Origin of the sequence: Dietzia psychralcaliphila (assembly GCF_003096095.1) — a bacterium.
GTDB classification, from domain to species: Bacteria; Actinomycetota; Actinomycetes; order Mycobacteriales; family Mycobacteriaceae; genus Dietzia; species Dietzia psychralcaliphila.
In genome coordinates, this window is the sequence record NZ_CP015453.1 from 1,320,124 (window position 1) to 1,376,259 (window position 56,136).

General features: G+C 70.4%; 50 protein-coding genes, 4 tRNA genes, 1 other RNA gene and 1 pseudogene (2 of these 56 cut by a window edge). 31 read left to right on the top strand and 25 right to left on the bottom strand.

Annotated elements, in window-relative coordinates; all coding sequences use genetic code 11:
• Nucleotides 1-120, bottom strand: partial view of a TPM domain-containing protein gene (locus A6048_RS18770; RefSeq protein WP_107748220.1) — the beginning only. It extends 1,941 nt beyond the left edge of the window; only the first 120 of its 2,061 coding nucleotides appear in the window; it begins with the start codon at nt 118-120; its stop codon lies off the left edge, out of view.
• 68 nt (nt 121-188) lie between these two features.
• Here A6048_RS18770 and dnaG point away from each other — a divergent pair, with 68 nt between their 5' ends.
• From dnaG to A6048_RS05955, 3 genes are all read left to right on the top strand, one after another.
• On the top strand, nt 189-2,192 hold the full coding sequence (dnaG, locus tag A6048_RS05945) for a DNA primase (RefSeq protein WP_107748221.1): 2,004 nt from the start codon (nt 189-191) through the stop codon (nt 2,190-2,192).
• A gap of 163 nt (nt 2,193-2,355) precedes the next feature.
• Nucleotides 2,356-3,420 (top strand): Ig-like domain-containing protein, encoded by a 1,065-nt coding sequence (locus tag A6048_RS05950; RefSeq protein ID WP_107748222.1) that lies wholly within the window; start codon nt 2,356-2,358, stop codon nt 3,418-3,420.
• 100 nt (nt 3,421-3,520) lie between these two features.
• A tRNA-Asn gene (locus A6048_RS05955) sits at nt 3,521-3,593 on the top strand.
• A 51-nt stretch (nt 3,594-3,644) separates the two neighbouring features.
• On the opposite strand, the gene A6048_RS05960 is transcribed toward A6048_RS05955, so the two are convergent.
• Nucleotides 3,645-4,067: a nuclear transport factor 2 family protein gene (locus A6048_RS05960; RefSeq protein ID WP_107748223.1), complete on the bottom strand. Its 423-nt coding sequence runs from the start codon at nt 4,065-4,067 to the stop codon at nt 3,645-3,647.
• Between the two features lie 58 nt (nt 4,068-4,125).
• Here A6048_RS05960 and A6048_RS05965 point away from each other — a divergent pair, with 58 nt between their 5' ends.
• The 3 genes from A6048_RS05965 to A6048_RS05975 all read left to right on the top strand — a co-directional run bounded on the left by A6048_RS05965 (nt 4,126) and on the right by A6048_RS05975 (nt 6,659).
• Entirely contained in the window at nt 4,126-5,511 is a 1,386-nt protein-coding gene (locus tag A6048_RS05965; RefSeq protein ID WP_107748224.1) for a carboxylesterase/lipase family protein, read from the top strand.
• A gap of 54 nt (nt 5,512-5,565) precedes the next feature.
• Nucleotides 5,566-5,639: transfer RNA gene (locus A6048_RS05970), tRNA-Ile, on the top strand.
• A gap of 87 nt (nt 5,640-5,726) precedes the next feature.
• Entirely contained in the window at nt 5,727-6,659 is a 933-nt protein-coding gene (locus A6048_RS05975) for an EamA family transporter (RefSeq protein WP_107748225.1), read from the top strand.
• Nucleotides 6,660-6,710: 51 nt separating this feature from the next.
• Here the strand turns inward: A6048_RS05975 and A6048_RS05980 are convergent, their stop codons facing one another.
• On the bottom strand, nt 6,711-7,835 hold the full coding sequence (locus A6048_RS05980) for an alpha/beta hydrolase (protein WP_107748226.1): 1,125 nt from the start codon (nt 7,833-7,835) through the stop codon (nt 6,711-6,713).
• A 59-nt stretch (nt 7,836-7,894) separates the two neighbouring features.
• Here A6048_RS05980 and A6048_RS05985 point away from each other — a divergent pair, with 59 nt between their 5' ends.
• The 4 genes from A6048_RS05985 to A6048_RS06000 all read left to right on the top strand — a co-directional run bounded on the left by A6048_RS05985 (nt 7,895) and on the right by A6048_RS06000 (nt 12,121).
• Nucleotides 7,895-8,857 (top strand): ABC transporter ATP-binding protein, encoded by a 963-nt coding sequence (locus tag A6048_RS05985; RefSeq protein ID WP_107748227.1) that lies wholly within the window; start codon nt 7,895-7,897, stop codon nt 8,855-8,857.
• Nucleotides 8,854-10,434 (top strand): ABC transporter permease, encoded by a 1,581-nt coding sequence (locus tag A6048_RS05990; RefSeq protein ID WP_107748228.1) that lies wholly within the window; start codon nt 8,854-8,856, stop codon nt 10,432-10,434. The genes A6048_RS05985 and A6048_RS05990 overlap by 4 nt, the downstream gene beginning before the upstream one ends.
• Before the next feature lie 97 nt (nt 10,435-10,531).
• Nucleotides 10,532-11,407 carry a serine hydrolase domain-containing protein gene (locus tag A6048_RS05995; protein ID WP_107748229.1) on the top strand — a complete coding sequence of 292 codons (876 nt, stop codon included), beginning with the start codon at nt 10,532-10,534 and terminating at the stop codon, nt 11,405-11,407.
• Nucleotides 11,408-11,611: 204 nt separating this feature from the next.
• Nucleotides 11,612-12,121, top strand: coding sequence for a DUF3145 domain-containing protein (locus tag A6048_RS06000; protein ID WP_107748230.1), 510 nt, complete (start codon nt 11,612-11,614; stop codon nt 12,119-12,121).
• Nucleotides 12,122-12,208: 87 nt separating this feature from the next.
• Here the strand turns inward: A6048_RS06000 and A6048_RS06005 are convergent, their stop codons facing one another.
• The 6 genes from A6048_RS06005 to A6048_RS18215 all read right to left on the bottom strand — a co-directional run bounded on the left by A6048_RS06005 (nt 12,209) and on the right by A6048_RS18215 (nt 19,563).
• A complete protein-coding gene (locus A6048_RS06005; protein WP_107748231.1) occupies nt 12,209-13,645 on the bottom strand; it encodes an acyl-CoA carboxylase subunit beta in 1,437 nt (478 codons plus the stop codon).
• Nucleotides 13,646-13,903: 258 nt separating this feature from the next.
• A complete protein-coding gene (locus tag A6048_RS06010) occupies nt 13,904-14,155 on the bottom strand; it encodes an acyl carrier protein (RefSeq protein ID WP_107748232.1) in 252 nt (83 codons plus the stop codon).
• 104 nt (nt 14,156-14,259) lie between these two features.
• Nucleotides 14,260-15,186 (bottom strand): ACP S-malonyltransferase, encoded by a 927-nt coding sequence (locus A6048_RS06015; protein WP_107748233.1) that lies wholly within the window; start codon nt 15,184-15,186, stop codon nt 14,260-14,262.
• 155 nt (nt 15,187-15,341) lie between these two features.
• Nucleotides 15,342-16,601, bottom strand: a complete 1,260-nt coding sequence (locus tag A6048_RS06020; protein WP_107748234.1) for a PucR family transcriptional regulator — start codon at nt 16,599-16,601, stop codon at nt 15,342-15,344.
• Nucleotides 16,598-19,393, bottom strand: coding sequence for a pyruvate dehydrogenase (acetyl-transferring), homodimeric type (gene aceE, locus A6048_RS06025; protein ID WP_107748235.1), 2,796 nt, complete (start codon nt 19,391-19,393; stop codon nt 16,598-16,600). Before aceE ends, A6048_RS06020 begins: the two co-directional genes overlap by 4 nt.
• An 11-nt stretch (nt 19,394-19,404) precedes the next feature.
• Nucleotides 19,405-19,563, bottom strand: coding sequence for a hypothetical protein (locus tag A6048_RS18215; RefSeq protein WP_159110303.1), 159 nt, complete (start codon nt 19,561-19,563; stop codon nt 19,405-19,407).
• Nucleotides 19,564-19,703: 140 nt separating this feature from the next.
• On the opposite strand from A6048_RS18215, the gene A6048_RS06030 reads away from it, so the two are divergent.
• Nucleotides 19,704-20,138 (top strand): DUF3052 domain-containing protein, encoded by a 435-nt coding sequence (locus A6048_RS06030; protein WP_107748236.1) that lies wholly within the window; start codon nt 19,704-19,706, stop codon nt 20,136-20,138.
• A gap of 97 nt (nt 20,139-20,235) precedes the next feature.
• Nucleotides 20,236-20,311: transfer RNA gene (locus A6048_RS06035), tRNA-Val, on the top strand.
• Between the two features lie 59 nt (nt 20,312-20,370).
• Here the strand turns inward: A6048_RS06035 and A6048_RS06040 are convergent.
• Nucleotides 20,371-21,540 carry an RCC1 domain-containing protein gene (locus A6048_RS06040; protein ID WP_107748237.1) on the bottom strand — a complete coding sequence of 390 codons (1,170 nt, stop codon included), beginning with the start codon at nt 21,538-21,540 and terminating at the stop codon, nt 20,371-20,373.
• A 169-nt stretch (nt 21,541-21,709) separates the two neighbouring features.
• Here A6048_RS06040 and A6048_RS06045 point away from each other — a divergent pair.
• Both A6048_RS06045 and A6048_RS06050 read left to right on the top strand, forming a co-directional pair.
• Nucleotides 21,710-21,782, top strand: a tRNA-Val gene (locus A6048_RS06045).
• 3 nt (nt 21,783-21,785) lie between these two features.
• Nucleotides 21,786-22,823, top strand: a complete 1,038-nt coding sequence (locus A6048_RS06050) for a cobalamin biosynthesis protein (protein ID WP_107748238.1) — start codon at nt 21,786-21,788, stop codon at nt 22,821-22,823.
• Here the strand turns inward: A6048_RS06050 and A6048_RS06055 are convergent.
• The 3 genes from A6048_RS06055 to A6048_RS06065 are packed head-to-tail and all read right to left on the bottom strand — an operon-like array spanning nt 22,793 to nt 24,885.
• Nucleotides 22,793-23,719, bottom strand: coding sequence for an SURF1 family cytochrome oxidase biogenesis protein (locus tag A6048_RS06055; protein WP_107748239.1), 927 nt, complete (start codon nt 23,717-23,719; stop codon nt 22,793-22,795). The two genes, A6048_RS06050 and A6048_RS06055, sit on opposite strands and share 31 nt — an antisense overlap.
• A gap of 31 nt (nt 23,720-23,750) precedes the next feature.
• Complete coding sequence (locus tag A6048_RS06060; RefSeq protein ID WP_107748240.1) at nt 23,751-24,227, bottom strand: low molecular weight protein-tyrosine-phosphatase; 477 nt, start codon at nt 24,225-24,227, stop codon at nt 23,751-23,753.
• Nucleotides 24,217-24,885 carry an HAD hydrolase-like protein gene (locus tag A6048_RS06065; protein ID WP_107748241.1) on the bottom strand — a complete coding sequence of 223 codons (669 nt, stop codon included), beginning with the start codon at nt 24,883-24,885 and terminating at the stop codon, nt 24,217-24,219. Before A6048_RS06065 ends, A6048_RS06060 begins: the two co-directional genes overlap by 11 nt.
• A 95-nt stretch (nt 24,886-24,980) precedes the next feature.
• Here A6048_RS06065 and cobC point away from each other — a divergent pair, with 95 nt between their 5' ends.
• From cobC to A6048_RS18220, 6 genes and pseudogenes are all read left to right on the top strand, one after another.
• The gene (cobC, locus tag A6048_RS06070; protein ID WP_107748242.1) at nt 24,981-26,093 is read left to right on the top strand and encodes an Rv2231c family histidinol phosphate aminotransferase CobC; all 1,113 of its coding nucleotides are present in this window, start codon (nt 24,981-24,983) and stop codon (nt 26,091-26,093) included.
• Nucleotides 26,090-27,247: a Nif3-like dinuclear metal center hexameric protein gene (locus A6048_RS06075; protein WP_107748243.1), complete on the top strand. Its 1,158-nt coding sequence runs from the start codon at nt 26,090-26,092 to the stop codon at nt 27,245-27,247. The genes cobC and A6048_RS06075 overlap by 4 nt, the downstream gene beginning before the upstream one ends.
• 11 nt (nt 27,248-27,258) lie before the next feature.
• Nucleotides 27,259-27,990: a zinc ribbon domain-containing protein gene (locus A6048_RS06080; RefSeq protein ID WP_107748244.1), complete on the top strand. Its 732-nt coding sequence runs from the start codon at nt 27,259-27,261 to the stop codon at nt 27,988-27,990.
• 8 nt (nt 27,991-27,998) lie between these two features.
• A pseudogene (locus A6048_RS06085) lies at nt 27,999-28,634 on the top strand (histidine phosphatase family protein); the annotation flags it as partial.
• A gap of 14 nt (nt 28,635-28,648) precedes the next feature.
• An RNA gene (gene rnpB / locus A6048_RS06090) (RNase P RNA component class A) lies at nt 28,649-29,078 on the top strand.
• A gap of 154 nt (nt 29,079-29,232) precedes the next feature.
• On the top strand, nt 29,233-29,406 hold the full coding sequence (locus tag A6048_RS18220; RefSeq protein WP_146166364.1) for an SPOR domain-containing protein: 174 nt from the start codon (nt 29,233-29,235) through the stop codon (nt 29,404-29,406).
• A 67-nt stretch (nt 29,407-29,473) separates the two neighbouring features.
• Here A6048_RS18220 and A6048_RS06095 read toward each other — a convergent pair whose 3' ends face one another.
• Nucleotides 29,474-31,138 (bottom strand): CYTH and CHAD domain-containing protein, encoded by a 1,665-nt coding sequence (locus A6048_RS06095; RefSeq protein WP_107748246.1) that lies wholly within the window; start codon nt 31,136-31,138, stop codon nt 29,474-29,476.
• Nucleotides 31,139-31,265: 127 nt separating this feature from the next.
• Between A6048_RS06095 and A6048_RS06100 the strand changes: the two genes are divergently transcribed.
• Together A6048_RS06100 and A6048_RS06105 are read left to right on the top strand one after the other, a co-directional pair.
• Entirely contained in the window at nt 31,266-32,774 is a 1,509-nt protein-coding gene (locus A6048_RS06100; RefSeq protein WP_107748247.1) for a flavin-containing monooxygenase, read from the top strand.
• Nucleotides 32,775-32,839: 65 nt separating this feature from the next.
• The gene (locus A6048_RS06105) at nt 32,840-33,658 is read left to right on the top strand and encodes an SDR family NAD(P)-dependent oxidoreductase (RefSeq protein WP_162845719.1); all 819 of its coding nucleotides are present in this window, start codon (nt 32,840-32,842) and stop codon (nt 33,656-33,658) included.
• A gap of 101 nt (nt 33,659-33,759) precedes the next feature.
• Here A6048_RS06105 and pip read toward each other — a convergent pair whose 3' ends face one another.
• Both pip and panB read right to left on the bottom strand, forming a co-directional pair.
• Nucleotides 33,760-34,755, bottom strand: a complete 996-nt coding sequence (pip, locus tag A6048_RS06110; protein ID WP_107748248.1) for a prolyl aminopeptidase — start codon at nt 34,753-34,755, stop codon at nt 33,760-33,762.
• Between the two features lie 17 nt (nt 34,756-34,772).
• Nucleotides 34,773-35,636 carry a 3-methyl-2-oxobutanoate hydroxymethyltransferase gene (gene panB, locus A6048_RS06115; protein WP_107748249.1) on the bottom strand — a complete coding sequence of 288 codons (864 nt, stop codon included), beginning with the start codon at nt 35,634-35,636 and terminating at the stop codon, nt 34,773-34,775.
• 270 nt (nt 35,637-35,906) lie between these two features.
• Here panB and glnA (A6048_RS06120) point away from each other — a divergent pair, with 270 nt between their 5' ends.
• From glnA (A6048_RS06120) to A6048_RS06140, 5 genes are all read left to right on the top strand, one after another.
• Nucleotides 35,907-37,247, top strand: coding sequence for a type I glutamate--ammonia ligase (gene glnA / locus A6048_RS06120; protein ID WP_107748250.1), 1,341 nt, complete (start codon nt 35,907-35,909; stop codon nt 37,245-37,247).
• Nucleotides 37,248-37,266: 19 nt separating this feature from the next.
• Nucleotides 37,267-40,344 carry a bifunctional [glutamine synthetase] adenylyltransferase/[glutamine synthetase]-adenylyl-L-tyrosine phosphorylase gene (locus tag A6048_RS06125; protein WP_107748251.1) on the top strand — a complete coding sequence of 1,026 codons (3,078 nt, stop codon included), beginning with the start codon at nt 37,267-37,269 and terminating at the stop codon, nt 40,342-40,344.
• 69 nt (nt 40,345-40,413) lie between these two features.
• Nucleotides 40,414-40,773 (top strand): hypothetical protein, encoded by a 360-nt coding sequence (locus A6048_RS06130; RefSeq protein WP_235027689.1) that lies wholly within the window; start codon nt 40,414-40,416, stop codon nt 40,771-40,773.
• On the top strand, nt 40,770-41,732 hold the full coding sequence (locus tag A6048_RS06135) for an endonuclease/exonuclease/phosphatase family protein (protein WP_235027688.1): 963 nt from the start codon (nt 40,770-40,772) through the stop codon (nt 41,730-41,732). The genes A6048_RS06130 and A6048_RS06135 overlap by 4 nt, the downstream gene beginning before the upstream one ends.
• Nucleotides 41,733-41,747: 15 nt before the next feature.
• Nucleotides 41,748-42,290 (top strand): DUF732 domain-containing protein, encoded by a 543-nt coding sequence (locus A6048_RS06140; protein ID WP_235027687.1) that lies wholly within the window; start codon nt 41,748-41,750, stop codon nt 42,288-42,290.
• 10 nt (nt 42,291-42,300) lie between these two features.
• On the opposite strand, the gene A6048_RS06145 is transcribed toward A6048_RS06140, so the two are convergent.
• The 3 genes from A6048_RS06145 to glnA (A6048_RS06155) all read right to left on the bottom strand — a co-directional run bounded on the left by A6048_RS06145 (nt 42,301) and on the right by glnA (A6048_RS06155) (nt 45,115).
• Nucleotides 42,301-43,110, bottom strand: a complete 810-nt coding sequence (locus A6048_RS06145) for a DUF1206 domain-containing protein (RefSeq protein ID WP_107748253.1) — start codon at nt 43,108-43,110, stop codon at nt 42,301-42,303.
• Between the two features lie 45 nt (nt 43,111-43,155).
• Nucleotides 43,156-43,566, bottom strand: coding sequence for a hypothetical protein (locus A6048_RS06150; RefSeq protein WP_107748450.1), 411 nt, complete (start codon nt 43,564-43,566; stop codon nt 43,156-43,158).
• Nucleotides 43,567-43,678: 112 nt separating this feature from the next.
• Nucleotides 43,679-45,115 (bottom strand): type I glutamate--ammonia ligase, encoded by a 1,437-nt coding sequence (gene glnA / locus A6048_RS06155; RefSeq protein ID WP_107748254.1) that lies wholly within the window; start codon nt 45,113-45,115, stop codon nt 43,679-43,681.
• Between the two features lie 241 nt (nt 45,116-45,356).
• Here glnA (A6048_RS06155) and A6048_RS06160 point away from each other — a divergent pair, with 241 nt between their 5' ends.
• Entirely contained in the window at nt 45,357-45,845 is a 489-nt protein-coding gene (locus A6048_RS06160; RefSeq protein ID WP_107748255.1) for an RDD family protein, read from the top strand.
• 59 nt (nt 45,846-45,904) lie between these two features.
• Here A6048_RS06160 and A6048_RS06165 read toward each other — a convergent pair whose 3' ends face one another.
• The 4 genes from A6048_RS06165 to sucB all read right to left on the bottom strand — a co-directional run bounded on the left by A6048_RS06165 (nt 45,905) and on the right by sucB (nt 50,895).
• The gene (locus A6048_RS06165; RefSeq protein ID WP_107748256.1) at nt 45,905-46,660 is read right to left on the bottom strand and encodes a DUF4191 domain-containing protein; all 756 of its coding nucleotides are present in this window, start codon (nt 46,658-46,660) and stop codon (nt 45,905-45,907) included.
• Nucleotides 46,661-46,761: 101 nt separating this feature from the next.
• Entirely contained in the window at nt 46,762-47,772 is a 1,011-nt protein-coding gene (gene lipA, locus A6048_RS06170) for a lipoyl synthase (protein ID WP_107748257.1), read from the bottom strand.
• Between the two features lie 21 nt (nt 47,773-47,793).
• Nucleotides 47,794-48,471: a lipoyl(octanoyl) transferase LipB gene (gene lipB / locus A6048_RS06175; RefSeq protein WP_107748451.1), complete on the bottom strand. Its 678-nt coding sequence runs from the start codon at nt 48,469-48,471 to the stop codon at nt 47,794-47,796.
• A gap of 84 nt (nt 48,472-48,555) precedes the next feature.
• Nucleotides 48,556-50,895 (bottom strand): 2-oxoglutarate dehydrogenase, E2 component, dihydrolipoamide succinyltransferase, encoded by a 2,340-nt coding sequence (sucB, locus tag A6048_RS06180; RefSeq protein ID WP_107748258.1) that lies wholly within the window; start codon nt 50,893-50,895, stop codon nt 48,556-48,558.
• A gap of 312 nt (nt 50,896-51,207) precedes the next feature.
• Here sucB and A6048_RS06185 point away from each other — a divergent pair, with 312 nt between their 5' ends.
• Nucleotides 51,208-51,573: an oxidoreductase gene (locus A6048_RS06185; RefSeq protein ID WP_107748259.1), complete on the top strand. Its 366-nt coding sequence runs from the start codon at nt 51,208-51,210 to the stop codon at nt 51,571-51,573.
• A 15-nt stretch (nt 51,574-51,588) separates the two neighbouring features.
• On the opposite strand, the gene A6048_RS06190 is transcribed toward A6048_RS06185, so the two are convergent.
• A complete protein-coding gene (locus A6048_RS06190; RefSeq protein ID WP_107748260.1) occupies nt 51,589-53,115 on the bottom strand; it encodes a leucyl aminopeptidase in 1,527 nt (508 codons plus the stop codon).
• A gap of 142 nt (nt 53,116-53,257) precedes the next feature.
• On the opposite strand from A6048_RS06190, the gene gcvT reads away from it, so the two are divergent.
• Nucleotides 53,258-54,370, top strand: a complete 1,113-nt coding sequence (gene gcvT / locus A6048_RS06195; RefSeq protein WP_107748261.1) for a glycine cleavage system aminomethyltransferase GcvT — start codon at nt 53,258-53,260, stop codon at nt 54,368-54,370.
• A gap of 29 nt (nt 54,371-54,399) precedes the next feature.
• Nucleotides 54,400-55,491 (top strand): branched-chain amino acid aminotransferase, encoded by a 1,092-nt coding sequence (locus A6048_RS06200; RefSeq protein WP_107748262.1) that lies wholly within the window; start codon nt 54,400-54,402, stop codon nt 55,489-55,491.
• Between the two features lie 156 nt (nt 55,492-55,647).
• Here A6048_RS06200 and A6048_RS06205 read toward each other — a convergent pair whose 3' ends face one another.
• Nucleotides 55,648-56,136 carry the 3' portion of an adenosylcobinamide-GDP ribazoletransferase gene (locus tag A6048_RS06205; RefSeq protein WP_235027625.1) on the bottom strand. 267 nt of this gene lie beyond the right edge of the window, so only the last 489 of its 756 coding nucleotides appear in the window; its start codon lies off the right edge, out of view — the gene reads right to left on this strand; its stop codon occupies nt 55,648-55,650.

Genomic DNA, 56,136 nt, shown 5'->3' on the forward strand with positions numbered 1-56,136 from the left:
CGCGGACGGGGTGGCCCACCCGGCGACGCTGACGAGGAATGCGAGCAGGAGGGCGACGGCCGCAGCCGTGCCGGACCGTGCACGCCGGGTGACGTCGGGGCGGTGTGGGACTGCGATCATGCGGTCAGCGTATCGGCTGGCCACAGGGGGCACGCCGGTCTGGCGCGCGGACGGTTACTCTGGGCTGCATGGCAGGGCGGATTCCGGAGCAGGACATCGCCGCGATCCGCGAACGCACCCGTATCGAGGAGATCGTCGGCGAGTACGTCGCGCTCAAACCAGGCGGTGCGGACTCGATGAAGGGGCTGTCCCCGTTCAAGGACGAGAAGACGCCGTCGTTCCACGTGCGACCCCAGCACGGCTACTTCCACTGCTTCTCCACGGGCGAGGGTGGCGACGTCTTCGCCTTCCTCATGAAGATGGAGCACATCAGCTTCGTCGAGGCGGTGGAGCAGCTCGCGGACAGGATCGGGTACCGCATCTCCTACGAGGGCGGCGGGCAGGTGATCCAACGCGATCGGGGCACCCGCTCGAGGCTGGTCCAGGCCAACGCCGCCGCCCAGAAGTTCTACGCCGAGCGCCTCCACCAGGACGCGGAGGCCGAGATCGCGCGGGCGTTCCTGACCGACCGCGGCTTTGATCTCTCCCACGCCGAGCGCTTCGGGTGCGGATACGCGCCCACGGGCTGGGACACGATGAGCAAGCACCTCATGCGGCAGGGTTTCGAGCCCACGGAGTTGGAGTCGGCGGGGCTGTCCAAGACCAGCTCGCGGGGGACGTTGATCGACCGCTTCCACCGTCGACTGCTGTGGCCCATCCGCAACCTCGCCGGTGAGGTGATCGGCTTCGGCGCGCGCAAGCTCTTCGAGGACGACACCCTGGGCAAGTACATGAACACGCCGGAGACGATGCTCTACAAGAAGTCCCAGGTGCTGTTCGGTCTGGACCTGGCCAAGCGGGACGTCGCCTCTCAGCGCCGAGCGGTGGTGGTCGAGGGCTATACGGACGTCATGGCCATGCACGCCGCGGGCGTGACCACCGCCGTGGCTGCGTGTGGCACCGCGTTCGGCGAGGACCACCTGTCCACGCTCCGGCGGCTGATGTTGGACGACAACTACTTCCGCGGCGAGATCATCTACACCTTCGACGGCGACGACGCGGGCAAGAAGGCCGCGCTCCGGGCGTTCTCCGGGGACCAGCAGTTCTCCGGCCGCACCTTCGTCGCGGTGGCCCCCGCCGGACTGGACCCCTGCGACATCCGGCAGACCAAGGGTGACGCGGCAGTCCGTGACCTGATCTCCGCCCGGGTCCCGATGTTCGAGTTCGCCATCCGGTCCATGCTCGAGGAGTACGACCTCGACCACGCGGAGGGCCGGGTCGAGGCGCTGCGCCAGACCGTGCCGGTGGTGGCGGACATCCGTGACTCGGCTCTCCGGGACGAGTACGCCCGCCAGTTGGCCGGCTGGGTGGGGTGGGACGATCCCGCGACGGTGCTCCGCCGCGTCCGGGAGGAGGCCCGTAAGCGGGGGCGCGCCCGGTCGGCGGGTCCCGGCCCCCGCGGTCGCGGCCCGGGTGGACCCGGGGGAGGACCCCGCCCCCAGTGGGACCGTGCCGAGCGTGGCCCGAGGAGGAACGACGACGAGGCGGACGACCGCGGCGGGCACCAGGTCCCCGCTGTGCCGACCGGGCTCCCGCTTCCCTCGGCCGCCGACCCGGCGCTCTGGCCGCAGCGCGAGGCCCTCAAGGCCGCTCTCCAGTACCCGGGCCTGGCGGGTCCGCTCTTCGACTCGCTCCCGGGTGAGTGCTACACCCATCCCGCCTACGCCCGGATCGCTGATGCGCTGTCCGCGGCCGGGGGGTGCGCCTCCGGCAAGAGTGGCGCGAACTGGGTGTCCGAGGTGTCCACGGGTCTCGAGGACGACGGGTTGCAGCGGCTGGTGGGTCTCATGGCGGTCGAGACCCTCCGGGTGGCCGAGGACGCGCTGCCCCGCTACGTCTCCGGTGTGCTCGCCCGGCTGCAGGAGGTGTGGGTGTCCGGCCAGATCGCCGACCTCAAGTCCAAGGTGCAACGGATGAGTCCGGCGGCGGACCCGGAGGGGTACTCGGCACTGTTCGGTGACCTCGTGGCGCTGGAGGAATACCGGCGCGGTTTGCTCGAGCAGGCCGTGGGCGCCACACCCGACATCGCCTGACCCAGAGAGAATTCGGGCAAAACACAATCCGGGTGGCCCACCGCCCCGGAGCCCTCATAGTTGAGAAAAGTAAAAATGTGCTGATATTGTCGTTCGCAGCCCGCCGCTGATCGGTTGTCCGATTCCGGCCGCGCGGGAGTCACACGACCCCAGAGAGTTCGCAATGAGCACAACGTCACGTCGATTCACTCTTCCCGCCGCGATCGCGGCCTTCGGCATCTGCCTCGGAGTGCCCCCGGCGGCGTCCGCGGAGGGCTGGGACCAGGGCCCGGTGCGGTTCAGCGCATCCGGGGATGACCAGTGCCGGGTCCACTTCACGATCATCAACGAGACGAACGGGTACTACGTCGTCGACTTCGCGGTGGACGGGGAGGATCCGGCGTCGCTGGCGGGCGTGCCAGGTGTGTGGAGCCTCACCGGTGTGCCCGTCAGGGCCAGGTTCTCCCTCGACAGCGTGGCGTACGACATCACGCGGGTCGTCGGGCGGCAGGGGGTGCAGAACTCGGCTCCCAGCTCCCCGGTCTTCGCCCCGGGAACTGCCCCCTACGTCACCGACCGGGACCCGATCACCACCACCAGAACGGTGAGTCTTCTGGACCAGCCACGTCTGCCCAACCGGGCGTCCGACACGCACACCGTCTCTTACCAGGTGGTCGTCGGTCCCCAGTCCGCGGACAAGGGGTTCGATTCCGCCACGGGTCGGTTCGCGTTGCTCGAGACCGAGGTGTCCGGGTGCCAGACCGAGACGATCTCGACGCTCGCCACGCCGCCGACTGCGGTCACGGGAACGCCCGTCGATCTCACCGTGCAGGTCGAACCCGCAGCGGCCGCCGGAACGGTCCAGTTCTCCGCTGACGGAGAAATCATCGGGGCCCCGGTCAACGTCATCGACGGGAGTGCCACGCTGCCGTATACCTTCTCCGAGGCCGGCGACCTCGTCATCACCGCAGCGTTCACTCCGGCCACCGTCGTGGACGACTCCTCGGACACCCCGTACGCATCGTCGACGGCCGGTCCGAAGACGATCGCCGTCCGGGATGAGGAACCGGGCACCGGATCACTCAGCCAGGGTTCGCTCGGCGTCCTGTGTGGAGGGGACGCGGCCGGTTCCCTCGGCACAGGTTCCCTCGGTGCAGCGTCCCTCGGTACAGGGTCCCTCAGCTCCACGGGATCGGCCTCCACCGGTTCTCCCGGATCGATCTGCGGAGCTCCAGGGTCTGCAAGCTAGCCCTCGGGTAGGGCTCTGACCTGCCGATTTGGTCCGGCGGCTGCCGTCGCACTAAGGTGAGTTCTCGGTGTCCGACGTGCTCGTCGGTTGCCGACGGCAATCCCCCATAGCTCAATTGGCAGAGCATTCGACTGTTAATCGAAGGGTTTCTGGTTCGAGTCCAGATGGGGGAGCAGAACCACCAGGCCAGAGGAGCAATCCTCTGGCCTGGTCTGCATTTGGCGTCAGCCGGGTTGGAGTGTCCGGAAGTCGCCGCGGTCGAAGGTGATGTGGAACCTCCTTGAGGCGATCCGCCAGCCCTCCGCCGTCCGGGACCACAGGTCCGAGTACTCACCGAAGCACTCGTAGGTCAGCCCGGACTGGTCTCCGGCCCCGAGGTGAAGCACCCGCGCGTACGTCAGACTCCGCGCCCGGTCCTCGTTTCCGTCGAGCGCCAGCTGCACCCGGTGGTTTCCCAACAGGTGCTGGGACGGACCGCAGCCACCGAGGTGCTGCCGGACAATCGCGACGATCGCCTCCCGACCGGAGGCCCCGTACCCGGTCGCGGACTCGGTGAACAGCGCGCCGAGCCCGTCCCAGTCTCGCGTGTCCAGTGCCGTGGCCACGTCGGCCAGGCGTTCGAGGATCTGATCCCTGTCACTCGTCATCCTCTCTTGGTAGCAGGGATCGCCGGGAGATCTCAGCTGTCGTCGCTAATCTGGCCGCATGACTCGCCCCGAGGTCGCCCTGTCCACCGGCCGCGTCCGCGGAACCGACCTGGGTGACGTCGTCCGCTTCTACGGGATCCCCTACGCCGAGGACCCGGTCGATGACCTGCGCTTCGCCGCTCCGGTTCGCCGGGAGCCGTGGCAGGGGGTCCGTGACGCGACGCGGCCCGCCGCCACGGCCCAGCGACTGCGATTCGACCCGGACCCGGCGATCCCGGAGCCGATCGTCGCGGGAGGAGACATCCTGCACGTGGACGTGTGGGCGCCGGCGGAGGGTGGCGAGCACCCGGTGATGGTGTGGATCCACGGGGGCGGGTGGGAATCGGGGTCGTCGCATCAACCGTGGTTCGACGGTTCGACCTTCGCCCGCCGGGGGATCGTCGTGGTCTCGGTGGGCTACCGCCTCGGGGTCGAGGGCTTCACCCCGTTCCCCGACGCCCCGGACAATCGTGGACTGCTGGACTGGATCGCGGCGCTCGAGTGGGTCCGGGACGAGATCGCCGTGTTCGGCGGGGACCCCGGCCGGGTGACGGTCGCCGGGCAGTCGGCCGGCGGGGGAGCGGTGCTGTGTCTGCTGGGCTCGCCCCCGGCGGCCGGGCTGTTCCACGGAGCGATCGCCGCGTCTCCTGCGGTGCTGCGTGCCCCGGCGACCCATCCGCCCAAGGGCGTGACGGCCGAGGGGTTGGCGGCCGGGGGGCGCGGCGCGGTCGATGAGTTCCATCGGCGCCTCCGTCGCGAGAATCAGTTCACGCTTCCGTTCCGGCCGGTGGTCGGTGGCGAGACCGTCCCGATCCCTCCCCTGGAGGCGGTCGCCGGTGGTCCAGGTACGGGCGTACCGCTGCTCATCGGCTCCACCGCGACGGAGTTCGAGGCCGTCTCGGACAAGCTCCCGGGCCCGGCGCTGGTGCCGGGGGCCGCGTTCATGGCGTTGTCCCAGCAACTCCCCAGGCAGGGGCTCAGGGCGCTGGCCCGGCAGTCGAACGGACGGTCGCTCCGCCGGAGCGTGGGCGCGGTGATCGACGCGGCCGCGATCCACTCCACGGTGGCCCGGGCCGCCGAGACGAGAGTGGCCGCCGGAGACCCGACGTGGGTGTACGACTTCTGCTGGACCGGAGGAAACGGGCCCCGGCACTGCGCCGACCTGCCCTTCTTCTGGTCGGTTCCGGACGGGGAGAACGTGGAGCGCTATCTCGGAGCCCCGGCGCCGACCGACCTGGTCGAGGCGATGCACGGCTCATGGGTCGACTTCGTCACCATCGGCGACCCGGGTCATCCCGCCTACGAGTCGCCTGATCGGCTGGTGATGGCGTGGGACGACCCGCCGGCGCAGGTCGCCGACGGACTCTCGGCGGTGCGTGCGGTCTGGTGGCCGGAGGTCCGCTGAGCGGTCTTGCTACGATTGCGCCGCGCGTGCCGGTGACGTTCCCGGCGCGTGCGGGGGGCTATAGCTCAGTTGGTTAGAGCCGCGGACTCATAATCCGCTGGTCGCGGGTTCGAGCCCCGCTGGCCCCACCGGGAGAGCCGCCCGTTCCCTGGTCGGACGCCGAGACCAGGTGGGCCCAGCCCCGCAGCGCGCCGGGGGACTATAGGTTTCTTCCCATGGACCGGACGGGGGCCCTGGGGGATACGGCGCGCGGGGTCGGCGCCGTTGTCGTGGCGTCCGGCCTGTTCGGCGGGATCTTCTACCTCTCCGGAGTAATCGACGCCTCGGCTGAGGTGGTCTTCGGGTGGCGGATCGTCGTGACCTTCGCTTGCTACAGCCTCGTGATGCTCATCCCCTCGGGCCGTGTGATGGTGCGTGACTCCTGGGCGACCCTCACACGAGAGTGGTGGTCTCCGCTCGTGTTCGGCCTGCTGTGCGTACTGGTCGGGATGCAGCTCTGGCTGTTCTCCTGGGCCCCGCTTCACGGTCACGCTCTGGATGCCTCGCTCGGTTTCCTGCTCCTACCTCTGGCCCTGGTGATCGGCAGCCGGGCCGTTCTCAAGTCGGAGGTGTCGACCTGGCAGTGGATGGCGGTGGGAATCGCGGCCGCAGCCGTCGCCGTCAATATCGGGGTGTCCCCGAGCTTGTCCTGGGTGACGTTCGTGATCTGCACGGGGTACCCGATCTACTTCGTCGTGCGCCGCCGAGTCGGCATGGACAAACCGATGGCGTTCGGGTTCGAGGTCGCCGCGCTCACCCCCCTCGGCGTGTGGTTGATCGTGTCGGGTGGTCAGCATCCGTCGTCTGTCGCCGGAAGGCTCGCGCTCGTCTCGGTCGGCGTCGCCGGCGCGGCGGCCATGGCGGCGTATCTGGCGGCGTCGCAGTTGCTCACGCTTCCCCTGTTCGGCCTACTCGGATACCTCGAGCCGGTGCTCCTGGTCGCTGTGGCGTTCGCGCTCGGAGAGACTGTCCGGGGGATCGACACCCTCACATTCGGGCTGCTCGGCCTCGCCCTGACCCTGCTCGCGGCCGAAGGCTACCGAGCGGCGCGACGAGATCGACGATCCGGGGCGGCACCGCGACCGGGGTCTCGGCGCGCCACCCACTGAGGCGGAGTCGCCGCGACGCAGTCCCCGGGCACGGTGCCTCTCGACGGTGGGTCAGTACGCCAACCCCATCCGTAGCGCGCCCACGGCCTCCGACAGCGCGGCGCGGGCGAGCGGGGTGGCACCGACGGCGTTGACGAACGGGTGGACCATCGTGGAATGCCGCCGGAGCGAGACCTTGACCCCGGCGTCGGCCAACTTCCGCGCGTACGCCTCGCCCTCGTCGCGCAGCGGGTCGAACCCGCCGGTGGCGACGTGCGCCGGGGGCAGGCCAGAGAAGTCCTCGGCCAGCAGCGGGGAGGCGCGCGGGTCGAGACGGTCGGCGTCGGAGCGCAGGTAGGTGTTCTCGTAGAAGTCCATGTTCTTGCCGGTGAGGAAGAATCCCTCGCCGAACAACTCGAACGAGCGGGTCCGAGCCGACATGTTGGTGGCGGGGACGAAGAGCAGTTGGAAGTCGGGGGTCTTCTCTCCCGCGTCCCGGGTCTGCTGACACACGACCGCCGCCAGGTTCCCGCCCGCGCTGTCCCCGCCCACCGCGATCCGCGTCGGGTCCACCCCGAGCGACTCGGCGTTGTCCCGCACGTACCGGAACGAGGCCAGGGCGTCCTCGGCCGCCGTGGGGAAGAGGAACTCGGGGGCCAGCCGGTAGTCCACGCTGAGGACCTTGAGGCCGCCCATCCTGGCGATGTAGCGGCAGGTCGCATCGTGGGAGTCGATGCTCCCGAGCACCCACCCGCCACCGTGGAAGAAGACGAGCATCGGCAGCGGCTCGTCGCCGTGGACGGGGGAGTACAGGCGGGCGGGAAGGTCGGCGCGGGCGGTCTCGGCACCGGTGCGATCGTCGTCGGTGTCATCGCTACCGGCGAGCGGGAGGACCAGGTCCTTGACGACGGCGAGCTCGATCCGGTTGCCCGAGACGGTGTACGCGGACCGCTCCACGGTCTGGCGTGCCTGTTCGAGCGGTATGTCCTCGTACTCGCCTTCCGACAGCAGGGACATCACCCGGACCCCCGCCTGGAAGTGCGGGTCCAGCACCTGGCCGTCGATCCGCCGGGGGGCGCCGCCGGCGAGCTGGATCAGCGGGCCGGGCAGAGAGCCCGAGGCGGTCATCGCCGCCTTGGTGAGGCGGTCCTTGATCGAGGGGCGAAAAGTCCTGTGTCCGGACATCGGTGAGCGCATTGCCACATTGTGCCGAGGATGGGGAGGATGATCGGGGGGAATCGACGAAGGGACTGGTCATGCGTTCAGATTCGGACCTGGTGGTACGCGTCGAGGGCCTGGTCAAGACATTCGGCGCCACCCGCGCCCTCGACGGCCTGGACCTGGACGTCCGACGCGGCGAGGTGCACGGCTTCCTGGGCCCCAACGGCTCGGGCAAGTCCACCACCATCAGGATCCTGCTGGGTCTGATGCGGTCCGATTCGGGACGGGTGACCCTGTTCGGGCGCGACCCGTGGCGGGACGCTGTCGAGCTGCACGCCAGGTTGGCGTACGTACCGGGGGAGGTGACGCTGTGGCCGCGTCTGACCGGGGGACAGTGCATCGACATCCTGGGGCGCGCACTGGGCGGACTCGACCCGGCACGCCGTGACGAGCTGATCGACCGCTTCCGCCTGGACCCCACCAAACGCACCCGGGACTACTCCAAGGGAAACCGGCAGAAGGTCTCGCTCGTCGCGGCCCTGGCGTCCGGCGCCGAACTGCTCGTGCTGGACGAGCCCACCTCAGGGTTGGATCCGCTCATGGAGCTGGTGTTCCAGGAGAGCGTGCGGGAGGCCGTCGACGGTGGTTCCACCGTGCTGCTCTCCAGCCACATCATGGGTGAGGTCGAGGCGCTGGCCGATCGGGTGAGCATCATCCGCGACGGCCGCACGATCAGCTCGGGCACCCTGGGCGACCTGCGCCGCCACACCACCACCGAGGTCCACGCCGTCACCGACACCGATCCGAGTGCCCTGGAGTCGATCGTCGGGGTAGACGGTCTGCGGATGGAGCGCTCCGGTGACGGGCGGTTCGACGTCCGCTGCCACGTGCCCGCCGAGCGGCTCGCCGAGGTGACGGGGATCCTGCACGCGGCCGGGGTACACACCCTCACCGCCACCCCGCCGAGTCTGGACGACCTCTTCCTCACCGCCTACTCGGGCGCGGGGGCCGCGGAGGGGCCTGGAGAGTCGGGCACGACATCCGGCGGGTCACGGTGAACTCCGCCTTCGCCGGCACCGGCCTGTTGGTCCGGATCGCCCTGCGCACGGGGTGGCGGTCCGCCGCCGCGTGGGTACTCGGCCTGGTCTCGCTGTATCTGCTCACCGGGGTCTCGATCGCGGCGCTGTACGACACCCCGGAGAAGCTGGCCACCTACTCCGCGTCCCTCGGCGAGGCCATGGTGATGCTCAACGGCCGCGTGGCCGGGCTCGACACCCTGGGCGGGGTCATGATGAACGAGTACGCGTTCATCGCCTCGTTCGCGATCCCGGTCATGGCGATCGCCCTGACCGCCCGGTCCACCCGCCGGGAGGAGGAGACCGGCAGGACGGAACTCCTGTTGTCCGCCCGGACAGGTCGGCTCGCCCCGGTCACGGCAGCCCTCGTCGTCGTCGGCGGCGTCTTCCTGCTCCTCGGCGCCGGAATCTGGGCGTCGACCCTCGCCATCCCGGTCGATCGCACCGGGGCGGCGTTCTACGCGGCCTCGATCGTCGCCACGGGGTGGGTGTACGCCGCGGCCACGGCGGTGCTCGCACAGGTGGTGGCCCACAACCGCACCGTGTGGGCGGCCGGAATGACCCTGGCCGGACTCACGCTCGTCCTGCGGGGGATCGGCGACACCAACGAGAACTGGGTGAGCTGGACCTCCCCCCTGGGATGGCACGGGTTGGTCCGCCCGTTCGGGGACGCCACCGCCCTCCCACTCGTCGTGGCGGTGGGGACGGCCGGAGCGTTGTCCGCCGCCGCCCTGTGGCTCTCCGGTCGCCGCGACGTCGGGGCAGGGCTGGTGCCGGCCCGCACCGGGGCGGCCACGGCGTCGAGGTGGCGGGCGTCCGAGCTCGGCGGGGCGGTGCACCAGCACCTCGGAGCGCTCATCGGCTGGACGATCGGCGTCGTGGCGCTCATGACCATGTACGGCGCCCTGATGAACGTCGTGGTCGAGGCCATCATGTCCAACCCGTCCCTCGCAGCCTTCCTGGTCGAGTCCCCGGCACTCGTCGATTCCCTCGTGCAGATGCTCGTGGTGTTCGTCGGGATCCTCGGCGCGGGCTTCGCCCTGCAGACACTCGGGGGGTTGCGGGGGGAGGAGACCTCGGGTCGGCTGGAGCTCGACCTCGCGGCCGGGCGGTCCAGGTGGTCATGGCTGGCCCTGCACACCGCGGTCGTGGCCGTGGGTGCCGCGGTGGTCGTGGTGGCCGGTTCCGCAGCCTTCGCGCTGTCCACCTCCATCGCCCTCGACGACCCGGACTCTATGGGGCGGATCGTCGCGGCCGGGTCCTGGCAGGTGCCCCCGGTGCTCCTGTTCGTCGGACTGTCGGTTGCGCTGTTCGGGCTGGTGCCCCGCATGCAGGCACTGGCCTGGGCGCTGTTCGCGGTCTCCGCCGTCGTCACGTTCATGGGCCCCACCCTCAGACTCACCGAGTCCCAGATGCGTCTGTCGCCGTTCGGCGCGGTGGGCCGCGCCCCCGTCGGGCCGGTCGACACGGCGGGGGTGGCGGTACTGCTGGCGCTGGCGGCCGTCCTGCTGGTCGCCGGGGTGGTCGGGTTCCGTCGGCGCGACGTGCCGCGGACGTGACCGCGGAGCTGACACACTGACCACACAGCTGTAGACGACCCAGCCACAGGCGATCCGGCCGGCGTCGGCCCGATCGGACATCACCCGGGAGGAACCCATGTCGGACGAGTTCGATCGAGACAGGCTGGACGCCGCTCTGGCGGTCGTCGACGACTGGCCGGTGGACAACGTCTCAGCAGCGGTCGTCGGACCGGAGGGGCTCCTGGCCGTGCGTGGTGACGACGCCCGCGTCTACCGGCTCGCCTCGGTCACCAAACCGATCGTGGCAGTGGCCGCGCTCCTCGCGATCGAGGAGGAGGCGATCTCCCTCGACGACGCCGCGGGGCCCGAGGGGTCGACCGTCCGCCACCTGTTGGCGCACGCATCCGGCCTCGACTTCAGTGATCGCGGAAAGGTGCGCGCGGGGCCGGGGGAGCGGCGCATCTACTCCTCGGCCGGCTTCGAGGTGCTCGCGGACCACATCGCGGACGCCACGGGAATCGCCTTCCCCGACTACCTCACCGAGGCCGTGTGTGAGCCGCTCGGGATGGGGTCGACGGTGCTCGAGGGTTCCGCCGGGCACGGCGCCTCCGCCAGCCTCGCCGACCTGGTGGCCTTCGCGACCGAACTCGTGACCCCGCGGCTCCTGGCGCCCGAGACACTGGAGGAGGCGGTGAGCGAGCAGTTCCGCGGTCTCGACGGTGTCGTGCCCGGGTATGGCATGCACAAGCCGTGTCCGTGGGGCCTGGGGTTCGAGCTCCGTGAGGCCAAGTATCCCCATTGGACCGGCCAGCACAACTCACCCGCGACGTTCGGGCACTTCGGACAGTCCGGCACGTTGCTGTGGGTGGAGCCGGAGATCGACACGGCCCTGGTCGTACTGACCGATCGGGACTTCGGGGACTGGGCCAAGCCGCTGTGGCCAGAGTTGTCGGACCGGGTGGTGGACGCGGCCACCCGCCGCAGCCGTCCGGAGGACTCCCTCGGAGGTTGATCCTCCGTCCTCACCGACACGCCGCCGGGGACTCACACCGGCGGGATTACGGTGCTGTAACTTTGCTGAGAATGCAGAAGTGTCGCTGGTGTAATTCGTTCACTTGAGGCACAGTTGTGTACTACAACCACATACGAATCATCGTTCACACGATATCGCGAGGTCGTTGGGGAAGACGTCCCTCAGTGAGTCGGGAGTGAAGCGATGTCTGATCTAAATCATTTCGCGGATACGACGACCGGCGTGGTGTTCATCCATGCCGCGCCCACCGCGTTGTGCCCTCACGTCGAGTGGGCTCTGGCGAGCACCCTCGACGCGTCCTCCGCTATGCGCTGGGAGGACCAGCCGGCCCAGCCTGGCGCTCGCAAGGCGATCGTCGACTGGATCGGCCCGGTCGGCACCGGTGCACGCCTGGCCGATTCGCTGGCCAAGTGGTCCATGCTGGCGTTCGAGGTCACCGAGGACCCGAGTGACCTCGTCGACGGCGAACGCTTCTCCCACACCCCCGAACTCGGGATGTGGCGCGGCCAGACCGGCGCCAGCGGTGACGTGGTGATCGGGGAGAACAGGCTCCGGCATCTCATGGCCGCCGGCCCCGCCGCGTTCCACACGGCGGTGGAAACAGAGCTCGGTACCCCCTGGGACCGCGCTCTGGAACCACTCCGTGGCCACCCTGCCGTCGCCGAGGTCACCTGGCTCTCCCGCGTCGGCTGATCAGCCCCTCGGCTCCACACGAGAACGCCCGCACCCTCTCGGGGTGCGGGCGTTCCGTCGTCTGGCGGTCGCGGACGGGCCGTCAGGTCACAACGGGATGTTCTTGTGCTGGCCGCGGACGTGAGAGGCCGCGTCGAGGGCCTCGGCGAGACGGCGACGCGTGTCGGTGGGCTCGATCACCTCGTCGACGACGCCGATGGTCACCGCACGGCCGACGCCGCCGGCGATGGCGGCGTGCTCGTCGGCCAGCCGCTCGTGCAGTGCCTCGCGCTCGTCCTCCGGCGCCGCTGCGAGCGCGCGCTTGTGGAGGACCCCCACCGCGGCCTTGGCGCCCATGACGGCCACCTCGGCATCGGGCCACGCGAACACGGCGGACGCGCCGAGCGCGCGCGAGTTCATGGCGATGTAGGCCCCGCCGTAGATCTTGCGGGTGACCAGCGTGACGCGGGCGACCGACGCCTCGGCGAAGGCGTGCAGCAGTTTGGCGCCACGCCGGACGACGCCCTCCCATTCCTGGGAGACTCCGGGGAGGTAGCCGGGGACGTCGACGACGACGAGGAGCGGCACGCCGAACGCGTTGCACAGGCGGACGAAGCGGGACGCCTTCTCGGCCGACTCGGAGTTGAGGCAGCCGCCCAGGCGGAGCGGGTTGTTGGCGATCACGCCGACCGTGCGTCCCGACATCCTGCCGAAGCCCACCACGATGCTGGGCGCCCACTTGGCCTGGAGCTCCTCGAAGGTCGTACTACCGTCCAGTTCGGACGAGTCGAGGATGCCGTGGACGAGCGGACGCACGTCATAGGCCCGCTTGGGTGACTCCGGGAGCAGCCCAGCGAGGTCCGTGTGGTCGCCCTCGAGCGCGCGTAGGTCGAACTCCCCCTGCGCGGACAGCAGGTTCACGAGCCGCCGTGCGCGGTGCAGCGCGTCCCGCTCGTCGGTGGCGGCGATGTGACACACACCCGACTTGCGGTGGTGCACGTCCTGGCCGCCGAGGCCCTCCATGTCGACCTGTTCACCGGTGACGGAGCGGACCACGTCGGGTCCGGTGACGAAGATCTTGCCCGCTGGCGCCATGATGACGACGTCGGTGAGCGCGGGGCCGTAGGCGGCGCCGCCGGCGGCGGGGCCGAGGACCACAGAGATCTGCGGAACGTGGCCCGATGCGCGGACCATGGCCTCGAACACGAGGCCGACCGCGTGGAGCGCCTCGACGCCCTCGGCGAGCCGGGCTCCGCCCGAGTGCCACACGCCCACGACGGGCAGGTGCTCGTCGATGGCGATGTCGATCGCGTGGACGATGTGACGGCACCCGTCCAGGCCCATCGCCCCGCCCATGACGGTGGCGTCGGTGGCGTAGGCGATGGTGGGTTCGCCGTCGATCAGGCCGCGTGCGGCGAGCGCGCCCGACGCGTCGGGTTCCGTGAGGAACTCCAGCGATGCGGGATCGAAGAGGTTCTCGAGCCGGGCGACGGGGTCGCGCGGGTCGATCTGTGAGTTCTGGTCCACGGTGCTCGTAATGGTCATCGAATGCAGTCCTTTCCGCGGCGCACCTCCCGAATGGGAGAGTGCGCTCTTTATGGACCCCCGGACTGGCTGGTGTGGGGGAGGCGATCGATCAGGGACCCCCGTCCCTGATCGGGCCTTCCGCCCGTCACCCCGCATGACGCGGGGTGCTCTCGTGTGTCGGGTCCCGAGCGTGGGGAGGGGACGCGGGCTCGCGTGGTGCACCGACCGCACCTTCGGCCCTGATCGCGTCCCCGCCCCGTGCTGCGGGACGTGGTGTCAGCTCTGGTCGATCTTCTGGATGTAGTCGACCGCATCCTGCACAGTACGCAACTTGGCGAGGTCCTCGTCCGGGATCTCCACCCCGTAGCGGTCCTCCGTCTGGACCGCGATCTCCACCATGGAGAGCGAATAGATGTCCAGATCGTCCACGAAGGACTTCTCCGGTGTCACCTCGGAGGGCTCGATCCCGGTGACCTCCTCGACGATCTCCGCAAGTCCGGTGATGATCTCGGCCTCGGTGCGTGCCATGTGTCGTCCTTCCTGATGGTGTCGCCGCGCCCGGTCGGGCACGGCGTGGTCGTCATGACGCGATCGCCGGACGGGGCCGGCGATCGCGGGTATGTGGGAGTGGTCTACGCGCCGCTGAGCGCGGGGACGGCGTCGAGCGCGTCCTCGAGGTCCTCGGGTGTGGTCACGCCGTGCCGGGGCACATCGCGCATCATGCGCTTGGCCAGGCCGACGAGGGCTCCGGACGGCGGGAGTTCGACGAACGCGTCGACGCCGAGCTTGAGCATCGTCTGCGTGCACAGGTCCCAGCGGACGGGGTGGGTGATCTGTGAGACCACACGGTCCAGGGCGTCCCTGCCCGAGGTGACGACCATCCCGTCGGCGTTCGAGAGCAGTGTCAGTTCGGGGTCACGGACCTCGATCGTGTCCGCGAGGGCGCGGAACTTCTCGACGGCCGAACCCATGTGCTGCGTGTGGAACGCCCCGGCCACGTCGAGGCGGCGCAGGCGGGCCCGGCTCGGCGGGTTCTGCTCGAGCGCGTCGCAGGCCTCCAGCGGGCCGGCGGCCACGATCTGCCCGGCGCCGTTCCGGTTGGCCGGTTCCAGCCCGGCGTTCTCCAGGGCGAGCAGGACATCGGCCTCCACTCCACCGAGGACGGCGATCATCCCGGTCGGGCGGTCGGCGCAGGCCCGCGACATCGCGGCGCCGCGGACTGAGGCCAGGCGGAGCGCGTCAGCCTCGGAGACCACCCCGGCGATCGCGAGAGCCGCGACCTCACCGATGGAGTGTCCGGCGACGATCGTGTCGGCGGGGACCTGCCCCCGTCGACGGAGCTCTGCGGTTCCGAGCAACGCGGAGGCCACCACCAACGGTTGCGTGACCGCGGTGTCGGTGATCTCTTGCAGAGTCGCGGTGGTGCCCAGGCGCTCCAGATTGAGTCCGCTCGATGCGGACCATTCGTCGAGGCGGGCCGAGGCGCCGGGTAGCTCGAGCCAAGGCGCGAGCATTCCGGCTTTCTGGGACCCTTGTCCAGGGGCGGTGAGGCAAAGCACGAGTATCAGACAACACGTGTTCACCTACTTCGGATGATGTTCTCGTAACCAGAAACCATGGCCGGATTTTGTGGGGTTCCCACAAATGCCGTGTTGAGTGGGCGGTCATCTGCGTGAGCGGAGTTTTCGTTACACGGTGTGACGAGAGTGATTGTTTAGGTGTCCTGAGGACCTCGTTCGGCGAACTTGCCGAGGACGAGGGCTATCCGCAGGACAAATGCGTCCCTCGCGTCAAGCGGGTCGAACTCGGTTATCTGACTCACCCTTTTGAGCCGATACCTCACCGTATTGGGATGGACGTACAACCCGCGCGCGCACGCCTCGACGTGCCCGCCCGAGTCCAGATACGCCCGCAGCGTCTCCTCCAGGGACGGATCCGCACCGCGGAGAGGGGTGACGATCCGCTCCACCAACATCCCCGCCGCGCCGCGGTCCCCGCCCAGAACCCGTTCCGGCAGCAGGTCGATCGACGCCACCGGACGAGGGGCACCGGGCCACCCGGTCGCCGCTGCGGCGCCCGCGAGGGCCTCGGCCGCACTGTCCGGTGCCTCGGCGAGAGAACCCACGGTGTGTCCGACGACGACGGGTGCGTCGGGGGAGAACGCGTCGAGCACTGCCGGTGGGACGGCGGAGGAGGACTCCAGCTCCCCGGAGAGGATGACGACGAGGCGAGCCCCCTGGACCACGGCCAACGCGTGCCGGTTGGCCGCGACGGCGGCCTTGTGCGTGGCAGGTACGGATGCCAGCCCCAGATCCGCCCTGGGGCGCCCTACGATGACGGTCGCCGACGTGGTCGGGTCCCAGTTGAGCGCCGAGGCCCCGGAGGCGAGATCGGCGTGGCGGTCCCCGCGGACGACCGCGTCGACCAGCATCGCTTCCATCCGGGTGTCCCAGGCGCCCCGGTTCTCGGCGGCGGCCGCGTACACCGAGGCCGCCGTGAAGCCGAGCTCGCGCCCGAACTTCAGCACCGCGGCGATCATGAGCCCGCGCTGGCGCTCGTTGTGGGTGATCCGCGGCATCACCAGCTCGAAATACTCACACGTGGAGCGGACGAGCTGCACGGTCTCCTGCAGGGACAGGCCCTGACCGAGGCCCTTGGGCAGCAGCTTGAACCCGGCGATCGTGTCGGTGTGCGGGGCCTCGGGGTTGCGCATCCAGGTGACGAAGTCGCGCACGGCACTCTGGATGATCAGTTGGATCTCCGCCCGCTGGTCGGCGGAGAGCCCCGCGAAGAACGGCAGATCCTCCTCGAGGGACCTGACCGCCTCCGTGGACAGCGTCCCCGAGTACCGGGTGATGCGCTTGAGCAGCGCATCCGAGACCGGCCGCTGATCCGGAGCCCTCGCGGAGCGGCGCCGGGACGGCGGTGGGGTCTGTGGCCCGGCCCCCGCCGCGGGTCCGGCCGTCTCGGTCACGCCACCCCGGGATCCGTCGTGGGCTCGGGCGCCGCCATGACGTCGTCGATCTTGTACAGGCGGGCCGCCTCGAGCAGGGTGCGCTTCTCGATGCTGCCCTCGCGGACCAGTCCGGCGAGGACCGCGACGATGATCGACTCGGCGTCGGTGTTGAAGAAGCGACGGGCGGCTGGACGGGTGTCGGAGAACCCGAATCCGTCGGTGCCCAGGACGGTGAAGTCACCGGGGACCCATCCGCGGATCTGGTCCGGCACCGCCTTCTGGAAATCGCTCACGGCCACCTTCGGTCCCTCGCTGCCTTCGAGAGACGCGGTGACGAACGGGGTCCGGGCCTGCTGATCCGGGTGCCGGAGCTCGTGACGTTCACACTCGTAACCGTCCCGGGCCAGTTCGTTCCATGAGGTGGCCGACCACAGATCCGCGGCCACGTCCCACTGCTCGGCCAGGGTTTTCTGCGCTTCGGCGGCCGCGTACATCGCGACACCCGAGGCGAGAATCGAGGCCTTGTGCGAGCCCTTCTCGGCCTTGCGGAAGAGGTATAACCCCCGGAGTAGGGCGTCGGCGTCCAGATCTTCGGGCTCCGGCGGCTGCGGGACGGGCTCGTTATAGAGGGTGATGTAGTACGAGACGTTGCGGTCGACCCCGTCGGTGTCGTTCTCATGCGCGGCGCCCGGTCCGTACATCCGCTCGATGCCCGCGCGCATGATGTGAGCGAGCTCGAAACCCCATGCGGGGTCGTACGAGATGATCCCCGGGTTGGTCGCGGCGAGAAGCGGTGAATGGCCGTCCATGTGCTGCAGTCCCTCACCGGTGAGGGTGGTTCGGCCGGCGGTGGCGCCGAGCAGGAACCCGCGGGCGAGCTGGTCGGAGGCCGCCCAGATAGCGTCGCCGGTGCGCTGGAAACCGAACATCGAATAGAAGATGTACAGCGGGATCATGGGCTCACCGTGGGTCGCATACGCGGTGCCGGCGGCGGTGAACTCGGCCACCGACCCGGCCTCGCTGATCCCCTCGTGCATGATCTGGCCCGTCTTGGACTCCTTGTAGCTGAGCATCAGGTCGTGGTCGACGGAGGTGTAGTTCTGCCCGTGCGGGTTGTAGATCTTCAGGGTCGGGAACCACGAGTCCATCCCGAAGGTCCGCGCCTCGTCCGGGATGATCGGGACCAGACGATCGCGTAGGGACTCGTCCCGCATGAGCTCCTTGCAGGTGCGGACCAGGGCCATCGTGGTGGCGACCGACTGCTTTCCCGAGCCCTTGCGCAACGAGGCGAGGGAGTCGATGTCCGGAACGGAGAGCGGGGTGAAGGTCTGCCGCCGCTCGGGCACGTGCCCGCCCAGCGCGATCCTCCGCTCCAACATGTAGCGGATCTCCGGCGAGTTGGGCCCCGGGTTGTAGTACGGAGGCAGCGTCGGGTCCGCCTCCAGTTCCTCGTCCGTGATGGGGATGAGCTGCTTGTCGCGGAACAGCTTGAGGTCGTCCAGCGTCAGCTTCTTCATCTGGTGCGCGGCGTTGCGTCCCTCGAAGTTCTGGCCCAGACCGAAACCCTTGACCGTGTGCGCGAGGATCACCGTGGGTTGCCCGGTGTGCTCGAGCGCAGCCTTGTACGCGGCGTGGATCTTCCGGTAGTCGTGCCCGCCGCGGCGCAGGGCCCAGATCTCGTCGTCGGTCATGTCCTCGACCAACTTGGCGGTCCGCGGGTCACGACCGAAGAAGTGCTCGCGGATCCAGGCGCCGTCATTGGCTCGGAACGTCTGGTAGTCGCCGTCGGAGACGGAGTTCATGAGCGAGACGAGCGCGCCCTCGGTGTCCTTGTCGAACAGCGCGTCCCACTCTCGGCCCCACACCACCTTGATGACGTTCCATCCGGCGCCCCTGAAGTACGACTCCAGCTCCTGGACGATCTGCCCGTTGCCGCGGACCGGGCCGTCGAGGCGCTGGAGGTTGCAGTTGATGACGAAGGTCAGGTTGTCGAGCGCGTCGTTCGCGGCAACCTGCAGGGCTCCGCGCGAGTCGACCTCGTCCATCTCGCCGTCGCCGAGGAACGCCCACACGTGCTGCTGGGAGGTGTCCTTGATCCCGCGGTTGTGCAGGTAACGGTTGAATCGGGCCTGGTAGATGGCGTTCATGGGCCCGAGGCCCATCGACACTGTGGGGAACTCCCAGAACTCGGGTAGGCAGCGGGGATGGGGGTAAGAGGGGAGCGAACGCCCCGGGTGGCTCTTCTCCTGCCGGAATCCGTCGAGGTCGTGCTCGCGGAGGCGGCCCTCGAGATAGGCGCGGGCGTACATGCCGGGCGAGGCGTGCCCCTGGAAGAAGATGTGGTCACCACCCCCGGGGTGGTCCTTCCCGCGGAAGAAGTGGTTGTAGCCGACCTCGTACAGCGGCGCCGCGCCCGCGTAGGTGGAGATGTGTCCACCCACACCGATGCCGGGCCGCTGGGCGCGGTGGACCATGATGGCCGCGTTCCAGCGGATCCAGCGCCGGTAGGTGCGCTCCACGGACTCGTCGCCCGGGAAGTCCGGTTCGAGGCTGGTGGGGATGGTGTTGACGTAGTCCGACGAGGTGAGGGCCGGAAGGGGAACGCGCTGCTTCGAGGCGCGTTCGAGAAGTCTGAGCATGAGATAGCGTGCCCGCTCGGGGCCTGCCTCGGCGAGCATGCCGTCGAGGGAGTCCATCCACTCCTGAGTCTCCTCGGGGTCCGAATCCGCGAGGTAGGACGCGACCCCCTCCCGGAGGACCGGCACATTGGTGGGTGCGGAACCATCCCTGGTACCTACGGTCTCGGTCATGCGTCTCGTCCTCACTTCTGCGATACGTATAGCGGCAACCCGGTGGGGTCACCGCACATGTCGGGGTGCAGTGTCCGGTCGACCTCGCGCGCCGCGGGTGTGTGGCGGATCGCGAGGTCGACCGGCCACGAGCCGTCGTCGGCCCATGACTTCTTCTGATTGTGCCCCATAGCGTGATGCGCGACACGGGGCTGCGGCGCGACCGCCGAAATAGGCGGTAGTCGTTTCCCGTGGGAGGGTGCGCGGGTAGTGTTCCTGGTCAGCGAAAGACCAAGACGAACAAAGTCGGATACGAGGGAGGAACACCACGGTGGTCGCCGCGGCGAACCAGCAGGACGGGTCGGATCAGATTGCTGGTCAGCTCGAACTGACGAAGGACATGCTCGTTCAGGAGGTCGGATGGGATTCCGACTGTGACGAGGCGATCAGTGAGGCCGTCGAGGATGCCGTCGGGTCGGAGCTGCTGGAGGAGGACACCGACGAGATCGTTGACGCGGTCCTGCTCTGGTGGCGTGCCGGCGACGGCGACCTGGTGGACAGGCTCATGGACGTCGTGACCCCGTTGGCGGAAGAGGGTTCCGTGTGGGTCCTCACCCCCAAGACGGGGAACGACGGTCATGTGGAGCCCTCGGTCATCGCGGAGTCGGCACAGACGGCCGGGATGCTCCAGACCCGTACCGCGGCTCTGGGGGACTGGGCGGGGAGCCGCCTGGCGCTGCGCAAGAACAGCATTCCGCGTAAGTGACCGTCGCCCCGGGGATGCTCGGCCGCCCGGCGGCCGAGCTTCCTTGAGGGTGCGATGATCCGACGAACACCGGCGCGCTGATAGCGCCGGTGTTCCCGCGCGCGTAGCTCAGCGGTGAGAGCTCTGGTCTTACACACCAGCGGTCGGGGGTTCGATTCCCTCCGCGCGCACCATTTGAGCAGGCTGGACCTGGTTTGTGTCCGGGGCCTGCCGCACTTCCTGCGGCCGCTCGTCAGCGAGCCGGTCCGAGGAGCACGACCCCGCCGGACACCGCCTGCGCGGGACCCGGCAGCGGGACACGGTAGGGACGCCGGTCCTCGCCGGCGTACGGGGCAACCCGGTGACCGCCGCCCCAGGCCCACAGGTTTCCCGTCCGGTCGATCCCGTAGGACGCGGCCTCGGAGGCGCCGATCCAGTCCATCGGGGGCACATCGACCACCTGCTGCGGCGAGGCGGTCGAGCTGTCCTCGGTCTCTCCGTCGCCGAGCACCCCGGAGACGGTGCGGCCCCAGGCCCAGACACGTCCCCCGGTGTCCCGGGCGAGCGCGAAGTCGTGCCCGCCGGCCACCTGGACGATATCGGTCAGCCCCTCGACCAGGACTGCCCGCGGGCTCTGGCCGCCCCGCGGTTCGACCCCCAGGAGTCCGTGGACGTTGTTACCCCACGCGCACACCTCTCCGGTGCTGGTGGCGATGACGGCGGCCCCACCCGGGTTGGCCACGCTGACGGCGCCGGGCACGTCCCGGATCGTGCGGACCCGCGTTCCGTCCGGCTCACCGATGACCTGGGTGAGGTTGATCCCCCACCCCTGGAGTCGGCCGTCGGAGCGCAGCGCCAGAACGTTGAGCTGACCGTCGGCCACCTCGATCACGTTCTCGACGTCGGGGACGGGGCTCGGGGTGGGCTGGTCGCGCTCGGCCCCGCGGACGCCCCCGCTCGCGATGAACGAATCGCCCCATGCGGTGACGGATCCGTCGGAGTGGGTGGTCAGGAATGCTCCGCCGACCGCCGCCACGGAGGTGGCATCCCGGACGCCGGGCACCTTCTGTGGCAGTGCAGCCGCGGGTCCGGCGGACGTGCCGGCAAGGAGTCCCCGGTGATCCTCTCCGACCACCGAGACGGTGCCGTCCGGGTGGACCGCGGCGAGCGCGGGACCCGCATCCGCCACGGAGACGACCTGCTCCCATCCCCGGATCGGGCCCGGTGGGAGCGAACTGCGGACCACGCCGCCGAGGAGCACCGCCTGCCCCGCTACCCGCGGTGCAGCGGTGGGCGACGCTGAGGAGTCAGGGCACTGGGGGGCGGTCATCACGGCGCGGTCGGCGGCGCTGCACGCGGTCGCGCCGGTCAGTGCCAGCGAGAGCGCGACGGCCGAGCCGACAGCCCGACGGCGTTTCGTCATGATCGGATTCTGCGGCGTTGTCGGACTGTTGTCCAGAGTTACCCCGTCGGCGGTGTCGTGGAGCAACTCCGGGGGCACTCAGCCCGCTTGGAGGACCTGGGCATTCGATCACTCCGGCCGGTGGGATAACCTGTCGCACGCCGTCGTGGTCTGTCGCGGCGGTGTTCTCGCGCGCGTAGCTCAGCGGTTAGAGCTCTGGTCTTACACACCAGCGGTCGGGGGTTCGATTCCCTCCGCGCGCACTCATGAACAGTTATCGGCTCCGAGCACTCGGTACGGCGTTGGGCTTCGCCGCGGATGCCGTGCTCGCTGACCCCGCCCGATGGCATCCCGTGGCGGGTTTCGGGGTCTGCGCGTCGGCGCTGGAGCAGGTGCTGCACCCGGACGCCGGGCCGCCCGGCGACACCGTGCCCCACAGCGCCACCAGGACCCGCCTCCGGGGCGCCGCCTTCACGATGGTGCTAGTCGGCGGAGCGGCGGCGACCGCGGGGGCCGCGGAGATTCTCACCGCCCGGAGGCCCGCCCTGCGGGTGGCCGTCACCGCGGTGACGGTGTGGTCCTGCCTCGGCGGCACGTCACTGCTCCGGGTCGCGGAACGGCATGCGGTGCTGTTGGAGCGGGGGGACGTGCCCGCGAGCCGCGAGCTCCTGCCGTGGTTGTGTGGCCGGGATCCGAGTGCGCTCGACGCCGGGGATCTGGCCCGCGCCGTGGTCGAGTCCGTCGCCGAGAACACCTCCGATGCGGCCGTGGCCACCCTGTTCTGGGCGGCGGTGGCCGGGCCCGCCGGAGCGGCGGCACACCGGGCCGCCAACACCCTCGACGCGATGGTCGGTCACCGCTCGAGTCGATACGTGGACTTCGGGTGGGCCTCGGCGCGACTCGACGACGTCCTGGGATGGCCCGCCGCGCGACTGGCGGCCGTTCTCACCGCCGTACTCGCTCCGGCGGTCGGAGGTCAGCCGAGGGATGCACTGAGCACCTGGCGGCGGGACGCCCGGGCGCACCCGAGCCCCAATGCGGGGGTGATAGAAGCGGCGTGCGCGGGAGCTCTCGGGATCCAGCTGGGCGGGAGGACCCCGTATCCGTACGGAGTGGAGATGCGTCCGCGTCTGGGCCGGGGGCTCGCGCCGCGGCCGGACGATGTCCGCAGGGCGATCCGGCTCATGCGGTCAACCCAGTTCGCCACCGCCGCCGGTGCGGTCGCGGCACAGGCACTCGTCGGGACGGCTGCAGCTCGCGTGTCCCGGCGAGGTCAGGTCCGTAGACGGTCCGCGCGCCGGTGAGCCCGCCGTAGCTCGGCGTCGTCCCGCTGCCCGTAGCGGGCCCGGAGGGCGCGTTTGCGGGCGTCGAATGCGGCGTCGTCGGGGTCGACGCCGCCCGCGTTGACGCCGTCCGTGTCGACACCGCCCGTGTCGACGGGTGCGGCCACGTCGTCGTCCCCCTCGGAGTCCCGGCGTCGGGCCCGGATCTCGGCCCAGGCGAAATAGGCCAGGGCGAGCGGCGCGAGGACACCGAAGGCGAGCCACTGCAGACCGTAGGAGAGGTACGGGCCGTTCTCTATCCCGGGAATCGGCACAGGGGAGAGCGAACCCGGCTGGTCACCGGTCAGTTGGAGGTAGCCCGCGGGCACCAGCGGGTGGTCGAGGGTGTCGCCCAGGACCGAGGGGTCGAGGACCCGCACGGCCGGCAGCCCGTCCACCAGGACGGGCTCGGCCTGACCGTTCTCGGCGGCCCGGATCCGCGCGGTGATCTCGACCGGGCCCGCCGGCGCTGCGACGTAGTCGGGGACCGTGTTGTTCTCGCCGACGGGTACGTAACCGCGGTTGACCAGGATCTCCTGCCCGTCGACCGGGTCGAACACCGTCAACACCTGGTAGACCGGTTCGCCGTCGACCGCGCGGAGTCGCAACAGCGCCTCCGCGTCGGGTCGCCACTGACCGTCCAGGGTCACCAACCGCCATTCGCGGTCGACAAACGCCTCGGGGCCGTCCACCACCTGCCCGAACGGGGCCGGTGCGGCCTCGATCGATTCGGCCAGGCGGGTGTTGCGGGTGTCGAGGTCCTCGCTCTTGCCGAGCTGCCACGGGGCCAGCAACGCGAAGCACGCCCAGGCGAACAGCGCCACGGCGAGCAGGCCGATCAGCCACCCGGGACTCAGAAAGCGCCGCAGACTCCGCATGTCCCCAGGGTATCCGCTGCACCCCGACGGGCTAAGTCAGGAGGGCACGGACCTCGGCCACCAGCCCGGGGAGCGCGTCGGCGATCTGGCGACGGGTCCGGGTGAAGCCATCGTGGTCGCCGTAGTAGGGGTCGGCCACGTCCTCGCCGTCCGCCGCGGGGTCGAACCCCCGGAGGAGTCGGACGCGGTCCTCCTCGACGCCGGCGCCGAGGAGGTGTTCACGGTGCCCGCGGTCGAGAGGCACGACGAGGTCGGCGGTGTGATCGGCGGTGGACAGTTGCGCCGCCACGTGTGCGCTGTCGTACCCGTGGGCCTCGAGCTCCGCCGCGGCCCGCGGGTCCATGCCGTCCCCCACGTGCCAGCCGCCGGTGCCCACGCTCGAGACGGTGACCCTGTCCCCGAACCCGGCCCCGGAGAAGGCGTGTCGGGCCATGACCTCGGCCATGGGGGAGCGGCAGATGTTGCCCGTACAGACAAAGACCACGTGCACGACCGGGTCACCACTCATGGACGATCCGCTCCAGCTCGGCCGTGTCCGACGGGGACCAGCGGGCGCCGTCCCACTCTCCAGGGCTGCCGTATCCCCAGCGCACGATCGCCGTGGGGATCCCGTAGCGGGCGGCACCCTCCACGTCGTGCTCGCGGTCGCCGATCATGAGCACCTGGTCGGTGCCCCCCGCGGTCGCCGGCACCGGGTCCACCCCGAGCGCGGCGAGCGAGTGCGCGATCACGTCGGCCTTGGCCGCCCGCCCGACCCGCAGGTCCGCGCCGCCGATGAACTCGAACGGGTCGTCGAGCCGGAAGTGCTCCAGGATCCGCTGCGCGGCCTGCTGGTCCTTGCTCGTCGCCACCGCCATCCGGTAGCCGTGACCGGCCAGCCGCGCCAGCAGTCCGTCCATTCCCTCGTAGACGGCGTTCTCGAGCCAGCCCACGTCGCTGTAGCGCTCGCGGTACGCACTCATCGCCCGCTCCAGGTCGGTGCCCCCGAGCCCCAGCGACGCGAGGGTGTCCGGCATGGGAGGGCCGGCGATGGAGCGGATGTCACGTGAGTCGTCCCAGCGGGCGCCGACGGCGTCCAGCGCGTGGTGGAGCGACCTGGCGATGCCGTCCAACGAGTCGGTGATGGTGCCGTCGAGATCGACGAGGAGGATCGGGCGGTCGGGCATACCGTCATCCTCTCAGACCCCGGCCGGCGTGCGCGGCCACCCGTCGCCGCCGCCTGTCGTCGCCACCCCTGCGCGACCCGCCTAGGCTGCCGGATATGACACCCGCGCCCGGACCCGCGCCCGGGCCCGCGCCCGAGCATCTGCCCGAGGGGCCGTCGTGGGACGCGCTGCGTCACCACGGTGATGCCGAGCTGGTGCCGGGCGGGGTGGACTTCGCCGTCAACGTGCGCGGTGACGGACCGCCCGCGTGGTTGCGGGAGCGGTTGGCGTCCCGCCTCGGAGACCTGGGTGGATACCCCACCGTCGACGACGACGAGGCGGCCGTGGCCGCGGTCGCCGCCCGCCACGGGGTGGGTCCCGACGGCGTCCTGCTGCTGGGCGGTGCCGCGGAGGGGTTCCACCTGATCGCCGACCACGCTGCCCGGCGTGGCCTGCACGCGGCCGTGGTGCACCCGTCCTTCACCGAACCGGAGGTCGAGCTGAGGCGGGCCGGAGTCGGGGTCGACCGCGTGATCCTGCCCCCTCCGTACCGACTCGATCCCGCGCTCGTGCCCGATGAGGCCGACCTCGTCGTCGTCGGCAACCCCACCAACCCCACCTCGGTACTCCATCCCAGGGACACCGTCGCGGCGTTGTGCCGCCCCGGCCGGGTGACGGTGGTGGACGAGGCGTTCTGCGACGTGGTCTCAGACGAGGCGGGGCACACCCTCGCCGGCGCCGGACTGCCCGGCCTGGTGGTGTTGCGGTCGTTGACCAAGACGTGGGCGCTCGCCGGGCTCCGGGTGGGGTACGCGGTGGGCGATCCGGCGGTGCTCGCCGACCTCGCCACGGACCGCCCGCACTGGCCGCTGGGCACCCTGCAACTTGAGGCCGTCCGGGCCTGCCTGGCTCCCGCGGCGGACAGGGAACTGGAGACGGTGCGCGCGCAGGTGGTGGCCGAACGCGAGGCGATGGTGGCCGCTCTCGAGACCGCCGGGATCCCGGTCGTGGTGCCCCCCGAGGCGCCGTTCGTCCTGGTGCGAACCCCCGCCGGGATGGATCCCGTCGCGTTCCGTGCGGGCCTGGCGCGCAGGGGGATCGCGACCCGCCGCGGGGATACGTTCCCCGGCCTCGACGCCACCTACCTGCGTCTGGCCGTGCGTGACGGCAGGATGGTGGCCGAACTCGTCCGCGCGTGGCGGGCGCAACGGGAAGGGGATCGACGATGACCACCGGTGGGACCACCCTGGCCGACGTGATCGACCTCCTGGAGCGCGCCTACCCGCCGCGGCTGGCCGAGTCGTGGGACCGCGTCGGCCTCGTGGCAGGTGACCCCACCGCTCAGGTCGGGTCGGTCGTGGTGGCCGTCGACGCCACCGACGCGGTGGTCGATCACGCGCTCGCCCTGGGTGCTGAACTGCTCCTGGTCCACCACCCGCCGCTGTTGCGGGGGGTGCACTCGGTCGCCGCCGACACCCCCAAGGGGAGGCTCCTGCACAGGCTCATCGCGGGCGGGTGTGCGCTGTACGCCGCGCACACCAACGCCGATTCGGCGCGGCCCGGGGTCAACGACGCCCTCGCCGAGACGCTCGGCCTGACTCCGGGGCGGCCGCTGGCGCCGACCGGCGACGGCACCGTCGACCGGTGGGTGGTGACGGTGCCCGACGACGACGTCGAGGACCTCCTGCACGCGGTGTTCGCCGCCGGCGCGGGCCGGATGAGCGGGTACACCGAATGCTCCTTCTCGGTCCCGGGCACCGGCCGCTTCCGCCCCGGCGACGGAACGGACCCGGCGATAGGCGTGGTCGGCGAGCCCGAGCAGGTCTCCGAGACGCGGGTGGAGTTCGTGGCGCCACCCGAACTCAGATCCGCGATCCGCCGAGCGGTCACGGCCGCACACCCGTACGAGGTCCCCGCCATGGACGTGCTGGTCAACCACGCCGGTCCAGGCCCGGGCCCGGAGGACACCGGTCTCGGCCGTATCTGTGACCTGCCCGAACCGATGTCGCTCGCGGAGTTCACCGAGCTCGTCGGAGCGCGACTCCCGCAGACGCGGTGGGGGGTCCGCGCCGCCGGGGACCCGGGCACGGAGATCAGGCGCGTCGCGCTGTGCGGAGGTTCCGGCGACTCCCTGCTGGGGGCGGCGCGCGCGGCGGGGGCGGACGTGTACCTCACCGGGGACCTGCGTCACCACGTCGTGGACGAACACCTCCGCGAAGGCGGGCCGGTGCTGGTGGACGCGGCGCACTGGGCTCTGGAGTTCCCGTGGTGTGCGCAGGCCGCGGCGCTGCTGGAGGAGGGGGTCGGGGTGACGGCGACCGTGTGCGACCTGCGCACCGACCCGTGGACGGTGGCGTCCGGGGGAGCGGGCGACGGGCGGTAGTCTTGGCCCTCATGAAGGCCGATCCCACCGTCCAGCGTCGACTCATCGACATCGCCGAGCTCGACCTGCGCCTGGGCTCCCTCGCGCACCGGCGCAGATCCCTCCCGGAGCAGGCGGTGCTGGACAAGCTCGAGGCCGAGCGGCGGTCGGCCGTGGAATCCGCGGCGCGGGCCCGGATCCACGTGGAGGACCTGGACCGCGCGATCGTCAAGTTGCGCTCGGATCTCGAGGCCGTGCGCAGGCGTCGCGCCACCGACGCCGACCTGTTGGCTGCCGGAGGGTTGTCCGACAGGCAGGCCACCGAGCTCGAGTACGAGCTCGGGTCGCTCCACCGCCGCGAGGAGAACCTGGCGGCAGAGCTCTCCGAGCTGACCGAGCGCCACGAGGCCGTCGAAGCCGACGTCCGCCACTCCGGTGCGATCATCACCGACCTGGACGCGCGGCTGGGGATGGCCGTGACCGTCCGCGACACCGCACTCGCCGAGCTCGAGGACAGCGTCACCGCCACGACCGCCGAGCGGGCCCGCCAGGCGGAGGACCTCCCCACCGAGCTGCTCGACCTCTACTCCCGTAGCGCGGAGGAGGCGGGAGTGGGAGCGGCGATCCTCAACGGCGGCCGGTGCTCCGCGTGTGCGATGGATCTCGACCGGACCACCGTGTCCGCGTTCCGCACCGCTCCCGCGGACGACGTCCTGAACTGCCCGGAGTGCGGCGTGATCGTGGTCCGGACGGACAACTCATGAGCGGCGGCCCGGGCTGGACCGGTGCCGCCGGGAGGCCCACCCGGATCGTGCTGGCCCGTCACGGTCAGACCCCGCTCTCGGTGGACCGGCGCTATTCCGGGCAGGGCGACCCCGACCTCACCGACCTGGGGGTGGTCCAGGCCGAACGGACCGCCGATCGACTGGCCCGCATCCCGGAGCTCTCCGCCGTGGTCACCTCGCCCCTGCGCAGGTGCCTGGGCACAGCCGAGCGCGCCGCCGACGCGGCGGGGGTTCCCCTGCTCGTCGCGGACGATCTCATCGAGACCGACTTCGGCCTGTGGGAGGGCCTGACCTTCTCCGAGGCCGCCGAGCAGGACCCCGAGCTCCACGCCAGTTGGCTGTCCAACACCGCCGTACCGCCCCCCGGGGGCGAGAGCTTCGCCGTGGTCCGCGCCAGGGTCGAGCGGGGCCTTCGCCGGATCGTCGAGGAGAGCCCGGGCGGCGTGGTGGCCGTGGTCAGCCACGTCACCCCCATCAAACTGGCGATCCGCGCGGCACTCGACGCCGGCGACGAGCTCCTCTTCCGGCTCCACCTGGACCTGGCCTCGGTCTCCGACGTGCGCTTCTACCCGGACGGACCGACCTCCGTACACCTGGTCAACGACACCTCGCACCTCGACTAGACTGCCAGGGCGAACGAGTCGGCCGGACGGCCGCGGGCAGGGGAACCGGCGCCGACAGGCGAGAAGGCCCAGGTCCGAGGAAAGTCCGGACTCCACAGAGCAGGGTGGTTGCTAACGGCAACCCGGGGTGACCCGCGGGACAGTGCCACAGAAAACAGACCGCCGCGCCTGCGGGCGAGGTAAGGGTGAAACGGTGCGGTAAGAGCGCACCAGCGCCCCGGGCGACCGGGGCGGCTAGGTAAACCCCACCCGGAGCAAGGTCAAAGGCCGCACCGCCTGCGGTGCGGCTGCGCGGATGGTGTGCAGCGATGCACGGAAGGGCTGCTCGCCCGAGTCCGCGGGTGGACCGCTCGAGGCACCCGGCGACGGTGTGCCCAGATGGATGGTCGTCGCCCCTCCGCATGCGGAGGGGCACAGGATCCGGCTTACAGGCCGACTCGTTCGCCCCAGCACCAGCCCCCGGGCTCGCGCCCCTCGCCCTCGGAGAAGCAGCGTCAGCCGGAGAGGCCGCGTAAGTCAGTAAGGCGGAGCGAGTTGGGCCACACTCCCGAGTAGGGTCACAGGAGCACGTCCACCGAGTGATCCGAGGAGGCCCGTCGTGACGGAAGAGCAGTGGTACTACGACATCGCCACAGGTCAGGCGCTACAGGGCAAGGTGACCAACTGGGACAACCGCATGGGTCCCTATGCCACCCGCGGCGAGGCCGAGGCCGCGCTGGCCAGGGTCAAGTCCCGCAACGAGGCGTGGGACGCGGAGGACGAGAAGGACTGAGGTGAGTGGGTCTGGGTCATGAAGGACTGAGGTGGGAAAGGTCGAGTAGGGGAGCGCCTGCTAAGGCTCACCGTTTCGACCCTGCCTTCTTCCCACCCTGGTTCTTCCCGCGACCCTCCTTCTTGCCCCGCCGCCGGGCGGATCGACGGGATTCGGACAGTTCGCGGTAGGCCGCGGTGACGGTGGCCGCGTCGTTCTCGAACCCGGCCAGGGCGCGCTCGGAGAACCCTCGTTCGTGCTCGAAGAGCACCCCGAACCCGAACGTCGACTCGCCGGCAGACTCCGCGCGCTTGGCGATCCGCCGGATCCACATCCGGGCGGTCACGCTGTCCTGGACGTCGCCGAGAACGGTGTGCAGTCGTTGACACGCCGTGCGCAGCGGCGCGACGGACAGGCCCTCCGACTCCCGGAGGGCGCCGACGTTGCGTCGCAGGGCCTTGGCGCGCTTGCGGACGACGTGCGTCAACTCCTCGCGTTGGGCCAGGGTCAGCTCGAGTGCCTCGAGGTCACGTTCCGTGCGGGTGCGGGCCTTGGTGAACTTGGCGAACTGCCGATCCACACCCCGCAGGATCATGTCCTCGGCCTCGCGCTTCCGCCTCTTCTTGGCCGGTGCCGGTGCCGGCGCGGCATCGTCGGAGGGGTCGCCGGCGGCGGTGTCGGTGCCGGCGAGCTCCACCAGGAGGTGGAGCCGGTCGATCAGGTCGAGGTAGCGGTCGGAGCCCAGCGCCGCGGTGACGCGGGCGGCGGCCCGCCGCTCCTCCACCTCGAGTTCGGCATGCAGTCGCCGTCGGGTCGCGTGGTCCACGACGTCCTCGGGGTAGCCGGCGGCCAGTGCCCCGAGTCGCTCGTCGACGACCTGGATGTCCCGAACTTTGCCCAGGACCGCGGCCAGGACCTTGAGCTCCTCGAGCACCCCGGCCAGGTCGATGTCCGTGTGCTCGGTCTCCGCCTCGAGCTCCTTGGCGAAGGAACTGATGGTGCTGCGAAGCCCACGGACCGCCACCCGCATCTGGTGGACACCCACCATCGTGACGCGTCGGGCGGCCGGGTCGTGGTCGAGCACCCGGTGGAGGTCCTCACGCAGGGCGTCCTTGACGGGAGAGATGCCCTTGTCGGTCACGTCTGGGAGGGGGCCGAGGGTGCGGGCGAGTTTGGACGACGACGACGAGGTCGTGGCTCCGGCGTCGGTGCACGCGGTGGCGACGGCGGCGAGATGGTCCCGCGCACCGGGCCGCGACGGATCGACGAGTTCCGCCTCCCACTCCCGCCAGTCGCCGCCGGCTCCCGCGGTCGCGAACGAGTCGGTGGAGACGTGGTCGTCGCAGAACTCCACCACGGCCGTTCCGTCCGGCTCGCGCAGGATCAGCACATGCCTCTGGTTGTCCACGCGGGCCACGGGCGCGAGCGGCCGACGGCGGACCAGCCCGGCCACCGCCGCCACGAACTCGGCCGGGACGTCGTCGCCGTGGTCGAGCGGGACCTGAAGTTCTACCCGACCGGCTTCGGACGGCAGTTTGAGGTGCCAGCCGGCGTCATCACCGCCGGTGCGCCGCCTGAGCGTGACCTTGTGGCGGGTGAGCGAGAGATCGGCGGTGTCGTAGTAGGTCGCGGAGAGTTCGTGAACCACCGGTTCGTCCGCCAGCAATGGGGCGAAAGCCTCCGCGGTGGGGATCGGGGTGTCGGGGCCGACCTCGAACTTGCTCTCGACCTCCACGGTCTCGCTGATCGTCATGGTCTGGTTCTATCAGGCCCGGGTGAACGCGGCCTCCGGCTCGCCCCCGATCAGCTGGCCCTCATCGGACTTACTAGCGGGTAAGGTCGTAGTGGTTCCGATCACATGCTCGTCGTAGGGAGAAGAAGTGGATCAGACGACAACCGTCGACGTCCTCGTCGTCGGGGCCGGGTTCTCCGGTCTCGGGACGGTCATAAAACTCACCGAGGACGGATTCGACGATGTGATCGTGGTGGAGCGGGGCACCGACGTGGGCGGCACCTGGCGCGACAACTCCTACCCGGGGGCGGCGTGTGACGTGCCCTCCCACCTGTACTCGTACTCCTTCGCCCTCAACCCGGGGTGGTCGCGTGCGTTCTCGCCGCAGGGCGAGATCTATGACTACATCCGCCGCGTCACCCACGACGCGGGCGTACGGGAGAAGATCAGGTTCGGCGTCGAGGTCACCTCTGCCCGCTTCGACGAGTCCCGCGGCCGGTGGACGGTCGGGACGACGGCGGGGGAGTACGACGCTCGAGTGCTGGTGCTGGGCGTGGGCGCGTTGTGCGAACCACGGTTGCCGGAGATCGACGGGATCGGAGACTTCGCCGGCCCCGTCTTCCACACCGCTCGCTGGGACCATTCGGTCCCGCTGGCCGGTCGACGCGTCGCGGTGATCGGGACCGGTGCCTCGGCCATCCAGGTGGTGCCGTCCATCGCCCCGACCGTGGAGCACCTCGACGTCTACCAGCGCACCGCGCCCTGGGTGCTGCCCCGGATAGACAGGCAGTATCCGGGGTTCGAGAGGGCCCTCTACCGCAGGGTCCCCGGTCTGCAGCGTGCCGTCCGGGCCCTGCAATACGCCAGCCGCGAATTCCAGGTCGTGGGATTGACCCGTACCCGTGCGGCCCTCGCCCCGATCAAGGCCATCGGTCGCGCGCACCTGGCGATGTCGGTGCGCGACCCCGGTCTGCGCGCCAAGCTGACGCCGAACTTCGAGATCGGCTGCAAACGGATCCTGTTGTCCAACGCCTGGTACCGCGCGTTGACCCGCCAGAACGTCGACGTGGTGACCACGCCCATCAGCCGGGTGACCGAGGGCGGGATCGTCACCTCCGACGGCGCCGAGCACCCGGCGGACGTGCTGGTGGTGGCCACCGGATTCCACGTCACGGACTCGCCGTTCTTCGAGCGCGTGCGTGATGCGTCCGGTCGGACCCTGGCGGACAAGTGGGCGAGTGAGGGGATGGAGGCGTACAAGGGCACCACCGTCGCGGGGTACCCCAACCTCTTCGTCCTGATGGGTCCCGCGACCGGCCTCGGCCACTCGTCGATGATCTACATGATCGAGTCCCAGCTGAACTACCTGGTGGACGCGATGCGCAGCATGCGAGACCGGGGCCTGCAGACGGTGGAGGTCCGCGAGGCGGTCCAGAACGCCTATAACCGTGAGCTGCGCGAGAACACCGGAGAGACCGTCTGGGTGACCGGCTGCAAGAGCTGGTACCTCGACGCCAAGGGCAACGCCCCGGCGGTGTGGCCCGATTTCACCTTCTCCTACCGCAACCAGACGAGGGACTTCGACTTGAGCGCCTACCGCCGGACCACGATCGACGAAGCCGCCGCGGCGCCGACGGTGCAGGGGGCACTCCGGTGAGCGCCCCGATCGGCAAGGTGATGTCGGCGCTGGGTGGGCTGACCGCCCGCCGTCCCCGCTGGCGGATGGACGGCAAAGTCGTCGTCGTCACGGGTGCCGGTTCCGGCATCGGTCGCGAACTCGCACGTGAGGCGGCGCGCCGGGGAGCCCGGTTGGCGCTGAGCGACGTCGACGTCGACGGTCTGGCCGAGACGGTGCGGCTGGTGGGGGCGGAGACCTCGGTGGAGGTGCACTCCGACCGACTCGACGTCGCCGAGCAGGCCGCGGTCGCGGAGTACGCCGGCCGCGTGGTCGAGCAGTTCGGGGTGGTCAACCTCGTCGTCAACAACGCCGGTATCGCGTTCACCGGGTCGGTCGCTCAGTCCGGGTACAAGGACATGGCCCGGGTGATGGATGTGGACTACTGGGGGGTCGTGCACGGCACCAAGGAGTTCCTGCCGCACCTCATCGCCTCCGGAGACGGCCATCTGGTCAACATCTCCAGCATCTTCGCGATCCTGTCCGTGCCCACCCAGAACGCCTACAACGCGGCCAAGGCCGCGGTGCAGCAGTTCACCGAGTCCCTGCGGATGGAGATGCTCGCCGGCGGCCACCCCGTGGACGTCACCTGTGTGCACCCCGGGGGGATCAGGACCGCGGTGGCCAGGAGTGCCGGCGCGGCCGAGGGCCTGGACAGCGCGACTTTCGCCACGATCTTCGACGCCAAGTTCGCACGGACGGAGGCGTCGACGGCCGCGCGGGTAATCCTCGAGGGGGTCGAGCGGCGGCGCGCGCGGGTGCTCGTGGGGCCCGACGCGTATGTGCTGGACGCGCTGGTCCGGCTGTTCCCGGCCGGATACCAGAAGGGCACGGTGGCCGTCTCCCGCCATTTCGGGGTGGTCTGACCCGGCCACCCCTGACGAGTGGTCACCTCTGTCCAGCGCCGCCGGCGCCCACCTGGGCCGACGCGGACCGAGGTGAGCACTCGCCGGGTCGTGCGCTGGGTTCAGGGCCGGAAGCGGTCGGTCGCCTCGAGTAGGTGGTGGGTGGTGCCCGGTTCGGCCATCGCGTGCCCGGCGTCCGCGACGATGTGCAGCTCCGAGCCCGGCCAGGCCGCGTGCAGTTCCCACGCGTTGGCGACCGGGCAGACCACGTCGTAGCGGCCGTGGACGATCACGGCGGGGAGATGTGCGATCCGGTCCATCCGGTCCAGGATGGCCCGGCCGTCGAGGAACGCGTCGTGGACGAAGAAGTGGTTCTCGATCCGGGCGAAGGCCAGCGCGAACCTGTCCGCCTCGTCGTCGTCCCCTGTCCCCGGTCGGGGGAGCAACGTGGACGTCGTGGTCTCCCACGTCGTCCACGCGCGGGCGGCCCCGATCTCGGTCACCGGATCGCCGCAGTGCAGGAGGCGGTGATAGGCGGCCACGTGGTCGAAGCCGTCGCGGTGGACCTCGTCGGCGCCCTCGGCGGCCAGGAGCGGCGCGAGGTAGCCCTCCCACGCGTCGGGGAACAGGTGCGCGGCGCCGCCCCGGTAGAACCAGTCGATCTCCGACGGCCGACACAGGAAGATCCCCCGCAGGACCAGGCCACGGACGCGATCAGGGTGTTCCTGCGCGTAGGCCAGTGCCAGGGTGGTGCCCCACGAGCCGCCGAACACCAGCCAGCGCTCGATCCCCAGCGCCTCGCGAAGCCGCTCGAGGTCGGCCGCGAGATGCCACGTGGTGTTGACGGCGAGGTCCGCACCGTCGGCGACGTGCGGCGCGCTCCGGCCGCACCCGCGCTGGTCCACCAGGATGATCCGGTAGGCGGCCGGGTCGAACATCCGGCGGTGCGCCGGGGAGGTCCCGCCGCCGGGCCCGCCGTGGACGAACAACACCGGGGAGCCATCCGGATTGCCCGAACACTCCCAGTACAGGCGCTGACCGTCGCCCACGTCGAGCATGCCGCTCTCGTACGGCTCGATCCCGGGGTACGGGGTGCGGCGCGTGGTCTGCTGGTTCATCGACGATCCCTGCGCGGTCAGAAGGAGTGGTCGGGGCCGGGGAACGTGCGCGAGCGGACCTCGTCGCCGTATTCGCGGGCGGCGTCCCGCAGGGTGTCGGCGAGTTGCGCGTATCGCTTGACGAACTTCGCCGTCCGTCCGGTGCCGTGGCCGGCCATGTCCTGCCACACCAGTACCTGGGCGTCGCAGCCGTTGCCGGCGCCGATGCCGACCGTCGCGATGTCCAGCTCGGCGGTGACCTCGCGGGCGAGGTCGGCGGGCACCATCTCCATGACGACGGAGAAGGCCCCGGCCTCCTGCACGGCGCGGGCGTCGGCCCTCAGGTCGTCCGCTGCGTCCCCGCGTCCCTGGACACGGAAACCCCCGAGGCCGTTGACGGACTGGGGGGTGAACCCGATGTGGGCCATGACGGGGATGCCGGCGTCCACGATCGCCCGGATCTGCGGTGCCATCCGCACGCCGCCCTCGAGCTTGACGGCCTGGGCCCCTCCCTCCTTCATCATCCGCGTGGCGGCGGCGACGGCCTGCGTCGGTGAGGACTCGTAGCTCCCGAACACCAGGTCGGCCACCACCAGTGCCTTGGGGGCACCGCGCGTGACGGCCCGCACCAGCGGGATCATCTCGTCCTCGGTGACGGGGACCGTGGTGTCGTACCCGTAGACGACGTTGGCGGCGGAATCCCCCACCAGCAGGACGGGGATGCCGGCCTCCTGGAACAACCGCGCGGAGACGACGTCGTAGGCGGTCAGCATCGGCCAGGGTTCCCCCGCGGCCTTCAGCTCGGCCAGGTGGTGGATCCGGGTCACCCGCGTCAGGCCCCGGGGGCCGTCGTCCGGCGCGCCACCGGAACCGTAGACCGGGGTGTCGGGGTTGTCGCTCATGGCGGTGTGGCCTTCCTACGGTGACCTCGAGGCCGACACGATGGCCGGTCCCCGGGTGGACAGGGGGGGCGGTGACGGACGCTGCCGCCGCCGACGAGTCTGCCACGGCCCGGGGGGGCGTCGGTCTCGGGCCATGTGGCCGGAGGCCCGGGGCAGGGGCCGGTGGCGGTCGGTGAGTAGAGGGCGGAGGCCGGTAGACGGGGGCCCGGTGAGTGTGTCGCGGACCCGATGTCACACGCTCGTAACACGACAGGCACTAGGTTGGGCTACATGAACCGCCAGCAGGAGTACGTTCTCAGGACCTTGGAAGAGCGCGACATCCGGTTCGTCCGGCTCTGGTTCACCGACGTTCTCGGGACCTTGAAATCAGTGGCCGTCGCACCGGCAGAGCTCGAGGGGGCGTTCGGGGAGGGGATCGGCTTCGACGGCTCCGCCATCGAGGGATTCTCGCGGGTGTCCGAGGCCGACACCGTCGCCAAACCGGACCCGTCGACGTTCCAGGTGCTGCCGTGGGCCCACGCCGACGGTGGCCAGCACTCGGCGCGCATCTTCTGCGACGTCTTCAACCCCGACGGCAGCCCGAGCTGGGCCGATCCGCGCCATGTGTTGCGCCGGCAGCTCAACAAGGCCGCCGACCTGGGCTTCTCCTGCTACGTGCACCCGGAGATCGAGTTCTTCCTGTTCAAGGACCTCGACACCAACGGAGCCGAGCCGGTCCCCACCGACAACGGTGGCTACTTCGACCAGGCCGTTCACGACTCGGCCCCGCACTTCCGGCGGCACGCGATCGAGGCGCTGGAGGCGATGGGCATCTCGGTGGAGTTCTCCCATCACGAGGGCGCACCCGGACAGCAGGAGATCGACCTGCGCTACGCGGACGCGCTGAGCATGGCGGACAACATCATGACCTTCCGCTACATCGTCAAGGAGGTGGCCATGAACAACGGGGTGTGGGCGTCGTTCATGCCCAAGCCCCTCCGTGATCACCCGGGTTCGGCCATGCACACGCACATGAGCCTGTTCGAGGGCGACGCCAACGCGTTCCACGACGCGGACGACGAGTACCAGATGTCGACCACGGCGAAGTCGTTCGTGGCGGGCATCCTGCGTCACGCCCCGGAGTTCTCGGCCGTCACCAACCAGTGGGTCAACTCCTACAAGCGGCTCATCGGCGGCGGCGAGGCCCCCACCGCCGCCACCTGGGGCCGCGCCAACCGCTCGGCCCTGGTGCGGGTTCCCATGTACACGCCCAACAAGGCCTCCTCGCGACGCATCGAGGTCCGCAGCCCGGACTCGGCGTGCAACCCGTACCTCGCGTACGCGGTGATGATCGCCGCCGGGATCAAGGGCGTCCAGGAGGGCTACGAGCTGCCGCCGGAGTCAGAAGACGACGTGTGGACCATGAGCCGGCGCGAGCGGCGTGCGATGGGCTACACGGATCTGCCGGGAAGCCTCGAGCAGGCCCTCGACGCGATGGAGGAGTCGGAACTGGTCGCCGAGGCACTCGGTGAGCACGTGTTCGAGTTCTTCCTGCGCAACAAGCGACGCGAATGGCGGGAGTACCGCAACGAGGTGACCCCGTACGAGCTCCGCAACTACCTCGCCCTGTGACCGGACGGTCGAGGTGAGCATGGATTCGTCGCGGTCCAAGGTGCCCAGCCCGGGCCGTCTCGGACTGCTCGACCAGCGCGCCGGGGACTGGTTGAACTACCTGGAGTGGACCGACGAGGACGCGATCCCGCTGCTGTGGGCGCTCTCGCGCGCACCCGACCCGGACCTCGCCCTGGGGGCGCTGGTCCGGCTCCGGGAGGCGTTGGCCGCCGACTCGCACGGTAGTGGCCCGACCGCCGGCGCCGGTGTCGACGCCGGGGTGGCGGCCCTGGACTCGGCGCTACGTTCTGACCTACAGGTGCGCGGACGTCTGCTGGGGTTGCTCGGTTCGTCCAGCGCCCTCGGGGACCATCTGGTGGCACAGCCCACCCGCTGGGCGCTCCTCCGTTCGCCCCTGCCGTCCCGCGAGGACGTCCTGGCCGACATGCTCGGTGTGGTCGACGCCGTCCCGGAGGAACCCGTCGAGGGTGCCCCCGCGCCGTCCCAGAGCGCGGACCTGCGCAGCGTGGGAACCTACCGCGCGGGGGTCACCGGCGGCGCCGCGGTCAACGTGCTCCGGTCCGCGTACCGCGACCACGTCGCACTGCTGGCCGCACACGACGTGGCGTCCACGGTCGAGGACGAGCCGGTGCTGCCGTTCGCGGAGGTGGGCCGTCGACTGGCCGATCTCGCGGACGCGGCGCTGACCGCCGCACTCGCGGTGGCCGTGGCCACCGTGTATCCGGGCTCACCGATGCCGAGCCGACTGGGCGTGGTGGCCATGGGCAAGGGCGGGGCCCGCGAGCTCAACTACATCTCCGACGTCGACATCATCTTCGTCTCCGAACCCGCGGACGCCAAGACCGGTCGTGTGGCCGGGGAGATGATGCGTATCGGCTCGATGGCCTTCTTCGAGGTGGACGCCGCCCTGCGACCCGAGGGCAAGTCCGGCGAGCTGGTGCGGACGCTGGAGTCGCACGAGGCGTACTACAAGCGGTGGGCCAAGACGTGGGAGTTCCAGGCTCAGCTCAAGGCCCGACCGATGACCGGTGACCTGGCACTGGCCACCGAGTACTACGACACCGTCCATCCGCTGGTGTGGACGGCCTCCGAGCGGGACGACTTCGTGCACGACGTCCAGGCCATGCGTCGCCGGGTGGAGGAGAACGTCCCCGAGACGCTTCGCGAGCGCGAGCTCAAACTCGGTCGCGGAGGCCTGCGCGACGTGGAGTTCGCCGTCCAGCTCCTGCAACTGGTGCACGGGCGCACCGACGCCGAGCTGCGGGCCACCAGCACCGTGGACGCTCTCGGAGCGCTCCGGGCGGGCGGGTACATCGCCCGGGAGGACGGCGCCAACCTGGTGGCCGCCTACGAGTTCCTGCGCCTGCTCGAGCACCGTCTCCAGCTCCAGCGTTACAAGCGCACCCACCTGCTCCCCGAGGACGGCGACAAGGAGGCGTACCGCTGGCTCGCCCGGGCCGCTCACATCCGGCCGAGCGGTCGGCACGACGCGGCGGAGGTGCTTCTCGAGCAGCTGCGCCAGGTCCGCAGCCGGGTGCGCAGACTCCACTCCAAGCTGTTCTACCGCCCGTTGCTGGATTCGATCGCCGCCTACGACGCGGAGGCCCTGTCCCTGAGCTCCGAGGCTATGGAGCGGCAGCTCGCGGCCCTGGGGTTCGGTGCACCCCGCCACGCGCTCGGGCATCTCAGAGCCCTCGCCGGGCAGAACAACCGCCGCGGTCGTATCCAGGCGCTGCTCCTGCCCGCGTTCATGGAGTGGCTCGCCGACACCCCGGACCCGGACGCCGGCTTGCTGGCCTACCGCAAGCTGTGCGAGGAGCACCAGGACGTCACGTGGTTCCTGCGCATCCTGAGGGACGACAGCATCGTGGCACGCCGACTGGTGACGGTCCTGGGCACCTCGGCGTTCGTCTCCGAACTCCTGCTCCGCAACCCCGAGGTGATCCCGGAACTGACCGACGGGGCAGAGGGGCCCGTGCTCGTGGCGTCCAAGGTCTCCGACATCGCTTCCGCGCTGTCCGCCTCGGCCTCCCGCCACCGGGCCCCCGAGAAGGTCATCGCCGCGGCGCGGTCGCTGCGGCGGGCCGAGCTCGCCCGGATCGGCGCCGCCGACGTGTTGGGGTTGGTGTCCGTGCCCGAGGTGGGCAAGCGGCTCTCGGCAGTGTGGCGGGCGGTGCTGGAGGCCTCGCTTGCGGCGGTGATCAGGGACATGGCCCCCGAGGGGGAGTCGCCGCCGGCCCGGCTCGCGTACATCGGGATGGGGCGCCTCGGCGGGGACGAGCTGTCCTACGGATCCGATGCCGACGTGATGATCGTGTGCGACCCCGTGGACGGCGTCGCCGAGGACGTGGCCGTCCGGTGGGCCGTCCAGGTGGCCGAAAGGGTGGGCCGACTGCTCTCCTCGCCGTCGTCGGACCCCCCTCTCGACCTCGACGCGGACCTGCGCCCGGAAGGCCGCAACGGACCCCTGGTCCGGACGCTCGCGTCCTACCGCGCCTACTACTCCAAGTGGGCCGAGACGTGGGAGTTGCAGGCCCTGCTGCGCGCGGCGTTCGCCGCGGGTGATCGCGACCTGGGCCTGGACTTCCTGCACATGATCGACGAGTTCCGCTACCCGGAGGACGGCGTCCCGCCGAAGGTGGTGCAGGAGATCCGGCGCATGAAGGCGCGGATCGACACGGAGCGGTTGCCCCGGGGCGCCGACCCGGCCACGCACACCAAGCTGGGCCGCGGCGGTCTGGCGGACGTCGAGTGGTCCGCCCAACTGCTCACCATGCAGCACGCGGCGCGGGTGCCGGGCCTGCACACCACCTCCACCCTGGAGGCGCTCGAGGCCGCGGCCGCCGCCGAGTTGCTGTCCGAGGGCGAGCGGGAGGCGCTGGTGCAGTCGTGGCTCATGGCCGCCCGTGCCCGAAACGCGCTGGTCCTGGCGCGCGGCAAGGCGGTCGACCAACTCCCCGGTCAGGGCAAGATCCTGGCTGCCGTGGCCAGCATCTGTGCCGGGTCATCCGACGGCGCTGAGTTCCTCAACCAGTATCTGCGGGTCACCCGCCTCGGCCGAAAGGCCGTCGACCACGTGTTCTGGGGCGAGAACTGAGGTGTGTCCGGGACGGAACCGGGGTTGTCACCGATGCGCTCCGGGGCCGGACGCCGATACTCTGGGGCCATGGCTGTGAAGATGAATCTCACCCTCACCCTCGACGGCGTCACCTACGGCGAGCTGTACGAGTTCGTCGACGCGGTCCGGGCGGCGGGCGTCCCCGGTGACGAACGCGTGCGCTGTCTGGGATCCGACGACATGGGCGACCGATTCGAGGTGGAACTCGGACCGGACCTCCGTCGCGCGGGGGCGGCCCGCGCGGCCTCGGGTGCGCTCGTCGGGGAACCGGTCGCGCCCGCCCCGGGGACGTCCAGCTCGCCGTCGATCGCCTCGGTAGCCGAGACGGTCCGGTCGATGGTCCGTAACGGCGACGACCTCGACCGTGTGATCGCGGCCCTGGGGGACCTGCGCAAATTCCTGCGGTGAGGCGACCCCGCCCGGTGGCCCGGGCGTCGGCCGTGCTGGCCGCACTGGTGGCCGCGACGGGAATCGCTCTGCACCATTCGACCTCCGAGGTCCCCGCGGTGCTGGTCCTGGCGACGTTCGCGCTGTGGGCGTGGGCCTTCTCTCTCGTCGCGGTCCTCGCGGCGCTGCGCGCCCGCTCAGTGCTGCTGACGATCGTCGCCCTGGCGTTGGTCGGCGCGGGGGTCATCCAGTACGGCCCGCTGGTGTCTCCCGCCCGTGGGGACGACGACGAGGGGGTCGACCTCCGGGTGCTGGTGCAGAACCTCGAGTTCGGCCGTGCAGACCCGGTCGAGGTGGTCCGTGCCGTCCGCGACGGTGGCGTCGACCTGCTGCTGACCGTGGAGGCCACCCCGGAGGCCGTCGACGGACTCCGCGCGGCAGGGCTCGTCGAGATGCTCCCGCACGAGGCCACTGACGCCGCTCCGCAGACGGCCGGTGTCGCGGTCTGGTCGCGGTACCCGCTCTCGCCACCCGAGCGGATCCCCGGTTTCAGCCTGGGTGTCCTGCGCACGGACATGGCCGGACCCGCGGGTCCGGTGACGGTGGTGGCCGCTCACCCCGTGGCGCCGGTGTTCGACGGTCCCACCGCGGTCGAGGAAGCGGATCGGCTGCGCTGGTACCTCGGCGGGTTGCCCGGCCCGGCCCCCGTCGTGGTGGGCGGCGACTTCAACGCGACCTGGGATCATGCCCGATTCCGCGGGCTCCGTGGGCTCGGCTACACCGATTCGGTCTCCGGCGGGGGCGACGGGTGGGTGCCCACATGGCCCGCCGGCAGGAGAGTCCCGCCGCTCATCGGTATCGACCACGTGCTCGCAAGGGGCGCGCTGTCGGTGGGGGACACCAGCACCGTCCGGGTGGGTGCGACCGACCATCTGGGCGTGCTCGCGACGGTGCGTCTTCCCGCGGACCGGGTCCGTTGACCTACGATGCGCACCATGAGTTCACGCATCCTGACGACCGCCTCCGGCCTCGGCGCCGTCGCGCTCGCCGTGGTACTCGCGGGTTGTGGCGGGGCGACGGTCGAGGGTGAGGCTCCCGAGGTGGCCACGGAGTCCACCACGACGCCTGCCTCGTCGAGTACCCCGTTCGCCGAGGAGAGACCGGAGAAACCCACCGGGCCCGTGACGCCGCCCCCGCCGCCCGAGCCGCAGCCGGAACCGATGCCCGGGGAGCCCGAACCGGCACCCGGACCGGCACCCGAACCCGACGAGCCCCCGGCGGGTGAGCCCGCGCCGGTCGCCCCCGGGGGCGGAGACTTCGCCGCTCTGTTGCAGAGGCAGGACGTCGTGCTCCCCGAGGGCGTGGATCCGGTGGCCACCGCGACGGAGGCCTGCGGCCGCTTCGACGGGGGGCAGCAGATGGACGAGGTGTCAGGGTGGCTCGGGGAGTACGGGCAACTCGGCGCCGAGCAACAGGGCTTCTTCCTCGGCGCCGCCGTGGGCACCTACTGTCCCCAGAACTTCCCCAAACTCGGCTGAGCCCGGCGTCTCACATCCGGCTGTACCTGGCCCGCCCCAGGGAGTAGACGCCGTACAGCGCGATGCCGACTCCGGTCGCGATGAGCAGTATCTGTCCGAACGGCTGCTCGCCGACCGTCCGCAGAGCGGCGTCCAGGCCGCCCGCCTTCTCGGGATCCGCTGTCACGACCGCGGCGACGACGAGGCCGCCGAGGATGATCAGGGCGGCGCCCTTGGCGATGTAACCGAGCTGGCCGGAGACGACGATCGCCCGCCCGACGTTGCCACCTCCGGTGCGCTCGAGATCCTCGACGAACTTCTTGGTGGCGCCCTTGTAGACGTGATACGCGCCGACGCCGATGATCACCAGTCCGGCGGCGACGAGCGCCACCTTGCCGAGTCCGGAGCCCAGTAGTCCGGCAGTGGTGCCGGAGGCCGTCTCGGAATCCGAATCGGACCCTCCCGAGGCGAACCGGGCCGTGGTGACGCCGAGCGCGAAGTAGACGGCAGCCTTGGTGCCGGCCTTGCCCCTGTCCGACACCTCCTCCGATCCCAGGATCATCTCGACGACCTGCCACAGGCCCAGGGCCATGAAGCCGATCGCGCCCGCCCAGAGGAGGAACTGGCCGCCCGGTGCGGACGCGATCTGAGCGAGGGCTCCCGAGTTGGAGGCCTCGCCTCCGCCCGAACCGGTCGCGATCCGGATGGCGATCCACCCGATGAGCAGGTGGAGTATGCCGTTCATGACGAAGCCCGCACGGGCCAGCCACTCGAGGGCCGGGTGGTCGACGGCCGAGCGGGCTGCGCCCTCGACGGAACGGGGGGAACTAGGAGTCTTCATCCCAGCACTCTCCCACGACCTCGACACTCCCACGACCTCGGCGGTTCACCATTCGATCTCGCCGAGGACGTTGTTGCGCCGACGGAGTTCGGCCACGCGCTCTTCGGCCGCGCGGTGCTCCTCGGAGCGGCGCCGGGCCTGCTCTGCGAGCGCGTCCGCCTCGACCTCGGCGAGCAGGAGTTGGAGTCGGTCCTTCTGTTCGCGGAGGGTCTCGACCGAGGTGTCCATGGCGATGAGCTTCCGCGAGCCGGCACTGGCGTGGAGGAAGGGGTTCCGCTCGAGGATCAACCTCGCCTCCTCCGGGTCGAGCACGCGGGACAGCTTGAGCAGAACGGGGTAGCTCTCGCCCTCCCGGCTGACACCCGGTTCGTGGTCCGGGTCCAGGGCGGCCGCGACCACCTTGAGTGGTCTGGCCCTCGGGGAGGCGCTCCGGAAGTCGACTTCTTCTGCGTCCATGAGCTCCGACCCCTTCCGTTCTCCCACCCGACGGCGTTGTCCGGTCCTGGCCCAACGGTAAACGCCCCGGCCGCAGGGGCCGGGGCGTTTCACCTTTTACGGAGCTGGGGTGTCAGCAGTCGTAGTAGAGGTCGAACTCGTGCGGGTGCGGGCGCAGGTTGACCGGGGCGATCTCCTTCTCCCGCTTGTACTCGATCCAGTTCTCGATCAGGTCCTCGGTGAACACGCCACCCGCGGTGAGGTACTCGTGATCGGCCTCGAGGCGATCGAGCACCGCGTTGAGCGAGGTGGGCGCCTGCGGGATGTCCGCGGCCTCCTCCGGCGGGAGCTCGTAGAGGTCCTTGTCGACCGGGGCGTGCGGCTCGATCTTGTTCTTCACGCCGTCCAGGCCGGCCATCATCATCGCGGCGAACGCGAAGTACGGGTTGCCGGAGGAGTCGGGGCAGCGGAACTCGATGCGCTTGGCCTTGGGGTTGTTGCCCGTGATCGGGATACGGACACAGGCGGAGCGGTTGCGCTGCGAGTAGACCAGGTTGATCGGCGCCTCGTAACCCGGGACGAGCCGGTGGTACGAGTTGATCGTGGGGTTGGTGAACGCGAGCAGCGACGGCGCGTGGTGGAGGATGCCACCGATGTAGTAGCGGGCGACGTCGGACAGCCCGGCGTACCCGGCCTCGTCGTGGAACAGCGGCTTGCCGTCCTTCCACAGTGACTGGTGGGCGTGCATGCCCGAGCCGTTGTCGCCGAAGAGGGGCTTGGGCATGAAGGTGGCGGATTTGCCGTTCTTCCACGCGGTGTTCTTGACGATGTACTTGAAGAGCTGGATGTCGTCCGCGGCATGCAGGAGCGTGTTGAACTTGTAGTTGATCTCCTGCTGGCCGCCGGAGCCCACCTCGTGGTGGAAACGCTCGAGCTCGAAGCCGGCGTTGGTGAGGTTGGTCGACATCTCGTCGCGCAGGTCAACGAAGTGGTCGTACGGCGCCACGGGGAAGTACCCGCCCTTGGGACGGACCTTGTAACCGAGGTTGGGCGAGCCGTCGGCCTCGGACTCTGCGCCCGTGTTCCAGTTGCCGGCGATCGAGTCGACCTCGTAGAAGCCGTGGTTGGTGCCGGATCCGTAACGGACGGAGTCGAAGACGAAGAACTCGGCCTCGGCGCCGAAGAAGCAGGTGTCGGCGATGCCCGTGGAGATCAGGTACTCCTCGGCCTTGCGCGCGACGTTGCGGGGGTCGCGGCTGTAGGCCTCACGGGTGAAGGGGTCGTGGACGAAGCAGCTGATGTTGAGTGTCTTGGCCTTGCGGAACTGGTCGAGGCGAGCGGTCGACACGTCCGGCAGCAGCATCATGTCGGACTCGTGGATCGACTGGAACCCCCGGATGGACGAGCCGTCGAAGGCCAGGCCGTCCTCCATCATGTCCTCGTCGAAGGCGGCAGCAGCGATCGTGAAGTGCTGCTCGGCGCCGGGCAGGTCGGTGAACCTGATGTCTACGTACTCGACGCCCTCGTCCTTGATGAACTTGATGACCTCGTCCGGAGTGGAGAATGCCACGATGTCGCTCCTCGTCTCTCTGTGCGACGGGCGACCGGTGCCGCCCGTCGTGCGGTGACCTCACGATATGGGCGAGGTGTTGCCCGGCCGTCAACCGAATGTTTCGGCGGTGTTACGCAACGGGCCGGGTGGCGTCCCTCCCAATGGGGTCAGCCTAGTCAACCACTGTGGGGGATCGGTGACACGGGGAGTGGGGGAACGTCGAGACGGGGATCGGCCGTGTCCCGGCTACCCTGGAATCATGCGTGAACTTGCAGGATCATGGCTGTCCGGCCCGACCTCGTCCGGGAACGAGCCGGAGCAGGACTTCAAGGGTGAGCGTCTCGGGCTGCCCGAGTACGGCGAGGGCTCCCTCGCTCCGCTGGGGGTGCGCCTCGGTGCACTACTGGTCGACTGGTTCCTGGCCTACGGGTTCGTCGGGCTCGTCGTCTCCCTCGGGGGTCCGGGACTGCTCGGCGGTGAGACGTTCTCCGCCGTCGCCAGTTGGGCGACCCCGTTGCTCTGGGGCGTGACCGGCGTGGTGTGCGTCTGGCTCTTCGCCCAGACGCCGGGACAGGCACTCTTCGGAATCGGAACCGCCCGGATCGACGCCGACGAGCGGGTCGGCGTCCTGCGGGCCATCGTCCGGGTCGTCTTTGTGTTCTTCCTGCTGCCGCCCCTCGTCCAGGACGAGGACGGTCGCGGACTGCACGACCGGGCCACCGGTACGGCGCTGATCCGGACGCGCTGACCCGGACGCGCTGATCCGAACCCGCTGACCCGAACCCGCTGACCCGGGACCTGCCGGGGTCAGCCGCGGCGGCGGGCGCTCCGCTGCATGTTGCGGACCTTCGCTCCCTGCGGGAGCGGCCCCTTGGGCATCTGGTTCTGGATACCGGTCTTGGTGCCCAGGGCGCGGAGCCGGGTGTCCAGGGCGTCGACCTTCGCGCGACTGATGTTCATCGGGTAGCGCGTCAGTCGACGGTTGAGCTTGCGCAGCGGGACCTGCTCGGGGGTCGTGCCCTCCTCGTCTCCGACGATCAACTCGTAGATCGGCGTGTCACCGACGACCCGGGCAACCTTCTTCTTCTCCTGCAGCATGAGGGGCTTGAGCCGGTGGGGCTGTCCCTCGCCCACGAGCACGATCCCGCAGCGACCGACCACGCGGTGTACGGCGTCGAAGCTGGTGGTCGCGGCCACGGCCTGGTTGACGCGCCAGCCCGACCGGAGCTGGTCCAGCGCCCACGCCGCTGCGCCGGGCTGTCCCTCGGCCTTGGCGAACACGGTGTTCTGGACACGTCGGGAGAAGATCACCATGGCGAGCATCAGACCGGTGAGCACGCCGAGCGGGAGCATCCACCATTCCCCGCCCCACAGCGAACCGAGGAAGAAGAACGCGACGGTGGAGAGGATCAACGCGCCGATCATCAGGGGCCACAGGAGTTTGTCCTGCTTGGACTGGATCTTCAGCGCCTCCCACATCTGGCCGCGCTGTGCCTTGCCCGCCTGCCGCCGTGCAGCCCGAGCCGCCTTCTTGTCCGCCTTGCTGACCTCGCTCTTCGCCATACCGTTCAGGATACGTGGCGGACACCACGGTTCGGGAACCGCGGTTCGTCGCAGGGGTGCACCGGGTGAGAGAAGGGGATCGGACGTGGACGCGCGGAGGGTCAGGCGCGGGTGCGCGCCAGCACGCTGGAAGCCTCCTGGGAGGCGGCGCCCCCGGACGTCAACTGCGCGAGGTGCATCGGAACTTCCTGGCCGCGGTGCTCGAGTGCCTGGACGTAGAGGCGTCCGGCCCGGTACGAGGACCGGACCAACGGGCCGGCCATGACGCCGGCGAATCCGATCTCGCGCGCCTGGTCGGACAACTCTACGAACTCCTCCGGCTTGACCCAGCGATCGATGGGATGGTGAAGCGGGCTGGGCCGGAGGTACTGCGTGATGGTGAGGATGTCGCACCCCGCGGAATGCAGGTCGATCATCGCGTCGACGATCTCCTCTTTGGTCTCACCCATCCCCAGGATGAGGTTGGACTTGGTGACCAACCCGAAGTCACGGGCGGCGCGGATCACTCCGAGGGACCGGTCGAACCGGAACGCCGGCCTGATGCGCTTGAAGATACGAGGGACCGTCTCCACGTTGTGCGCGAGCACCTCGGGCCTGGACTCGAAGACCTCCGCGAGCTGGTCCGGCTCACCGTTGAAGTCGGGGATCAGGTTCTCCACCCCGGTGTTGGGGTTGAGTTCGTGGATCTTCCGGACGGTCTCCGCGTACAGCCACGCGCCACCGTCATCGAGGTCGTCCCGGGCGACGCCGGTGATGGTCGAGTACCGCAGCCCCATCTCGCGAACGGACTCCGCCACGCGCCTCGGCTCGTCCCGGTCGAGGGCACTGGGCTTGCCCGTGGCGATCTGACAGAAGTCGCAGCGTCGCGTGCACTGCTCGCCGCCGATGAGGAAGGTGGCCTCGCGGTCCTCCCAACACTCGTAGATGTTGGGGCATCCGGCCTCCTCGCACACCGTGTGCAGGCCGCCGGTCTTGACGAGGCTCTTGAGCTCCTTGTACTCGGGACCCATGGTGGCCCGCGTCCGGATCCACGACGGCTTGCGCTCGATCGGTGTCTCGGCGTTGCGGGCCTCGATGCGGAGCAGCTTGCGGCCTTCAGGAGTCACAGTCACGGCCGCCAGCCTACGCCCGAATCATCCCACGGGTAGACGGCCGTCGAGGGCCTCCACCAAGTCGGAGGTGACCTGGTCCAGGACCTCTGACACCGGCACCGTCCGGCCGAGTTCAGCCGAGAGGGACGTGACCCCGGCGTCGACTATCCCGCAGGGGACGATCCGCGAGTACGCGTCGAGATCGCAGTCGCAGTTGAGGGCGAAACCGTGCATCGTCACGCCGCGCTGGACGCGGATCCCGATAGCCGCGATCTTGCGCTCGGGCCTGCCGTCACCGGCCGGGCACCAGACGCCGGACCGGCCCTCCACGCGGTCGACGTCCACCCCCATCCGGGCGCACGTGGCGATGAGGGCCTGCTCCACACGGCGGACGTACTCCACCACGTCGATGGGATCCGACAGCGCGATGATCGGGTACCCGACCAACTGCCCGGGCCCGTGCCAGGTGATCCGACCACCGCGGTCCACGTCCACGACGGGGGTGCCGTCGGACGGGAGGTCCGACGGCTCCGTTCGTTTGCCAGCGGTGTACGTGGCCGGGTGTTCCAGTAGCAGGATCGTGTCCCCGCGCGCCCCGTCGGCCCGCTCCTCGGCGAGCGTCCGCTGCAACTCCCAGGTGGGTGTGTACTCGACGGTGCCGAGACGGCGGATCTCCGGCTCGACCGGATCGCGGCGCAGGGACTGACCGATGTGGGACATGGCCTCCACCCTAGGCCCAGGAGGCCGGACCACGACGACGGGCGTCCTCCCGGGGGAGGGCGCCCGTCGCACTCACTGCGGGACCTACAGTCCGAGGTCTCCCTCGAACTCGGCCTTCTGCAGCCGGTCCTTGACGGTGGTGAGGAAACGGCCCGCGTCCGCACCGTCGATGAGCCGGTGGTCGTACGTCAGCGGCAGGTAACCCATCGACCGGATGGCGATCGACTCGCCGTCCGCGTCGGCGTCCACCACGGGTCGACGAACGATCGCACCGGTGCCCAGCATCGCCGCCTGCGGCGGGACGAGGATCGGGGTGTCGAACAGCGCGCCCTCGCTCCCGATGTTGGTGATGGTGAACGTCCCGCCCTGGAGGTCGTCCGGGGTGAGCTTGGACGACCGCGCACGCTCCGCCAGGTCGAGAATCGCCTTGGCGAGACCCGGGATGTCCAGGTCCTGTGCGTTCTGGATCACCGGGGAGAGCAGTCCCGCCTCGGTGTCCACGGCGATGCCGAGGTTCACCGAGCCGTGATAGGTGATCTCGTTGGAGTCCTCGTCGTAGGACGCGTTGACGTTCGGATGCGAGACCAGGGCCTCGACCACGGCCTTCGCGTAGAACGGCAGGTAGGTGAGCTTGACGCCGTGCTTGTCGACGAACTGCTCCTTGACCTGGGCGCGCAGCTGCGCGACGCGGGTCAGGTCCGCCTCGAAGACCTGCGTGAGCTGCGCGCTGGTCTGCAGCGACTCGCGGGTCTTCTTTGCCGTGATCTTGCGGATCCGGTTGGCCTTCTTGGTGGTTCCCCGCAGCTCGGCGAGCTCCGGACGGACACCGGCGGCGGACGGCCCCCCGGCAGGGGTCTTCTTCTCGGCGGGGGCATCCGAGCCACTGTCGGCGCCCTCACCCTCGGCCGCGGCGAGGACGTCCTGCTTGCGGATGCGCCCGCCGATGCCGGTGCCCTTGACGGAGTCGAGGTCGACACCGTGCTCCTGCGCGAGCTTGCGCACCAACGGTGTGACGTACGGCGACGTACCGGACTTGGCGGCGGCCGCGGGCTCGGCCCGCTCCGGGATGCCGCCCGATGAGTCCTGCCCACCGTCCGACTTCTCCGACCTCTCGGCCTTCGCGGACGTCCCCGTCTTGGTCCCGGCCTTCTCCGCGGCCTTCTTCTCGGCCTTCGGGGTCTTGCCGGCCGCGTCATCCTGCTGGGCGGCGCCGGCCGCGTCGGTGGCGTCGCCCTGCGCCTGCGTGGGGGCATCGTCCGGACGGGTGGACTCGGCGGCGTCGGGTGTCGCGTCGTCCTCCGCTTCGTCGGCGGGCTCGTCGCTCGTGTCGGAGTCGTCCTGGTCGGATGCCTCGCCGTCGCCGATGACTGCGAGGACGGCGCCGACCTCGACGGTCTCGTCCTCGTCGGCGACGATCTTCTGCAGGGTGCCGGCGACGGGGGAGGGGATCTCGGTGTCGACCTTGTCGGTGGAGACCTCGAGCAGCGGCTCATCCATCTCGACGGTGTCGCCGACGGACTTGAGCCACTTGGTGATGGTTCCCTCGGTGACGGACTCGCCGAGTTCGGGCATGGTGACCTCGGTGCCCTTGCCTCCCGAGCCCTTGCCTGCAGAGCCGCCGGAGGACTTCGTGGGCGCGGGCTTCTCGGCGGGCGCCTCGTCGGCCTCGTCGGCGGAGTCATCGGCAGCGTCGTCGTCGGAGGTGTCCTCCGCGGCGGGCTCGTCGCTCGTGTCGGAATCGTCTTGGTCGGAGTCGTCCTGGTCGGATGCCTCGCCGTCGCCGATGACTGCGAGGACGGCGCCGACCTCGACGGTCTCGTCCTCGTCGGCGACGATCTTCTGCAGGGTGCCGGCGACGGGGGAGGGGATCTCGGTGTCGACCTTGTCGGTGGAGACCTCGAGCAGCGGCTCATCCATCTCGACGGTGTCGCCGACGGACTTGAGCCAGTTGGTGATGGTTCCCTCGGTGACGGACTCGCCGAGTTCGGGCATGGTGACCTCGGTGCCCTTGCCACCCGAGCCCTTGCTTGCAGAGCCGCCGGAGGACTTCGTGGGCGCGGGCTTCTCGGCGGGCGCCTCGTCGGCCTCGTCGGCGGAGTCATCGGCAGAGTCGTCGTCGGAGGTGTCCTCCGCGGCCGAGTCGTCGTCGGAGGTGTCCTCCGCGGCCGAGTCGTCGGATCCGCCGGAGCCGTCGTCGATGACCGCGAGCTCACCACCGATCTCGACGGTCTCGTCCTCGTCGGCGACGATCTTCTGCAGGGTGCCCGCTGCGGGCGACGGGATCTCGGTGTCGACCTTGTCGGTGGAGACCTCGAGCAACGGCTCGTCGACCTCGACCGTGTCGCCCTCCTTCTTGAGCCAGCGGGTGACGGTGCCCTCGCTGACGGATTCACCGAGAGCCGGCATCTGTACGGAGAAGGCCATGGTGTCGTGACTCCTCAAGAGTTCTGGGCGCTGCCCGCCGGCGCGATCCGCGCCCGCGTGAGCGGCGTCGTGGTTGTGAGCTATCAATTCTTCGAGACGACCAGGGACGGATCCGCTGTGGCGCCCCGCCCGGACGATCGCCCACCATTGTGCCCTGTGCCACCTGCCGGTGTCGGCGGACGCCCCGATCCCGGCGTCAGTGGACGCCCGATCCGGCCGGTGGCCGCGCCATCACCAGTGCTGAGGCTCGGTACGATCGGTTTCGTGACACGGCCCCACCCCGGACGGGGGGCCGATGGGAGGAGACCGACAGTGGCGTTCCGCGATCTTTTCCGGCGGCGGCAGACGCGGATTCCGGCGGATCCCGCGGATCTCGACCACCTCCGGTCCTGGTGCGAGACGAGGGTGGGGGTCGAGGCCTTCCTCGAGCCCGAGACTCTCGTGTCGGTCCCGGGACTACGCCTGGTCGCCTTTGACGGTGAATGGACCCGTCGAGAGGTGGGGGACGTGGCCACGGCACGCAAGCTCGCCGACGAGCTCAAGATCCCCCTGTACGACGCCATGGAGACCGGTTACCCGGACCGGATGAGGCTCTACGAGGAGGTCCGGATCGCGCGCGAACGCAAGGAGAGGGCCCGCCGGCTCCGCGAACAGATGCGCGGAGCCGACGAGGGCTGAGCCGGGAGAGCGGGGTCAGTCGGCCGAGGCGATGTCCTCGAGGACCGCGAGCATCGTCCGCACGGGCACGCCGGTGCCGCCCTTGGGCAGGTAACCCTCGGGCCCACCGTCGTTGTAGGCCGGGCCGGCGACGTCGATATGAGCCCACTGGACGCCCTCGGCGACGAACTCCTTCAGGAACAGTCCGGCGGAGAGCATGCCACCCCAGCGGTGCGGGGTGACGTTGGTCAGATCCGCGACCTCGGAGTCCAGACCGTCCCGGAGCTCCTCGGGGAGCGGCATGGGCCAACCGCCCTCGCCGATCCCGCGGCTGAGCTCGGCCACCCGGTCACGGAACTCCTCGGTTCCCATGACGCCCGGGGTCTTCCTACCCAGCGCCACCATCTGTGCGCCGGTGAGCGTGGCCGTGTCGATGAGGTGGGAGGGTGAGTCCTCGCAGGCCCTGACGATGGCGTCGGCGAGGATGAGTCGCCCCTCGGCGTCGGTGTTCTGCACCTCGACCGTCGTCCCGCCGTACATGGTGAGCACGTCGCCGGGTCGGTACGCGGTCGAGGACGGCATGTTCTCGGCCATCGGGACGGTCGCCACCACGGTCAGGTCGAGACCGAGCCGGGCGGCCAGGATGACGGTCGCGACCACGGCGGCCGCACCGCCCATGTCCATCGTCATCTGCTCCATGCCCGCGGCCGGCTTGATGGAGATACCGCCGGTGTCGAAGGTGACGCCCTTGCCCACCAGGGCGACGCTCGGGCGATCGTCGTTCCCCCGGTGCGTGAGGCGGACCAGACGCGGTGGGCGGGACGAGCCGCCGCCCACGGCGAGGATCCCGCCGAACCCGCCGTCGGCCAGAGCGGTCTCGTCCATGACCTCCACCTCCAGGCCCGCGGCGGCGGCGAGCTCGGCGGCGCGGTCCGCGAAGGAACCGGGGAAGAGCAGGTTGGGCGGCGTGTTGACCAGGTCGCGGGCCAGACCGACGCACTCGGCGATGGTGGCGGCGCGGGTCACCGCGTCCGCGCCACCCTCCGCGACGAACACCTTCACGGAGTCCGCCTTCTCGTCATCGTCATTCTTAGCCGTGACCTTGGCCGGCCGGAACGATCCCAGCGCCGCCCCCAACGCGACGGCCTCGACGCGTTCGGCGTCGAGCAGGACCAGTGCGGCGCCCAGTCCTCGGCACGCGCGCGCGGCGGCGCCGGCCGCCCGGCGCAGTGTCTCGTCGCCGATCTCGTCGACGGAGGAGCCGAGGCCTACGAGAACCACGGACCGACCGGGGACGCCCTCCGGCGCCGGGACGCGGGTGGTGGACCCGACCTTGGTGGAGGCGCCGACGGAGTGGGCCAGCGTGGCCAGCGCCGCGGTGACCTCGCCGTCCAGACCGGGGGCGACGACGACGGGGGCCGCGTCCGACTCGGCGCCGCCATTACCGCGGTCGGCGCCCGCGGCGATACCGACCACCACCACCTCGGACTCGACAGGCGTCGTGACGGCCTCGATCGCGGCGAGGTCCGGGCTGTGGGTGAGGATCGACTGCGCGGTGGGCATGAAGCACTCCTGGTGGTCGGCGGGGACGTTCGGGACGTGTCAGATGCCCTGATGACGTGGCGGGACCGCCACGGCCAGGGCACCATAGTCTATCGACTACCGTGGGAGCACAGCCGTACTGGAGAGCGCGAGGAGTGGCCACATGACAGACACCGGGGACCTCTACGAGGGGCCGCTGCACTCTCGTCACGTGGAGGTCGGGGCCACCTTCGCCCCCTTCGGTGGCTGGTCGATGCCCGTTCAGTATTCGGGCACCGTCGCCGAACACCACGCCACCCGCACGACCGTCGGACTGTTCGATGTCAGCCACCTGGGCAAGGCGCTCGTGACCGGACCCGGCGCCGCCGGTTTCGTCAACACCTGCCTCACCAACGACCTCGACCGGACCTCCGCCGGCAGCGCCCAGTACACGCTGTGCTGCGGCGAGTCCGGGGGGGTCGTCGACGACCTCATCGCCTATCGCGTCTCCGACGAGGAGATCTTCCTCATCCCCAACGCCGCCAACACTGCCGAGGTGGTGCGGCGGATGCAGGCCGCCGCCGCCGAGCGTGCGCCCGGGGTCAGCGTCACCGACGAGCACCGCTCCCGCGCCGTGATCGCAGTGCAGGGCCCCCTCGCCGGGGAGGTCCTCACCGCGGTCGGCCTGCCCATCGACCTGGACTACATGGCCTTCATCGACGCCGACTGGTCCGGCGTCCCCGTCCGGGTCTGCCGCACCGGGTACACGGGCGAGTACGGCTTCGAGGTCCTGCCTGCGTGGGATCAGGCCGGCCCGGTCTGGGACGCGCTGGCCGAGCAGGTCCTCGCGCGCCAGGGTGCGCTGTGTGGTCTGGGTGCCCGCGATTCACTGCGCACAGAGGCCGGGTACCCGCTGCACGGCAACGAGCTGTCCCTCGACCTCAGTCCGCTCGAGGCCCGCTGCGCGTGGGCCATCGGCTGGGACAAACCGTCTTTCTGGGGGCGCGACGAGCTGCTGCGTCAGAAGGAGGCCGGCCCCGCCCGCCGCCTGTACGCGCTCGAGGTCACCGGACGCGGGATCCCGCGCGCCGGACAGACCGTGCGCTCCGGTGGCCGTGACGTGGGCGTCACCAGCTCCGGCACGTTCTCGCCGACCCTCAAGACGGGGATCGCGCTCGCGTTCATCGAGCTGGACGCGGGTCTGAAGAAGGGCGACGAGGTCGTCGTCGACGTACGGGGGCGAGAGGTACCGTGCCGCCTCGCGGTACCCCCGCTCGTCGAGATCCGCACCCGCTGACCCGCCCCTTCTCACCTAAGCGAGACGACATGTCCCAGTTCGACATCCGCCCCTCGGCCACACCGAGGTCGACCGCCGAGCGCGAGGCCATCCTCGCCGCCCCCGGCTTCGGCAAGCACTTCACCGACCACATGGTCACCCTCCCGTACTCGAACGGGCAGTGGGGCACCCCGGTGGTGGAGGCGTACGCCCCACTGTCCATCGACCCGTCCGCCGTGGTCCTGCACTACGCCCAGACGATCTTCGAGGGCCTCAAGGCCTACCGGCAGGCCGACGACTCCATCGCCTCCTTCCGGCCGGAGCAGAACGCCGCCCGCTTCAACCGCTCCGCGGAGCGCCTCGCCATGCCGCAGCTACCCGAGGAGCTGTTCATGGAGTCGTTGCGACAGATCGTGGCGATCGACCGCGACTGGGTCCCCGCCGCCGGCGGGGAGGAGGCGCTCTACCTGCGGCCCTTCATGATCGCGACGGAGACCGGCCTGGGTGTGCGGCCGGCCGACGAGTACCTCTACTCGGTCATCGCCTCGCCCGCCGGCGCCTACTTCTCGCGCGGTGTGGCCCCCGTGAGCGTGTGGCTGAGCACCGAGTACGTGCGGGCCAGCCCCGGCGGAACCGGCGCGGCGAAGTTCGGGGGGAACTACGCGGCGTCGCTGCGTGCTCAGGAGCAGGCCGCCGCCGAGGGCTGCGACCAGGTGGTCTGGCTGGACGCGATCGAGCGCAAGTACGTCGAGGAGATGGGCGGGATGAACCTGTTCTTCATCCTCGGCACCGGAGACTCGGCGGAGATCGTCACCCCGGAACTGTCCGGCTCGCTCCTGCCCGGTGTGACCCGCGACAGCCTCCTGCAGCTGGCACGTCACCTCGGGTACCCCGTGACGGAGCGGAAGGTCTCGGTGGAGGAGTGGGAGGCCGGGGTGGCCTCCGGTGAGATCACCGAGGTGTTCGCGTGCGGCACCGCCGCCGTGATCACGCCCGTCGGCTCGGTCAAGCACGCCGAGGGCGGGTACACGGTCGGCGACGGCGGCCCCGGCGAGATCACCATGCGTCTGCGCGAGACCCTCACCGGGATCCAGCGCGGGTCCGTGGCCGACACATTCGGGTGGATGACCACGCTCGCCTGACCGGGCTCGCCGCCCACCGGGCCCGCGCCACGACGCGATTCCGCCCCGACGCGATCCCATCGCCAAGAGCGTTCCGCACACGTTTGCCGAGTAGGAAGTGTGCGGAGCGCTCTTCTGGTTGACGCGCGAGCCATGTGTTGACGCGCGAGCCGCAGGTCAGGCCAGGATGACGGCCGCGACGAGCGCAGCGGCCGCGCCCGCCTCGATCCCCGCCCCCAGGACGTCCCCGTTGACGCCACCGAGGCGGCGGACGGCGTGCCGCGCGAAGCCCGCCGCGGCCGCGTAGAAGGCCAGACCGATCGCCGCCCCGACCACAGGTGTCCACCATGTCCCCGCCGACAGTGTCGCCGTCCACCCGGACCCGGCCAGGCCCGCGCCCGCCGCAGCACTGATCAGTCCCACGGCCACCACGGCTGCCCGGGACTGCGACCCGGCGACCATCGCGCCGAAGCCAGTGGCGGACGCCGCCGGGACACCTCGGCGGAGCTGGACCACCGGCAGACAACGCGAGAGCACGAAGGCGGCGATCGGCGCGAGCCACGCGCCGGAGGCGACCAGGGCCCCCAGGGCCGCGACCTCGGCGAGCAGGACCAGGACCAGGACCGCAGCGCCCATCGGTCCCACCGATCCGGAGCGCATGATCTC

Coding starts and splice junctions, on each gene's coding strand:
- dnaG (WP_107748221.1), top strand. CDS start 189: ATGGCAGGGCGGATTCCGGAGCAGGACATCGCCGCGATCCGCGAACGC.
- A6048_RS05950 (WP_107748222.1), top strand. CDS start 2,356: ATGAGCACAACGTCACGTCGATTCACTCTTCCCGCCGCGATCGCGGCC.
- A6048_RS05960 (WP_107748223.1), bottom strand. CDS start 4,067: ATGACGAGTGACAGGGATCAGATCCTCGAACGCCTGGCCGACGTGGCC.
- A6048_RS05965 (WP_107748224.1), top strand. CDS start 4,126: ATGACTCGCCCCGAGGTCGCCCTGTCCACCGGCCGCGTCCGCGGAACC.
- A6048_RS05975 (WP_107748225.1), top strand. CDS start 5,727: ATGGACCGGACGGGGGCCCTGGGGGATACGGCGCGCGGGGTCGGCGCC.
- A6048_RS05980 (WP_107748226.1), bottom strand. CDS start 7,835: ATGCGCTCACCGATGTCCGGACACAGGACTTTTCGCCCCTCGATCAAG.
- A6048_RS05985 (WP_107748227.1), top strand. CDS start 7,895: ATGCGTTCAGATTCGGACCTGGTGGTACGCGTCGAGGGCCTGGTCAAG.
- A6048_RS05995 (WP_107748229.1), top strand. CDS start 10,532: ATGTCGGACGAGTTCGATCGAGACAGGCTGGACGCCGCTCTGGCGGTC.
- A6048_RS06000 (WP_107748230.1), top strand. CDS start 11,612: ATGTCTGATCTAAATCATTTCGCGGATACGACGACCGGCGTGGTGTTC.
- A6048_RS06005 (WP_107748231.1), bottom strand. CDS start 13,645: ATGACCATTACGAGCACCGTGGACCAGAACTCACAGATCGACCCGCGC.
- A6048_RS06010 (WP_107748232.1), bottom strand. CDS start 14,155: ATGGCACGCACCGAGGCCGAGATCATCACCGGACTTGCGGAGATCGTC.
- aceE (WP_107748235.1), bottom strand. CDS start 19,393: ATGACCGAGACCGTAGGTACCAGGGATGGTTCCGCACCCACCAATGTG.
- A6048_RS18215 (WP_159110303.1), bottom strand. CDS start 19,563: ATGGGGCACAATCAGAAGAAGTCATGGGCCGACGACGGCTCGTGGCCG.
- A6048_RS06040 (WP_107748237.1), bottom strand. CDS start 21,540: ATGACGAAACGCCGTCGGGCTGTCGGCTCGGCCGTCGCGCTCTCGCTG.
- A6048_RS06050 (WP_107748238.1), top strand. CDS start 21,786: ATGAACAGTTATCGGCTCCGAGCACTCGGTACGGCGTTGGGCTTCGCC.
- A6048_RS06055 (WP_107748239.1), bottom strand. CDS start 23,719: ATGCGGAGTCTGCGGCGCTTTCTGAGTCCCGGGTGGCTGATCGGCCTG.
- A6048_RS06060 (WP_107748240.1), bottom strand. CDS start 24,227: ATGAGTGGTGACCCGGTCGTGCACGTGGTCTTTGTCTGTACGGGCAAC.
- A6048_RS06065 (WP_107748241.1), bottom strand. CDS start 24,885: ATGCCCGACCGCCCGATCCTCCTCGTCGATCTCGACGGCACCATCACC.
- cobC (WP_107748242.1), top strand. CDS start 24,981: ATGACACCCGCGCCCGGACCCGCGCCCGGGCCCGCGCCCGAGCATCTG.
- A6048_RS06075 (WP_107748243.1), top strand. CDS start 26,090: ATGACCACCGGTGGGACCACCCTGGCCGACGTGATCGACCTCCTGGAG.
- A6048_RS06080 (WP_107748244.1), top strand. CDS start 27,259: ATGAAGGCCGATCCCACCGTCCAGCGTCGACTCATCGACATCGCCGAG.
- A6048_RS06095 (WP_107748246.1), bottom strand. CDS start 31,138: ATGACGATCAGCGAGACCGTGGAGGTCGAGAGCAAGTTCGAGGTCGGC.
- A6048_RS06105 (WP_162845719.1), top strand. CDS start 32,840: ATGGACGGCAAAGTCGTCGTCGTCACGGGTGCCGGTTCCGGCATCGGT.
- pip (WP_107748248.1), bottom strand. CDS start 34,755: ATGAACCAGCAGACCACGCGCCGCACCCCGTACCCCGGGATCGAGCCG.
- panB (WP_107748249.1), bottom strand. CDS start 35,636: ATGAGCGACAACCCCGACACCCCGGTCTACGGTTCCGGTGGCGCGCCG.
- glnA (WP_107748250.1), top strand. CDS start 35,907: ATGAACCGCCAGCAGGAGTACGTTCTCAGGACCTTGGAAGAGCGCGAC.
- A6048_RS06125 (WP_107748251.1), top strand. CDS start 37,267: ATGGATTCGTCGCGGTCCAAGGTGCCCAGCCCGGGCCGTCTCGGACTG.
- A6048_RS06130 (WP_235027689.1), top strand. CDS start 40,414: ATGGCTGTGAAGATGAATCTCACCCTCACCCTCGACGGCGTCACCTAC.
- A6048_RS06140 (WP_235027687.1), top strand. CDS start 41,748: ATGAGTTCACGCATCCTGACGACCGCCTCCGGCCTCGGCGCCGTCGCG.
- A6048_RS06145 (WP_107748253.1), bottom strand. CDS start 43,110: ATGAAGACTCCTAGTTCCCCCCGTTCCGTCGAGGGCGCAGCCCGCTCG.
- A6048_RS06150 (WP_107748450.1), bottom strand. CDS start 43,566: ATGGACGCAGAAGAAGTCGACTTCCGGAGCGCCTCCCCGAGGGCCAGA.
- A6048_RS06160 (WP_107748255.1), top strand. CDS start 45,357: ATGCGTGAACTTGCAGGATCATGGCTGTCCGGCCCGACCTCGTCCGGG.
- A6048_RS06165 (WP_107748256.1), bottom strand. CDS start 46,660: ATGGCGAAGAGCGAGGTCAGCAAGGCGGACAAGAAGGCGGCTCGGGCT.
- lipB (WP_107748451.1), bottom strand. CDS start 48,471: ATGTCCCACATCGGTCAGTCCCTGCGCCGCGATCCGGTCGAGCCGGAG.
- sucB (WP_107748258.1), bottom strand. CDS start 50,895: ATGGCCTTCTCCGTACAGATGCCGGCTCTCGGTGAATCCGTCAGCGAG.
- A6048_RS06190 (WP_107748260.1), bottom strand. CDS start 53,115: ATGCCCACCGCGCAGTCGATCCTCACCCACAGCCCGGACCTCGCCGCG.
- gcvT (WP_107748261.1), top strand. CDS start 53,258: ATGACAGACACCGGGGACCTCTACGAGGGGCCGCTGCACTCTCGTCAC.
- A6048_RS06200 (WP_107748262.1), top strand. CDS start 54,400: ATGTCCCAGTTCGACATCCGCCCCTCGGCCACACCGAGGTCGACCGCC.